General features: G+C 59.4%; 52 protein-coding genes and 2 tRNA genes (2 of these 54 only partly in view). 19 read left to right on the top strand and 35 right to left on the bottom strand.

The genetic code is table 11. The annotated features are described in order from the left end of the window. The 12 genes from Q0753_RS03955 to Q0753_RS03900 form a co-directional block, all read right to left on the bottom strand. A protein-coding gene (locus tag Q0753_RS03955; RefSeq protein WP_298717563.1) for an isochorismatase family protein crosses the window boundary here: on the bottom strand, positions 1-112 show its start. It extends 581 nt beyond the left edge of the window; only the first 112 of its 693 coding nucleotides appear in the window; it begins with the start codon at positions 110-112; its stop codon lies beyond the left edge, outside the window. Between the two features lie 164 nt (positions 113-276). Continuing rightward, positions 277-645, bottom strand: a complete 369-nt coding sequence (locus Q0753_RS03950; RefSeq protein ID WP_298717561.1) for a P-loop NTPase — start codon at positions 643-645, stop codon at positions 277-279. 22 nt (positions 646-667) lie between these two features. Then, the gene (locus tag Q0753_RS03945) at positions 668-1,450 is read right to left on the bottom strand and encodes an ethylbenzene dehydrogenase-related protein (RefSeq protein WP_298717558.1); all 783 of its coding nucleotides are present in this window, start codon (positions 1,448-1,450) and stop codon (positions 668-670) included. A gap of 23 nt (positions 1,451-1,473) precedes the next feature. After that, complete coding sequence (locus tag Q0753_RS03940; RefSeq protein ID WP_298717555.1) at positions 1,474-2,193, bottom strand: molecular chaperone TorD family protein; 720 nt, start codon at positions 2,191-2,193, stop codon at positions 1,474-1,476. 30 nt (positions 2,194-2,223) lie between these two features. Further along, positions 2,224-3,204: a 4Fe-4S dicluster domain-containing protein gene (locus Q0753_RS03935; protein ID WP_298717552.1), complete on the bottom strand. Its 981-nt coding sequence runs from the start codon at positions 3,202-3,204 to the stop codon at positions 2,224-2,226. A 12-nt stretch (positions 3,205-3,216) separates the two neighbouring features. Further along, the gene (locus tag Q0753_RS03930; RefSeq protein ID WP_298717550.1) at positions 3,217-5,988 is read right to left on the bottom strand and encodes a molybdopterin-dependent oxidoreductase; all 2,772 of its coding nucleotides are present in this window, start codon (positions 5,986-5,988) and stop codon (positions 3,217-3,219) included. A 410-nt stretch (positions 5,989-6,398) separates the two neighbouring features. Beyond that, a complete protein-coding gene (locus Q0753_RS03925; RefSeq protein WP_298717547.1) occupies positions 6,399-8,264 on the bottom strand; it encodes a hypothetical protein in 1,866 nt (621 codons plus the stop codon). Positions 8,265-8,286: 22 nt separating this feature from the next. Further along, entirely contained in the window at positions 8,287-9,402 is a 1,116-nt protein-coding gene (locus Q0753_RS03920; RefSeq protein ID WP_298717544.1) for an Mrp/NBP35 family ATP-binding protein, read from the bottom strand. Between the two features lie 22 nt (positions 9,403-9,424). Continuing rightward, the gene (locus tag Q0753_RS03915) at positions 9,425-10,204 is read right to left on the bottom strand and encodes an ethylbenzene dehydrogenase-related protein (protein WP_298717541.1); all 780 of its coding nucleotides are present in this window, start codon (positions 10,202-10,204) and stop codon (positions 9,425-9,427) included. A gap of 13 nt (positions 10,205-10,217) precedes the next feature. After that, the gene (locus Q0753_RS03910) at positions 10,218-10,937 is read right to left on the bottom strand and encodes a molecular chaperone TorD family protein (protein WP_298717538.1); all 720 of its coding nucleotides are present in this window, start codon (positions 10,935-10,937) and stop codon (positions 10,218-10,220) included. A 14-nt stretch (positions 10,938-10,951) separates the two neighbouring features. Beyond that, complete coding sequence (locus Q0753_RS03905) at positions 10,952-11,932, bottom strand: 4Fe-4S dicluster domain-containing protein (protein ID WP_298717535.1); 981 nt, start codon at positions 11,930-11,932, stop codon at positions 10,952-10,954. A 12-nt stretch (positions 11,933-11,944) separates the two neighbouring features. Beyond that, complete coding sequence (locus tag Q0753_RS03900) at positions 11,945-14,713, bottom strand: molybdopterin-dependent oxidoreductase (RefSeq protein WP_298717532.1); 2,769 nt, start codon at positions 14,711-14,713, stop codon at positions 11,945-11,947. 343 nt (positions 14,714-15,056) lie between these two features. Here Q0753_RS03900 and Q0753_RS03895 point away from each other — a divergent pair, with 343 nt between their 5' ends. Continuing rightward, complete coding sequence (locus Q0753_RS03895) at positions 15,057-15,323, top strand: DksA/TraR family C4-type zinc finger protein (RefSeq protein ID WP_298717718.1); 267 nt, start codon at positions 15,057-15,059, stop codon at positions 15,321-15,323. Positions 15,324-15,737: 414 nt separating this feature from the next. Here Q0753_RS03895 and Q0753_RS03890 read toward each other — a convergent pair whose 3' ends face one another. The 3 genes from Q0753_RS03890 to Q0753_RS03880 are packed head-to-tail and all read right to left on the bottom strand — an operon-like array spanning position 15,738 to position 18,702. Continuing rightward, the gene (locus Q0753_RS03890) at positions 15,738-16,508 is read right to left on the bottom strand and encodes an ABC transporter ATP-binding protein (RefSeq protein ID WP_298717529.1); all 771 of its coding nucleotides are present in this window, start codon (positions 16,506-16,508) and stop codon (positions 15,738-15,740) included. Then, positions 16,505-17,590 (bottom strand): iron ABC transporter permease, encoded by a 1,086-nt coding sequence (locus tag Q0753_RS03885; protein WP_298717526.1) that lies wholly within the window; start codon positions 17,588-17,590, stop codon positions 16,505-16,507. Before Q0753_RS03885 ends, Q0753_RS03890 begins: the two co-directional genes overlap by 4 nt. Then, the gene (locus tag Q0753_RS03880) at positions 17,587-18,702 is read right to left on the bottom strand and encodes an ABC transporter substrate-binding protein (protein WP_298717523.1); all 1,116 of its coding nucleotides are present in this window, start codon (positions 18,700-18,702) and stop codon (positions 17,587-17,589) included. The genes Q0753_RS03885 and Q0753_RS03880 overlap by 4 nt, the downstream gene beginning before the upstream one ends. Positions 18,703-18,925: 223 nt before the next feature. Between Q0753_RS03880 and Q0753_RS03875 the strand changes: the two genes are divergently transcribed. Continuing rightward, positions 18,926-20,311, top strand: a complete 1,386-nt coding sequence (locus tag Q0753_RS03875; protein ID WP_298717520.1) for a DEAD/DEAH box helicase — start codon at positions 18,926-18,928, stop codon at positions 20,309-20,311. 242 nt (positions 20,312-20,553) lie between these two features. Beyond that, positions 20,554-21,411: a LysR substrate-binding domain-containing protein gene (locus tag Q0753_RS03870; protein WP_298717518.1), complete on the top strand. Its 858-nt coding sequence runs from the start codon at positions 20,554-20,556 to the stop codon at positions 21,409-21,411. Positions 21,412-21,432: 21 nt separating this feature from the next. Here the strand turns inward: Q0753_RS03870 and Q0753_RS03865 are convergent, their stop codons facing one another. Further along, the gene (locus Q0753_RS03865) at positions 21,433-23,013 is read right to left on the bottom strand and encodes a PAS domain-containing methyl-accepting chemotaxis protein (protein ID WP_298717515.1); all 1,581 of its coding nucleotides are present in this window, start codon (positions 23,011-23,013) and stop codon (positions 21,433-21,435) included. 364 nt (positions 23,014-23,377) lie between these two features. Beyond that, positions 23,378-24,310, bottom strand: coding sequence for a LysR family transcriptional regulator (locus Q0753_RS03860; RefSeq protein ID WP_298717512.1), 933 nt, complete (start codon positions 24,308-24,310; stop codon positions 23,378-23,380). Positions 24,311-24,455: 145 nt separating this feature from the next. Between Q0753_RS03860 and Q0753_RS03855 the strand changes: the two genes are divergently transcribed. Continuing rightward, entirely contained in the window at positions 24,456-25,868 is a 1,413-nt protein-coding gene (locus tag Q0753_RS03855) for a sodium:solute symporter (RefSeq protein WP_298717510.1), read from the top strand. Between the two features lie 305 nt (positions 25,869-26,173). Further along, complete coding sequence (locus Q0753_RS03850; RefSeq protein ID WP_298717507.1) at positions 26,174-27,412, top strand: FAD-binding oxidoreductase; 1,239 nt, start codon at positions 26,174-26,176, stop codon at positions 27,410-27,412. An 85-nt stretch (positions 27,413-27,497) separates the two neighbouring features. Here Q0753_RS03850 and Q0753_RS03845 read toward each other — a convergent pair whose 3' ends face one another. From Q0753_RS03845 to Q0753_RS03830, 4 genes are all read right to left on the bottom strand, one after another. Then, a complete protein-coding gene (locus Q0753_RS03845) occupies positions 27,498-28,961 on the bottom strand; it encodes a sodium:solute symporter family protein (protein WP_298717502.1) in 1,464 nt (487 codons plus the stop codon). 357 nt (positions 28,962-29,318) lie between these two features. Then, positions 29,319-30,530: a M24 family metallopeptidase gene (locus tag Q0753_RS03840; RefSeq protein WP_298717499.1), complete on the bottom strand. Its 1,212-nt coding sequence runs from the start codon at positions 30,528-30,530 to the stop codon at positions 29,319-29,321. A 171-nt stretch (positions 30,531-30,701) separates the two neighbouring features. After that, positions 30,702-31,073, bottom strand: a complete 372-nt coding sequence (locus tag Q0753_RS03835) for a diacylglycerol kinase (RefSeq protein WP_298717496.1) — start codon at positions 31,071-31,073, stop codon at positions 30,702-30,704. Between the two features lie 168 nt (positions 31,074-31,241). Continuing rightward, positions 31,242-33,233, bottom strand: a complete 1,992-nt coding sequence (locus Q0753_RS03830; RefSeq protein WP_298717493.1) for an LTA synthase family protein — start codon at positions 33,231-33,233, stop codon at positions 31,242-31,244. Between the two features lie 171 nt (positions 33,234-33,404). On the opposite strand from Q0753_RS03830, the gene Q0753_RS03825 reads away from it, so the two are divergent. Both Q0753_RS03825 and Q0753_RS03820 read left to right on the top strand, forming a co-directional pair. Continuing rightward, positions 33,405-33,944, top strand: coding sequence for a cytochrome b/b6 domain-containing protein (locus tag Q0753_RS03825; RefSeq protein WP_298717490.1), 540 nt, complete (start codon positions 33,405-33,407; stop codon positions 33,942-33,944). Between the two features lie 144 nt (positions 33,945-34,088). After that, entirely contained in the window at positions 34,089-35,759 is a 1,671-nt protein-coding gene (locus Q0753_RS03820) for a phosphoethanolamine transferase (RefSeq protein ID WP_298717488.1), read from the top strand. Here Q0753_RS03820 and Q0753_RS03815 read toward each other — a convergent pair. The 4 genes from Q0753_RS03815 to Q0753_RS03800 form a co-directional block, all read right to left on the bottom strand. Further along, the gene (locus Q0753_RS03815) at positions 35,741-36,994 is read right to left on the bottom strand and encodes a HAMP domain-containing sensor histidine kinase (RefSeq protein ID WP_298717485.1); all 1,254 of its coding nucleotides are present in this window, start codon (positions 36,992-36,994) and stop codon (positions 35,741-35,743) included. The two genes, Q0753_RS03820 and Q0753_RS03815, sit on opposite strands and share 19 nt — an antisense overlap. Position 36,995: 1 nt before the next feature. Beyond that, on the bottom strand, positions 36,996-37,670 hold the full coding sequence (locus tag Q0753_RS03810) for a response regulator transcription factor (protein ID WP_298717482.1): 675 nt from the start codon (positions 37,668-37,670) through the stop codon (positions 36,996-36,998). Between the two features lie 9 nt (positions 37,671-37,679). Further along, positions 37,680-38,417 (bottom strand): UDP-2,3-diacylglucosamine diphosphatase, encoded by a 738-nt coding sequence (lpxH, locus tag Q0753_RS03805; protein WP_298717479.1) that lies wholly within the window; start codon positions 38,415-38,417, stop codon positions 37,680-37,682. Between the two features lie 277 nt (positions 38,418-38,694). Beyond that, complete coding sequence (locus tag Q0753_RS03800) at positions 38,695-39,192, bottom strand: peptidylprolyl isomerase (protein WP_298717476.1); 498 nt, start codon at positions 39,190-39,192, stop codon at positions 38,695-38,697. Positions 39,193-39,337: 145 nt separating this feature from the next. Between Q0753_RS03800 and cysS the strand changes: the two genes are divergently transcribed. The 3 genes from cysS to Q0753_RS03785 all read left to right on the top strand — a co-directional run bounded on the left by cysS (position 39,338) and on the right by Q0753_RS03785 (position 41,781). Then, the gene (gene cysS / locus Q0753_RS03795; RefSeq protein ID WP_298717473.1) at positions 39,338-40,717 is read left to right on the top strand and encodes a cysteine--tRNA ligase; all 1,380 of its coding nucleotides are present in this window, start codon (positions 39,338-39,340) and stop codon (positions 40,715-40,717) included. Between the two features lie 133 nt (positions 40,718-40,850). Further along, entirely contained in the window at positions 40,851-41,138 is a 288-nt protein-coding gene (locus Q0753_RS03790) for a hypothetical protein (RefSeq protein WP_298717471.1), read from the top strand. A gap of 298 nt (positions 41,139-41,436) precedes the next feature. Beyond that, a complete protein-coding gene (locus Q0753_RS03785; RefSeq protein ID WP_298717468.1) occupies positions 41,437-41,781 on the top strand; it encodes a hypothetical protein in 345 nt (114 codons plus the stop codon). Positions 41,782-41,856: 75 nt separating this feature from the next. Here the strand turns inward: Q0753_RS03785 and Q0753_RS03780 are convergent, their stop codons facing one another. Both Q0753_RS03780 and folD read right to left on the bottom strand, forming a co-directional pair. Next, complete coding sequence (locus Q0753_RS03780; RefSeq protein WP_298717465.1) at positions 41,857-42,675, bottom strand: ion transporter; 819 nt, start codon at positions 42,673-42,675, stop codon at positions 41,857-41,859. 35 nt (positions 42,676-42,710) lie between these two features. Continuing rightward, positions 42,711-43,568 carry a bifunctional methylenetetrahydrofolate dehydrogenase/methenyltetrahydrofolate cyclohydrolase FolD gene (folD, locus tag Q0753_RS03775; protein WP_298717462.1) on the bottom strand — a complete coding sequence of 286 codons (858 nt, stop codon included), beginning with the start codon at positions 43,566-43,568 and terminating at the stop codon, positions 42,711-42,713. A 186-nt stretch (positions 43,569-43,754) separates the two neighbouring features. Here folD and Q0753_RS03770 point away from each other — a divergent pair. Further along, positions 43,755-43,831 (top strand) — tRNA-Arg (locus Q0753_RS03770). 6 nt (positions 43,832-43,837) lie between these two features. Further along, a tRNA-His gene (locus Q0753_RS03765) sits at positions 43,838-43,913 on the top strand. A 19-nt stretch (positions 43,914-43,932) separates the two neighbouring features. Here Q0753_RS03765 and Q0753_RS03760 read toward each other — a convergent pair. The 7 genes from Q0753_RS03760 to pspA all read right to left on the bottom strand — a co-directional run bounded on the left by Q0753_RS03760 (position 43,933) and on the right by pspA (position 48,764). Next, the gene (locus tag Q0753_RS03760) at positions 43,933-44,595 is read right to left on the bottom strand and encodes a tellurite resistance TerB family protein (protein ID WP_298717459.1); all 663 of its coding nucleotides are present in this window, start codon (positions 44,593-44,595) and stop codon (positions 43,933-43,935) included. Positions 44,596-44,664: 69 nt separating this feature from the next. Beyond that, the gene (locus Q0753_RS03755; RefSeq protein ID WP_298717456.1) at positions 44,665-44,952 is read right to left on the bottom strand and encodes a hypothetical protein; all 288 of its coding nucleotides are present in this window, start codon (positions 44,950-44,952) and stop codon (positions 44,665-44,667) included. Positions 44,953-45,078: 126 nt separating this feature from the next. Then, positions 45,079-46,080, bottom strand: coding sequence for a YcjF family protein (locus Q0753_RS03750; protein WP_298717454.1), 1,002 nt, complete (start codon positions 46,078-46,080; stop codon positions 45,079-45,081). After that, positions 46,077-47,495: a YcjX family protein gene (locus Q0753_RS03745; protein WP_298717451.1), complete on the bottom strand. Its 1,419-nt coding sequence runs from the start codon at positions 47,493-47,495 to the stop codon at positions 46,077-46,079. The genes Q0753_RS03750 and Q0753_RS03745 overlap by 4 nt, the downstream gene beginning before the upstream one ends. Then, positions 47,492-47,881, bottom strand: coding sequence for an envelope stress response membrane protein PspC (gene pspC / locus Q0753_RS03740; RefSeq protein ID WP_298717449.1), 390 nt, complete (start codon positions 47,879-47,881; stop codon positions 47,492-47,494). The genes Q0753_RS03745 and pspC overlap by 4 nt, the downstream gene beginning before the upstream one ends. Beyond that, complete coding sequence (gene pspB / locus Q0753_RS03735) at positions 47,866-48,099, bottom strand: envelope stress response membrane protein PspB (protein ID WP_298717446.1); 234 nt, start codon at positions 48,097-48,099, stop codon at positions 47,866-47,868. Before pspB ends, pspC begins: the two co-directional genes overlap by 16 nt. Continuing rightward, positions 48,099-48,764 carry a phage shock protein PspA gene (gene pspA / locus Q0753_RS03730; RefSeq protein ID WP_298717443.1) on the bottom strand — a complete coding sequence of 222 codons (666 nt, stop codon included), beginning with the start codon at positions 48,762-48,764 and terminating at the stop codon, positions 48,099-48,101. Before pspA ends, pspB begins: the two co-directional genes overlap by 1 nt. Before the next feature lie 212 nt (positions 48,765-48,976). Here pspA and pspF point away from each other — a divergent pair, with 212 nt between their 5' ends. The 6 genes from pspF to Q0753_RS03700 are packed head-to-tail and all read left to right on the top strand — an operon-like array spanning position 48,977 to position 55,228. Further along, positions 48,977-49,978: a phage shock protein operon transcriptional activator gene (pspF, locus tag Q0753_RS03725; protein ID WP_298717440.1), complete on the top strand. Its 1,002-nt coding sequence runs from the start codon at positions 48,977-48,979 to the stop codon at positions 49,976-49,978. Positions 49,979-49,980: 2 nt separating this feature from the next. Next, a complete protein-coding gene (gene sapA, locus Q0753_RS03720; RefSeq protein WP_298717437.1) occupies positions 49,981-51,582 on the top strand; it encodes an ABC transporter substrate-binding protein SapA in 1,602 nt (533 codons plus the stop codon). Between the two features lie 2 nt (positions 51,583-51,584). Next, positions 51,585-52,547, top strand: a complete 963-nt coding sequence (locus Q0753_RS03715) for an ABC transporter permease subunit (RefSeq protein ID WP_298717434.1) — start codon at positions 51,585-51,587, stop codon at positions 52,545-52,547. Continuing rightward, positions 52,531-53,424: an ABC transporter permease subunit gene (locus tag Q0753_RS03710; protein ID WP_298717431.1), complete on the top strand. Its 894-nt coding sequence runs from the start codon at positions 52,531-52,533 to the stop codon at positions 53,422-53,424. Before Q0753_RS03715 ends, Q0753_RS03710 begins: the two co-directional genes overlap by 17 nt. Next, complete coding sequence (locus Q0753_RS03705; RefSeq protein WP_298717428.1) at positions 53,424-54,425, top strand: oligopeptide/dipeptide ABC transporter ATP-binding protein; 1,002 nt, start codon at positions 53,424-53,426, stop codon at positions 54,423-54,425. The genes Q0753_RS03710 and Q0753_RS03705 overlap by 1 nt, the downstream gene beginning before the upstream one ends. After that, a complete protein-coding gene (locus tag Q0753_RS03700; protein WP_298717426.1) occupies positions 54,422-55,228 on the top strand; it encodes an ATP-binding cassette domain-containing protein in 807 nt (268 codons plus the stop codon). Before Q0753_RS03705 ends, Q0753_RS03700 begins: the two co-directional genes overlap by 4 nt. Positions 55,229-55,595: 367 nt before the next feature. Here Q0753_RS03700 and Q0753_RS03695 read toward each other — a convergent pair whose 3' ends face one another. Continuing rightward, positions 55,596-56,417 carry a tRNA isopentenyl-2-thiomethyl-A-37 hydroxylase MiaE gene (locus Q0753_RS03695; RefSeq protein ID WP_298717422.1) on the bottom strand — a complete coding sequence of 274 codons (822 nt, stop codon included), beginning with the start codon at positions 56,415-56,417 and terminating at the stop codon, positions 55,596-55,598. A gap of 276 nt (positions 56,418-56,693) precedes the next feature. Between Q0753_RS03695 and rbsD the strand changes: the two genes are divergently transcribed. Beyond that, positions 56,694-56,803: the 5' end (the start) of a D-ribose pyranase gene (rbsD, locus tag Q0753_RS03690; protein ID WP_298717419.1), read on the top strand. It continues 310 nt past the right edge of the window; the window shows 110 of its 420 coding nt (coding positions 1-110); the start codon lies at positions 56,694-56,696; its stop codon lies beyond the right edge, outside the window.

Raw genomic sequence — 56,803 nt, 5'->3', positions numbered from 1 at the left:
TCAGTGCCGGCTTCTTGCCGAAGCCGACCCGGCGCTGAAAGCCGTTGTTCTGGTACAGGGTGGTGGCTTCATCGAAAGCCTGATTCAGCATGCTCATCAGATCTTGTGACATGGTTATTCTCCTGATTTCACTATAAAAACGGTTACACTTCGGCCCCTTGCCTAGCGCTTCCCCCTCTCGGTGAAATCACATTAACAACCGCACAAATCAACATCCAATTCACTTTTTAACGGCATTGATAACACAGGTGCAACAATGAGCATTTTTCGTCTGCATCACCGGTAAACGCGTCTTGCCTGCCTCAGCCGCACAACACCACCTCCTAACATAAAAACGGCCCTCGATGGCCCAGCCGGACCAGAGCACGTCGCCATCGCCGCCAGCCCGGCGGCCAGGTTGGCCAGGTTGGCGCTGACCGTACTTTTGCCGACCCCGCCCTTGTTGGACATCACCAGAATGATCTGGCCAATTTGTGCCAGTCGCTTTTCCAGCAGCCGCTTCTCGTGGTGCGGCTTGTCGAGGCCGCATTCCGGCTCCAGGGGGCAAAACTGGCAGGCATGACCCCGGTTGCAGTCGGCGGGCCTCATCGCCAGCGGATCCTGCTCATCGGGGGCACCGGGGGTAAATCGGGATACTGACATCATCAACTACTCTTGGGCGAGCGTATTAACCCTTGCTGTTGTCCAGCAGGATCCAGTTGGGAGAGACCCGCTTGTCGCCGTCACGCTGATCATGGTGCCCTTCCCACAGGGCAAACACCACCGGAATGCTGTCGCGGGAAAGATCCACCTGATGCTCGCCCTCCACCTTCAGCGGCCGGGACATCACCACATGCCACTGGTTGTCCTGAACGATCTCGTCGGTGATATAGGAGCTGGCCCCGGCCACAATTTGCTCGGGCAGCCGGGTGGTACTGCCGTAACCGCCGGCGGCCAGGTTGTCGACCTGCTCCTGACCTGACTGCCAGTACCAGATGTTGACCGGCTTGTCGGGACCCGAGCCCATCATGAAGGAGGTGTCGGGGCCCTTGATGGCATATTGCACCGCCACGCCGTCACGAAAACGGTCGACGGTGGTGCCCCTGTCTTCGGTAGCGTCCTTCCAGCGTAACCGCATATAGAAGCGCTCATCGGAGCGAGCTACCTGAAAATACAGATGCTTGGGCTCAAGCGCCGTATCCTCATCGAAACGCAAGATCACGGACGCATGCACCGGCGGCGCCGAATACAGCTCGGTGCGGTAAACGGGCAGCCGATCCCAGATCAAATCGTCCGGGTCGTTCTGGGTGCGCAGGTAGATGGTGCCGGGAATGCGCGCCACCTTGACGGTATCGCCCGAATGCACATCGGTCACGTTGGGGTTGAGTTCGGGGTGATCGGCCTGGGCGGCACCGGTGGTCATCGCCAGCCCCAGCAGAACGGCGCGGTAAATGGACAGATTGACTCTCATAACGGGTTCCTCTTGGGTCATGCCTAATCCCACAGATTCTGGGGCTCGGTGCTTGCCGTGTGGCGGCTCGCGCCCGGTGCCGGGCACGGGCCGACCTGATTCTCCAGGCGGTGCCGCTGGCCTGACGCCCAGTCCGGCAGGCGCTGCACCAGATAGGCCAGGCCGGCATCCAGCCCCGGGTCCCCTTCGCCGGCAAGACGGGTGCGCAAGGCACTCAGCAGCGGAATAAGGTAACGGGCCATAAAGTCCCGCAGCGCCCGCTGATAGGGCGAGGCATCGCGCTGCTTGCTTGCAGCCTGCTCTTCCAGATGACAGAGCAGGGCGCAAAATTCGAGCATGGTGACCAGATGGTCCGGCTCGTCGATATGCCCTTCGTCATCGGTCGCCGCCTTGAGGCCGAAATGGCGATAAAACGCCTGCACATTGAGCATGAAGCTGCCCGGCGTTTCACCGGCCAGCAACGGTTCGTAGGCGCTGGCCACCAATGGCACCCGGGGCTTGCCGTGCCGGCCATGGGCAAAGGTGGCCATGTAGCCCACCTCCAGTGCACACAGATCAGAGCTGGCCGGCAGCTCGGGCCAGGGGGCCTCGCCCAGTGCCTGCATGGCCGCATTCAGCGCCTGAGACAGACGCCCCTGCTCGAGCACCTGCTGGGTTTCGGCCAGCGGATAGTCCAGCATGGCGGCGGCCAGCCGAAACACTGTGCCTCGGGCAATCACCGCATCCACACGCCGGGGGGGCATTGATATTCCGTTCATCTGCTCACTCCCCGTTCAGCTGAGTTTGAACATCTCGGCGTGTTTGTAGCCAATCAGCGTATCCATCAGTTCGCTGTCCCGGCCCTCGGCCTTGGCCTGGCGCTCGGCACCAAGCATTTCCAGTACCTCACCCACTCGCTTGCCGAACAGGCTTTCCAGGTAGTCCAGCGGTATGCGCGATTCTTTCAGCGCCTTGCCGTCGGGGCCGTATTTGGGCGGCGACATCGGCGGCACATAAAACACATTGGGCTGGGTGCCCCACTCGGCGTGCAGCGGCAGCGCCACCTTGTACTTGTTCACCAGCAAATGGATGGGGCCCGCCTCGTCATCGAGATAACCAATCCAGCGAATACGCCCTACACACTGCTGGGCACAGGCGGTGGGCAGGCCCTTTTCGATGCGCGGATAGCAGAAGATGCACTTCTCCGACTTGGAGATCTGTTCGTTGAAGTACACCTTCTTGTAGGGACAGGCGTTAACGCAGTAGCGATAGCCCCGGCAGCGCTCCTGATCCACCAGTACGATGCCGTCTTCCTGCCGCTTGTAGATGGCGTTACGGGTACAGGCCGCCAGGCAGCCCGGGTTGGAGCAATGGTTACACAGCCGTGGCAGGTAGAAGTAGTAGCTGTTGGGGTAATCGCCCTCGCCTTCGTCTTCGTCCCAGTTGGCGCCCCAGGTGGGTTTGACGTTGGGGCGCAGCCAGGGGTCGGTGCCGGTCATCAGCGCTTCTTCATAGTTGTATTCCCAGGGAATACCGTAGTCTTCCTGGCTGGGCTGTCTGCCCAGGCGCAGGGCACCGTCGGCATCGAAGCCGCCGCCCATGTTCTGGTAGTCCCGGGGGTAGCCTTCGCCCGGCATGGTTTCCACGTTGTTCCAGTACATGAATTCGCGGCCGTTGCGGTTGGTCCACATCAGCTTGCAGGCCGTGGAGCAGGTATGGCAACCGATACACTTGTTCAGATCCAGCACCATGCTGAGTTGTCGTTTGACAGCCATGACGGTCTCCTCTTATAGGACCCGTGGGTCACTGATTTCATCCGCCGTGGCCAGCGCGATGTCGTAGCTGCTTTCATGGATAACCTGATTGGCGTTCCACTTGGCATAGATAAACTTGAGATGCCCCCAGCCCCCCACCAGCTCAAGCGGCTGCAGCAGGGTGGCATGGGAGTTGTTCATCGGCTTGCGATGGATGTATTGATGCGGCTCCCAGCCGTGCTCCATCATGATGGAGTTGGCCGGAATGCTGGGGTAGAACTTGGCCTGGGCAAAGAACTCGCCGTTACCGTTGAACAGCTTGACCCTGTCGCCGTCCTTGATGCCGCGCTCGGCCGCCAGCTTGGGATTGATGTAGATATTGGGCTCGCCCCGCTGCAACCGCAGCATGTATTTGTTGCTGCGCCAGTTGGAGTGGATGCCCCAGCGGGCATGGGGCGAATAGAAATGCAGCGGATAGTCGGAGGCCTCCGGGCCGGCATAGAGCCGCGCCGTGGGCACGGTGGATTTGAGCTGCTCAAACCGGGGATGGTCGACATAGAAGGTGATGCGCCCGGTCAGGGTTTCATAGGGCTTTTTGTCATCGGTTTGCGCGGTAAAGGGGTTATAGGGTTCGTCCGGCTTCAGCGGCTGGTTCAGGCCCGCCTGTTCGTTCATCACGATAAAGCCGCGTTCGCCCGCCTCCTCCAGGCTGACGCCGCCAAATTCCGGCGAGTTGTCCACGATGTAACGGCAGGCATCCAGCGCGGTATTCAGCTTGCCGTTCATGGTGTAGTCGTCGTGAATGGTGTGCAGATCCCGCGTAACGTCACCATCCTGAATGGGACCGATACCACGGGCGATGGCCCGTTCCTGAATCTTTTGGGTGAGCAGCGCCATGATGTCCCAGTCGGGCTTGGACTCGCCCACCGGCGGCACCGACTCGGTAAAAACGTTGCAGAAGCGATGATAACCCTGGGTTCTTAAATCCCAGGCTTCGTAGTGACTGGCCGCCGGCAGCACGTAGTCGGCCCACTCGGCGGTGGAGTCCATGCGCGTGTTGACGTTGACATACAGCTCGCTGGCCTGGCGCAGGTGTTCATCACGGTAATGTTCGGCCAGCTTGTTGCGGCGAAAGGTGTTGTCGGCTATCGAGATCATGCCCTTGATTTCGCCGTAGTACGGCATCCAGCCCTCGTCGATGGACTCCTGCATCATGGCTTCCATCTCGTCGATGTCGAAGCCGACCCGCTCCTTGAGTTTCTTGTTGTTGAAGTGCTTGCGAATGCCGCCCATCATGTCGCCCCGCAGTACTTCACCCAGGCCACCCGGCTCGTAGCGGGCCGACTTCTTGCCATCAAAGGTGGCAAGCTCGGTCCAGCGCGGGTGGTTCCACACCACCCAGGAGGTGTCGAGGCCGCCGGTACGCCCGCCGTGGCCGGTCAGCGCCAGGGCCAGGGCATACCCCCAGCCAATATAGAGACAGTTGGAGTAGCTGGAGGTGATGTAGCCCAGCATGATGATGGCTTTTTTGGCCGCCGCCAGATGGCGGGCTTCCTGGCGCACCACGTCCGGATGCAGCCCGGTTTGCTGCTGGGTCTTTTCCGGCGGATATTTGGCCGCTTCCTTTTTCACCTGCTCGAATACGGTAGTGACTTCGATGCCGTTGACGTCAAACTCGCCCTCCAGCGCCGGGTCCACCTCACCCAGTTTCAGATCCTTGTCGTCACTGCCCATCGACCCCTTGGCCTTCACCGCCTGCTGGGTGGTCAGATCCCAGTGGTAGAACACTTCCTCGGAACCACCCTCGACCAGGTCGCTTTCCCGCAGCAGCTTGCCGTTGTCGGTGCGCACCAGCATCGGCAGATCGGTCTGCTCCTTCATGAAGTCGGGCTTGAACAGCTTTTCCTCGATAATCACGTTGACAAACGACAGGGCGAGGAAGGGATCTGAGCCCTGCTGAATCGGCATCCACAGGTCGGTGTGAATGGAGCTGGGGTTGTAATCCGGGGCGGTACTGGTAATGCGCGCGCCGTTGTATTTGGCTTCCCAGATGTAGTGAGCATCGGGAATACGGGTGGCGTTGGGGTTGATCATGCCGAGCATGATGTAGTCGGCGTCAAACCAGGCGTCGGAGGTAAAACTCTCCAGCGGGTTGCCGTAGGCAAGGTGAGCACCGGTGTTCAGATCACCCACCACGGTAAAACCGTCTAGCTGAATGCCGCCCACCAGCGAGGCAAAGCGGTTGGGGCCGGACTGGCGCACCATGGTCTGGTTGCCCGACCCCTGGTGGGTCTTGAGCTTGCCGGGGCCGTATTTCTCAAATATATCGATGATTTTTTCGGCGATTTCCTCGGTGGCCTGATCCCAGGAAATACGCTGCCATTTGCCCTCGCCCCGCTCGCCGGCCCGCTTGAGCGGATGGCGCAGCCGGTCGGCTTCGTACATGGCGGTGGAGTGAATGGCGCCTTTCTGGCAACCGCGGGGATTGGCGTCGGGCACCTTGGGGTTGACCTGGGGATACTTGGCGACCTGCTCTTCACGGATCACCAGGCCGTCTTTCACATAGACGTTCCAGGCGCAGTTACCCATGCAGTTGATGCAGTGGGCGGCATGACCGATATGATCCCAGTCCCACTCGTTGCGATACAGATCTTCCCAGTTTCGGTAGGGGTATTCACTGGCGAGGGTGTCGGAGATAGGCTCCAGACGATTAAGCGCCCAGCTTTGACGGCTAAACACGATGCCGGCACTGGTCAGCCCCAGCCCCTTGAGGAAGTCGCGACGCTTGAGTTTAGACATGTGCATTGTTATGCCCTCCTGTGCGACCGCCTGTTCATCTGCTGCCAGCCTGTTCGAACGGTTCGCTTTTGGTTTTGCTCAAAAAGTAACACCATCATTAAACATAGGTCATTTAATGACCATATCGAGCAGGGCAATTGACTTCTGATTGATTCAGATCAATCAAAGCGATAAAAATCGGCACAAAATAAGCATCTACAATACCGATTAAAACCGGTTTTTATGCTGATTTAAAACTCATTTGGAGCTTTTGCATCTGGTTTATGGCGTGGGTAGCGATGCGGTAGCAAAAATATTTTGCTCTCGTGTACAGCCCGCCAGAAGCCTGCATTCATCGCACACAAGCAGCACCTAAAACAAAAAACGGGCCTCAAGGGCCCGTTTTTCAGTTCGATTGCAAGGTGATGGTGACCGTTTTACTCCGGCTTCGGACTGCGCCGCAGAATGCAGCCCTGGTCGCCCACCGCATACACGGTGCCGTCCCGGGTGGCACACACCGCCCGCAGGCTGACCTCGGTGGGCGCGGTTTCCCGCAGCCACTGGCCCTGCTCCAGCCGCAGCACAGTGCCCTGCCCACCCACGGCAAACACCTCGCCGGCCGGGTTGCCGGAGATCGACAGCAGGTCCTGCTGCAGCCGGGTGGGCATGGTATGCCAGCGCTGACCGTTGAAATGCACCACGGTCCCCGACAGGCCCACCGCGTAGATGTCGTTCAATCCCCGGCCCCAGACGCTGTAAATAAACTGCTCGGTGCCGGTGTTGAAATCCTTCCATTGCTCGCCGTTGTAGCGCAGCGCCAGCCCGAAGTCGCCCACCGCCAGCAGGTGCCGGGCATCCAGACCCCAGAGATCGTACAGCGCCGAGCTGGTGCCGCTGGCCAGCCGCTGCCAGCCCAGGCCATCATAATGCAGCACCAGCCCCTCATCACCCACCGCATAGATGCAGTCGGGCCCGGTGCCCCACATCGCCAGTATGGTGGTGTGCAGGTGCAGATCGAAGTGCAGTTGCCACTGCTCGCCGTTGAAGCGGTAAATGCGCCCTTCCTGACCGCCGGCCAGCAGGCCGCTGCCCTCGCAGCTCCACAGGCAGTGCACCGCCAGTTGTTCATCGGGGGCCGGCAACGCTACCCACTGTTCGCCGTCCAGACGCAGCACGGTGCCGGTGTCGCCGCAGGCATACACCCGGCCGTCGTGGGCCTGCCACAGCCCCCACAGCTGACGCCGGGTAGGACTTTCCATGACCTCCCACCGGCTTTGCGCCGCCACTTCCCGGTGGGGAACGGCCAGCGCCTGTTCAAAATCGGGAGCGGCGGTCATCAGGGTACCGAAATCGCCCACCACCAGCGCCTCGCCCGAGCCCAGGGTAACGATGTCCATCAGATCGTGATGGGTGTTGCAGGCCAGCCGGTGCACCTTGTTGTTGTGCAAATACAGTAAATGGCCCTTGTCGCCCACCAGCAGCACGCCGTCCTTGTAGGCGCGCAGCGCCCGCAATCGGGGCAGACCCGACTCGTGGGCCAGGTTGTGAAATTCGCCGTGGTGGTAATGCACCAGCTCGCCACGAAAGCCGCCCTGATCCACGAAGTAGCGCCCGCCCGCCAGCAGCAGTTCGTCGTCGTTCAGTACCAGCAGCGCATGAAAACCGGTACTTAGCGGGCAGTCCATCGGTTGCCAGCCGCCGTTTGGCTCGCGCCGCAGCAGGGTGCCCTCGCCGCCCGCGGCGTATACCCGGCCGTTTGGGGCACAGGCCACCGCCCGCAGGTTGATGCGGGTACCCGAGGCCTCGGGCTGCCAGCCCTCGCCGTTAAAATGCAGAATGCATCCCTCGTCGCCCACCGCCCAGGCCTGACCCTGGACATTGCCATCGATGGCAAACAAGGGGGTGTTTTCCTCGCAGGGGGCGTAGCGACCGGTGTCGTCGTTGACCACGCCCCCCCGCACGTGCCGCCACTGCTCGCCGTCATAATGCAGAATACAGCCCATCCAGCCCACCGCGTGCAGGCTGTCGGCCTGGGTACCCCAGATGCCGTGCAGGGGCAGCGGCACCGGCGTGGCCTGCTCGTGCCAGCCCGGCCGGTCGGCGTCAAAGTGCAGTATGCGACCCTCGTCACCGACCACGAACACCTCGCCCGCGCCGGCCCAGCCGGACCAGAGTACGTCGCCATCACCGGCATGGGCTTCCAGCACCGGTCGCCAGGGCATGGCCACCGGCGCGGCCTCTTCTACCCGGCTGGCCAGCTGGCGAAAGAAATGACGGCGGGAAGGATTGTGTGCTGAGCTCATGGCGCTCTCCTCGTGTGCATGGTTAGCGGTCGTCGTTGCGTTCAGGATTCAGCCGGTCGTGCTCGCCGGCAAGCAGGGCTTCAAGGTCACGCCGAGCCTGGGCCCTGTCTTCCTCGGGCACATCGCTGAGCAGCGCTTCCAGCTCCTCGGCGTTTGCTGTTACCAGTGCCTGTAACTCTTCGCTCGCAGCCTGCCGGCTTTCCTGCCGGGCGTGTTCGATGCAGGCATCCACCACAGGAGAAAACGCCCGGGCCTCGGGGCTCTCGGGCTGATCCATGGTGACCGGCGCCCCCGAGTCGGAGGCCATGGCCAGCAGCGGCGACAGCGGAATGCTGGCCAATGATTCCACCCCCAGCTCATCCAGCGCCTCGGCCAGGTGGGCTCTGGGGAACAACTGAAACTCGCCGCCGCAGTGCGGGCAGGTTACCCCGGCCATGTTCTCCACCACCCCAAGCAGCGGCAGGCCCCGCTCCTGGCAGAAACGAATGGCCTTGAGGCTGTCCATCAGCGCCACCTGCTGAGGGGTGGTGGCAATCACCGCCGCCACCGCCTGCTGCTCCAGCAGATCGCTCAGGGTGATCAGCTCGTTACCGGTGCCCGGCGGCATGTCGACCACCAGAAAATCCAGCGGCCCCCAGTCAAAGCTGCCGATCAGATGATGCATGAAGTCGTGCTTGTAGGCATCGCGCCAGACGATGGGAGTGTCATCGCGTTCCATCATGAAGGCGAGCGAGCCCACCTGTACCGGGTGCGGCAAGCGGTCGCCAAAACAGGACAGGGTATCGAGCCCCCGCTCGCTCACCCGTACCCGCTGGCCCACCTGGTTGAAAAATCGGCTCTGGTTGGGACCGTGAATATCCGCATCGGCCACCCCCACCCGAAAGCCGCGGGCGGCCAGGCCGGCGGCCAGGTTGGCCGAGACGGTGCTTTTGCCCACCCCGCCCTTGTTGGCCATCACCAGAATGATCTGGCCAATTTGAGCGAGGCGCAGCTCCAGCAACCGCTTTTCGTGATGGGGCTTGTCCAGGGTGCACTCCGGCTCTTTGGGACAGAACTGGCAGGCGTGGCCCAGGCCGCAGTCGGCGGGCCGCACGGCCAGCTCGTCGTCCCGGCCGGTGTTGAATTGATGTACCGTCATGATGAACTCCTCCCCTTGCGTATCAGTAGTTGTTGTCCAGCAGGATCCAGTTGGGTGTCACCCGCTTGTCACCGTCGCGCTGATTGTGGTGGCCCTCCCAGACCGCAAACACCATGGGAATCTGCTTACGCTCCAGATCGACCTGGTGTTCGCCCTTGACCTTCAGCGGCCGGGACATCACCACGTGCCATTCGCTATCCTGTTGAATTTCCTCGGCCACCCAGGCGCTGGCACCGTCAATGGCCTGCTCCGGCAAACGCGTGGTGCTGCCGTAACCGCCGGCGGCCAGGTCTTCTATCTGCTCCCGGTCGGAACGCCAGTACCAGATATTGACCGGCTTGTCCGGCCCCGAGCCCATCATGTAGGAGGTGTCGGCCCCCTCGAGCGCAAACTGTACCGCCACGCCGTCACGAAAATCATCCACGGTGGTGGCCCTGTCTTCGGTGCCATCCTTCCAGCGTAGTCGCAGGTAAAAACGTTCGTCGGAGCGGGCTACCTGAAAGTACATGTGCTTGGCCTCAAAGGCCTGCTCCTGTTCAAAGCGCAGCCTGACCGACTGATGCACCGGCGGCGCCGCATACAGGCCAACACGGTACATGGGCAGCCGGTCCCAGATCAGATCGTCCGGGTCGTTCTGGCTGCGCAAATAGATGGTGCCGGGAATGCGCCCCACCTTGACGGTGTCCCCCGGTTTCACCTCGATGACATTGGGGTTCATTTCGCTGTGATCGGCCAGGGCAGCGGCGCTGGTCATGGCCAGCCCCAGCAGCATGGCTCGGTAAATGGACGTAATCGCTTTCATGATATGTTCCTCATTAATCCCACATGCCTTCGGCGTCGCCGGCCGCGGCGCGCTGACCCGCCTGCGGACAGGGGCCAACCTGATGTTCCAGTATCTCCCGTTGCCGGTCGGCCCAGTCGGGCAAACGCTGCACCAGGCAGGCCAGGTTGGCATCCAGACCCTGATCGGCTTCCCGGTTAAAACGCTCACGCAGGCTGGTAGCCATCGGCACCAGGTAGCGGGTCAGAAAGTCCCGCAGCGCCCGCCGGGGCGAACCGGCGTCCCGCCCGCTCTCCAGTTCCTGCAGCTCCAGATGGCACAGCAGGGCGCAGAACTCGAGCATGGTCACCAGGTGATCCGGCTCGTCGACATGACCTTCGTCCTCGGTGGCGGCCTTGAGCCCGAAATGCCGGTAAAAGGCCTGCACATTGAGCAGGTAGCGGCCCGGCGTATCACCGGCCAGCAAGGTGTCGTAGGCGCTGGCCACCAGGGGCACCTGGGGCCGGCCGCGCCGCCCCTGTACAAAGGTGGCCATGTAACCCACCTCCAGTGCCTTCAGATCACTGCTTGCCGGCAAGGCGGGCCAGGCGGCCTCGCCCTGTACCGCCATGGCCTGACTCAGCGCTTGTGCCATGCGGCCCTCCTGCAGGGCCTGCCAGGTTTCGGCCAGCGGGTAATCCAGCATGGCCGCGGCCAGCCGAAAGACGCTGCCCCGGGCCAATACCTGTTCTGTGGTAACGGATTGGGTGTGCATCAATAACCTCTCCCTCAGCTCAGCTTGAACATGTCGGCATGCTTATAGCCGATCAGCAGGTCCATCAGGGCGCTTTCGCGTCCTTCGGCCTTGGCCTGGCGCTCGGTCTTGAGCGTTTCCAGCACCTCGCCCACCCGGGGGCCGAACAGGCTTTCCAGGTAGTCCAGCGGTATGCGCGGCTCTTCGAGCGTGCGGCCATCGGAGGCGTATTTGGGTGACGACAACGGCGGCACATAGAACACATTGGGCTGGGTGCCCCACTCGGCGTGCAGCGGCAGCGCCACCTTGAATTGCTCCACCAGCTTGTGAATGGGCCCTTCCTTGTCGTCCCGGTAGCCGACCCAGCGAATGCGACCCACGCACTGGCGGGCACAGGCGTTGGCCAGACCCTTTTCGATGCGCGGATAACAGAAGATGCACTTCTCCGACTTGGAGATCTGCTCGTTGAAGTAGATTTTCTTGTAGGGACAGGCGTTAACGCAGTAACGATAGCCCCGGCAGCGCTCCTGATCCACCAGCACGATGCCGTCTTCCTGCCGCTTGTAGATGGCATTGCGGGTACAGGCCGCCAAGCAGCCCGGGTTGGCGCAGTGGTTGCACAGCCTGGGCAGGTAGAAGTAGTAGCTGTTGGGGTAGTCACCCTCGCCTCTGTCTTCGTCCCAGTTGGCGCCCCAGGTGGGTTTGACGTTGGGGCGCAGCCAGGGATCGGTACCGGTCATCAGCGCTTCTTCATAGTTGTATTCCCAGGGAATACCGTAGTCTTCCTGGCTGGGCTGGCGACCCAGGCGCAGGGCACCGTCTTTATCGAAACCGCCGCCCATGTTCTGGTAATCGCGGGGGTAGCCCAGCCCGGGCTGGGACTCCACGTTGTTCCAGTACATGAATTCGCGACCGTTGCGGTTGGTCCACATCAGCTTGCAGGCCGAAGTGCAGGTCTGGCAGCCGATACATTTGTTCAGATCCAGCACCATGCTGAGTTGTCTTTTTACAGCCATGAGTGTCTCCTGTTAAAGGGTCCGCGGATCGGCGATGTCTTCCGCCCTGGCCAGCTCGATATCGAAACTGGATTCGTGCAACAGCTGGTTGGCGTTCCACATGCAGTATTTAAAGCCCAGGTGGCCCCAGCCTCCCACCAGCTCCAGCGGCTGCAGAAAGGTGGCCATGGCGTTGTTCATCGGCTTTCTGTGAATGTACTGATGGGGCTCCCAGCCGTGCTCCATCATGATGGAATGCGTCGGAATGCTGGGATAGAACTTGGCCTGGGCGAAGAAGTCGCCGGTGCTGTTGAACAGCCGCACCCGATCGCCGTCCTTGATGCCCCGCTCGGCCGCCAGCCCCGGGTTGATGTAGATGTTGGGCTCGCCCCGTTGCAGCCGCAGCAGATATTTGTTGCTGCGCCAGTTGGAGTGCACCCCCCAGCGGGCATGGGGTGAATAGAAGTGCAGCGGGTAGTTCGAGGTCTCGGGGCCGGCATAGAGCCGCGCCGTGGGCACCGTGGCCCCCAGTTTCATAAAGCGCGGGTGATCACAATAAAAGGTGATGCGCCCGGTCAGGGTGTCGTAGGGCTTTTTGCCGTCGGTCTGGGCGGTGAACGGGTTGTAGGGTTCGTCCGGCTTCAGCGGCTGGTTGGTGCCCGCGTGTTCGTTCATCACGATAAAGCCGCGCTCCACCGCCTCTTTCACGCTGACACCGCCAAATTCCGGCGAGTTCTCGACGATATAGGTGAACACGTCGAGGTCGGTACTGAGGGCGCCGTTGCGGGTGAAGTCGTCGTGAATGGTGTGCAGATCCCGGGTGACATCGCCATCCGGAATGGGACCAATGCCCCGGGCGATGGCGCGCTCCTGAATCTTCTGGGTGAGCAGCGCCATGATGTCCCAGTCGGGCTTGGACTCGCCCACCGGTCGTACCGAGCGGGTAAAGACGTTACAGAACCGGTGATACCCTTGAGTACGCAGATCCCAGGCCTCGTAATGGCCCGCCGCCGGCAGCACATAGTCGGCCCACTCGGCGGTGGAGTCCATGCGCACGTTGACATTCACATACAGCTCGCTGGCCTGGCGCAGGTGTTCATCGCGATAGCGGTTGGCGAACTTGTTGCGGCGGAAGGTATTGTCGGCCACCGAGATCATGCCCTTGATCTCGCCGTGATACGGCATCCAGCCCTCGTCGATGGACTCCTTGATCATTTCATCCAGATCGTCGAGATCAAAGCCGACCCGCTCCTTGAGCTTCTTGTTGTTGAAGTGCTCGCGGGCGCCTTCCATCATGCCGCCACGCAGAAACTCGCCCAGGCCGCCCGGCTCGTAGCGGGGTTTCTTGTCACCGAACTCGGCCAGCTCGGCCCATTTCGGGTGATTCCACACCACCCAGGAGGTATCCAGGCCGCCGGTACGACCACAGTGGCCGGTCAGCGACAGCGCCAGCCCGTAGGCCCGGCCGATATGAATACAGTTGGAGTAGCCGGAGGTAATGTAGCCCAGCATGACGATGGCCTTGCGGGCTTTCGCCAGATAGCGGGCTTCCTGACGCACCACGTCCGGGTGAATATTGGTCAGCTTGAAGGTGTCTTCCGGACGGTACTTGGCGGCTTCCTGCTTCACCTGCTCGAATACGGTGGTGACCTTGATGCCATCGACCTCGAACTCGCCCTCGATGGCCGGGTCGACGTTGCCGAGCTTGAGGGTCTTGTCGTCACTGCCCATGGAGCCCTTGGCCTTGACCGCCTGTTGGGTGGCCAGATCCCAGTGATAGAACACCTCGATGGAGCCGCCTTCCACCAGATCCGCCTCGCGCAGCAGCTTGCCGTTGTCGATACGTACCAGCATCGGCAGATCGGTCTGCTCCTTCATGAACTCGGGTTTGAACAGCTTTTCCTCGATGATGACGTTGACAAACGACATGGCGAGAAACGGATCCGAGCCCTGATTGATGGGCATCCACAAGTCGGTATGAATGGCGCTGGGGTTGTGATCCGGGGCCGTGCTGGTAATGCGGGCGCCGTTGTACTTGGCCTCCCAGATATAGTGAGCGTCGGGAATACGGGTAGCGTTGGGGTTGATCATGCCCATCAGAATATAGTCGGCGTCAAACCAGGCATCGGAGGTAAAACTCTCCAGCGGGTTGCCGTAGGTCAGATGGGCACCGGTGTTGAGATCGCCCACCACGGTGAAGCCGTCGAGCTGAATGCCCCCTACCAGGGACGCAAAGCGGTTGGGACCGGAGTGGCGCACCATGGTCTGGTTGCCCGAGCCCTGATGGGTCTTGAGCTTGCCGGGACCATATTTAACGAAAATGTCGATGATCTTGTCGGCAATTTCTTCGGTGGCCTGATCCCAGGAAATACGCTGCCACTTGCCTTCGCCCCGCTCGCCGGCCCGCTTGAGCGGGTAGCGCAGCCGGTCGGCTTCATACATGGCGGTGGAGTGAATGGCGCCCTTCTGGCAACCCCGGGGGTTGGCGTCGGGCACCTTGGGGTTGACCTGGGGATACTTGGCGATCTGCTCTTCGCGCACCACCAGACCATCCTTGACGTAAACATTCCAGGCGCAGTTGCCCATGCAGTTGATGCAGTGGGCGGCGTGGCCGATATAATCCCAGTCCCATTCCTTGCGGTACAGGTCTTCCCAACTGCGGTAGGGATACTCGGTAGCAAGGGTGTCGGAAATGGGCTCCAGGCGGTTGAGCGCCCAGCTTTTGCTGCTTATCACGAGTCCGGCGCCGGTCAGGCCCAGTCCCTTGAGAAAATCACGGCGCTTGATCTTAGACATGTGCATTCTGATGTCCTCCTGTGCGACGACTTGTGTACGGACTCAAGCCAGCCCGGTCTTGGTCGCTTTGGGTTGCGGGAGGAAAATAACACCGCCATTAATCGAACGTCATTGGCTAATCTCCGTCCAAGCACTAAAGTTCATTGATGATTGATGCAGATCAACCGAACCTGACAAGGCAGACAGCCTATAAATATCAATTATGCAACATCTGGCAGTCATTTATGCTAACAAAGTCTTCATTTGAAACCTAATTAACCAGCCATCATTCCTGATTGACTTTCCCCGTGCCCGGGTTTATGAAAAGTGAAGTATCATGGCTAAAAAACGTATTATTCAGGAGAACACCATGGCAGGAGGATGGTCACGAGACGGCGCCGTGCAGGATCAGATAGACGCCAGTGTGGAAGACGCGGTACAGGATGCCCGCAGCCGGCTGAGTGCCGGCGAGAGTCTGAGCCACTGCGAGGAATGTGACACCCCCATTCCCGAGGCGCGGCGCAAGGCGGTGCCGGGGGTACGGCTGTGCATCGGGTGTCAGGCCGAGCAGGAAAAGCAGCGCACGGCCGTCGACGGCGTCAACCGGCGCGGCAGTAAGGACAGTCAGTTAAGGTAAGGCTTTGCCGCTGACGCCTGATCACTCGTCGGTAGCGTCCGCAATGCGAAGCAACAGCAGGGTTACCTCCACCGACACGCCTTAATAATGCCACTCATCATTTCAGCCTACTGCGAACATTCACTGGATGTTCGGTCAGACTGAAATGGTTCGTCTTGGCGAGACAAGCTCGCCCCATGCACGCTCGGCAAATGCCGTCCCTGGCATTTGACGGTCGGTTACGGCAAACCCTGCTGTTGCTACGTGAAACTATGGGAGTTCTCTGCCGGCGCGACCTCGCGACTCGATGGTAAACAAGAAGGACAAAGGGATCGGCTCCGCCGACCTTCTGTTTCAGGGATGAAACAGAGAGCGCCCATGGAAGGGTCTACAGCGAGTCGGCGGAGCTGGCCCTTTGTCCGACGTTTGCACAGCTCAGCCCGCCAGTCGGGGGTAAATCAGCAGGCTGTCGTCCGGGCCGGGCAGAATGTCGGCCTCTACCCCGTACAGGGTCTGGATCAGCTCGGCTTGCAGGCACTGGTGCAAGGGGCCAAAGGCCTGCAGGGTGCCGCCCTTCACCGCCAGCACGTCGTCGGCACAGCGGGCCGCCAGATTCAGATCGTGAATGGCCACCAGGGTCACCATGTTCTGCGATTGAGTCAAACGGCGTAATACCGCCATGATGTGCAGCGAATGATACAGGTCCAGCGCGCTGGTGGGCTCGTCCAGCAACAATACCCTGGGCCGGCGGATCAACGCCTGGGCAATGGCCACCATCTGGCGCTGGCCACCGGACAGCTGCTCCAGATAGCGGGGCGAAAGATGCGCAATCTCCAGCTCGTCCAGCACGCCACGCACCAGTGCCAGATCTGCTTCTGTCACCCGCACCTTGCCGTGCACCTTCAGCGCCATCAAGATGGCCTCAAATACCGTGATCCGCACTCCCACCGGCGTGCTCTGGGGTAGATACACCACCAGCCCGGCCCGGCGGGCGCGACTCAGGTCGGCCAGATCCCGGCCGTCCAACAGTACCCTGCCCTGCTCCGGATCGAGCAGACCGGCAATGCCCTTGAGCAGGGTCGACTTGCCGGTGCCGTTGGGCCCCAGCAGCACACTCAAACGGCCGGCCTCGGCGGTCAGACTCAGATCGTCCACGATCAACCCCTGACGATAGCCCAGGCTCAGGTGTTCCAGGATCAGGCTCATAGACCGCTCCTTCTACGTACTACCACCAGCAAAAACACGAAGAAGGGTACCCCGATAAGCGAAGTGGTGATGCCGATGGGCAACAACACGCCGGGAATGATGCTCTTGGACAGAATTTCGGCAATGGTCAGCAGAATGGCGCCGAACAGCATGGATCCGGGCAGAAAGAAGCGCTGATCTTCCCCCAGCAGCATGCGCGCCATGTGCGGCCCCACCAGGCCGACAAAGCCGATGATACCGACGAAGGCCACCGCTACCGCCGCCAGCAAGGAGGACAGCAACAGCACCAGCAGCCGAATGCGATTCACGTTCACCCCCATGGCCTCGGCCGCCTCGTCGCCCATGCGCAGGGCGGTCAGGCGCCAGGCGCTACGCGACAGCAACACGCAGGCCAGCAACAGCAGCGCCGCCGTCACCCCCACCTTGGGCCAGGTGGCCCGACCAAGGGATCCCATGGCCCAGAACACGATTTGCTGCAGGGTCTCGGCGCTGGCCGCAAACTGCAGCATGGCGTTGAGGGCAGAAAACACGAACAGGATGGCGATGCCGGTGAGGATCATGGTTTCCTGGGTCGAGCCGCGCATGCGGCTGACCAGAAAGATGACCCCGGCACTCAGGCAGGCGAACACGAAGGCGTTCAGGGTAATCATGTAACCCTGGGCCCACTCCCAGGGCAGCAGCGGCGCGCCGAAGGCGATGGCCAGCGCCGCACCAAAGGCGGCGGCATGAGAAATGCCCAGGGTAAAGGGTTCGGCCAGCGGGTTGTTGAGAATGGTCTGCATCAGGGCACCGGCCCCGCCCAGTGCCGCGCCCACCAATACCGCCATCAGCGCCACCGGCAGCCGAATATCCCAGATGATGAAGCGGGATTTCATATCGGCGCCATCCGGACTCATCAGGGTGTCGACTACCTGTACCAGACCCAGTTTTCCCGGGCCCAGGGTCATGTCCAGCAGAAAGATCCCCAGCAGCAGCATGGCACCGATGGCCACCCACTGCTGGCGCCGTCCCTGGTGTTGACGATAGTGATGCTGATAGTGATGCCGGTCTTCCTGACGGGCCGTGATGGCGTCGGTGCTCATTGCATCTTCACCCAGAAGCGACCTTCATAGGGGAACGGCATGAAACGCTGGTGAAACTCGCGAAAGTCCGCTTCGGCATCGATGCCCTGCATGCGCTCGGGGTGCATCCACTGGGCCATGACTTCGATGGCGGCGAAATAGGTCGGGCTGTTGTAGAACTGGTGCCAGATGCCGTAGAAGTGCTTGCTGTTCACGGCATCGATGGCCTGCCAGCCGGGCCGCTGGCTCAGGGCCCGGAAGCCACGCTGCAAATTCTCGTCTTCGGCTTTATAGCCCAGGTTGAGGCTGTTGGCCTCGGGGTAGGCCTCCTGCCAGTTGGCGCCGGTGCCGATGATCAGATCGAAGGGCTCGGTGACCAGGGCCTCCGGGTTGATGTCCAGCGACAGGGCCTGGGTCTTGTCGCTACCCCAGTTGGTGCCACCGGCCAGCTCCACGTAGTGACCGAAGTTGTTGGGGCCAAATACCCGGCAGCAGTCGCCCATGCCGGAGGCGCGCTCCATCAGCACCAACGGGCGCTCTTCTGCCTTCAGCCCTTTCATGCGCTCGGCCATCCGGGCCATTTTGTCGGCGATAAAGGTGTTCACCGCCTCGGCTTCTTTTTCCCTGTGCAGCACTTCACCCAGAATGCGGATGCTGGGCAGGGTGTTCTCGGTAGGCGCGTCGCGAAAATCCACGAACAGGGCGGCAATGCCCGCCTTTTCCAGCTTGTCCAGGGTACCGTTTTCCTGCCACAGCTGATGATAGGCCTGATTGACCACCACCAGCTGGGCATCCAGCGTCAGGGCCTTTTCAACCTCGAATGTCACCTTGCCGGGATGACCAAAGCGCGGCAGCGTGTTGACGGTGTCGGGAAAGGTCTCGGCCAGCTTGATATAAGTGTCGGGATCGGCCCGCTCCATGTCGTCCGACCAGGCCACCACATGAGCAAAGGGGTCGTCCTTTTGCAGCGGCATCAGTATGTACATCAGGCGGGCTTCGGAAAGAATGATCCGGTCTACCTGGTCGGGCAGGGTCACGGTGCGGCCCAGCAGGTCGGTGACCTGGCGCTCGGCCGCCAGTGCCGGCAGCGTGGTAAAACAGGCACAAAGCAGCAACAGGCACGTTCTGAACATGAGCAGTCTCGAGAATAGAAAACAAAGGGATGCTAATGGTATTGCTAACCATTGTCATTTGCAAACACTTGTTCCCCACCGGCACCGCACAGCCGACGGCGCCGGATCATTACATCCGGCCAAAATTCTTATACAATGGCCGTTGTTTTTTCCTTCCTTACTTTCTCTGTCGACTCTCACGCTATCCATTCTGAGTTGACACATGACACACCGGAGCAGCACGTTGGCGCAAAAACCCGAACCGTTTAAAGATCTTGGACTGGATTCCCGTCTATTAACCGCATTGGATCACATGGGCTTCACCGCGCCCAGCGAGATTCAGGACAGGGCCATTCCGGTCATATTGAGCGGCCATGACTTGATCGCGTCCTCCAAAACCGGCTCGGGCAAGACCCTGGCCTTCCTGCTGCCGGCCCTGCACCGGCTGATGAAGACCAAGGCCTTGAGCAAGCGGGATCCGCGGGCGCTGATCCTGGCCCCCACCCGGGAGCTCGCCAAGCAGGTGTATGTGCAACTGCGCTCGCTCACCAGCGGCAGCGGCATCAACATCGCCCTGGTGCTGGGCGGCGAAAACTTCAACGAGCAGATCAAGGCGCTGCGTAAAGAGCCCCACGTGGTGGTGGCCACTCCGGGTCGGCTGGCCAACCATCTGGATGCCCGCTCGCTGATGCTGGGCGGCCTGGAACTGCTGATCATGGACGAGGCCGACCGCATGCTGGATCTGGGCTTCGCCAAGGAGCTGAACCAGATCAACGAGGCCGCCGATCATCGCCGCCGCCAGACGCTGATGTTCTCGGCCACCCTGGAGCACGCCGAAGTCAACGAGATGGCCGACAAACTGCTCAAGTCGCCCAAGCGGGTCGCCGTGGGCGCCGCCAACGCCGAGCACCTGGATATCGAGAAGCGCTTTTATCTGTGTGATCACCTGGATCACAAGCAGGCGCTGTTGCAGCACATTCTGACCACCGAAAGCTATCAGCAGGCGATTATCTTTACCGCCACCCGCCCCGACACCGAACGGCTGGCGGCCCTGTTGCACGAGCAGGGCCTGACCACCGCCGCACTGAGTGGCGACATGAGCCAGGCCGAGCGTAACCGCATCATGGACAGCTTCAGCCGCGGCCAGCAGAAGGTGCTGATCACCACCGACGTGGCCTCGCGCGGGCTGGACTTGTTGCAGGTGTCGCTAGTGGTGAACTTCGACATGCCCAAGCAGGCGGAAGAATACGTGCATCGCATCGGTCGTACCGGTCGTGCCGGTGCCAAGGGCACCGCCGTGTCGCTGGTGGGCCCCAAAGACTGGGACGCCTTCAAACGGGTCGAGCGCTTCCTGCAGCAGGATATCGCCTTCGTGACCATCGAGGGGCTGGAAGGCAAGTTCAAGGGCGTGAAACCGGCCGCCAAAAAGTCCGGCCCCAAGGGCGCGGACAAGCCTGCGGCCCGCGGCAACGGCTACAAGGGCAAAGGCGGCCCCAATGCCTACAAGCCGGCCAAGAAGCCGGTCAAGGCGCAGAAGGATCGCAGTGATCGACTGCCGACCGGCACCGGCCTGGGCTCCAATGACGGCATGGCGCCGCTGAAGCGCAAGAAGCCGACCAGCACCGACTAATCCCCATCGTTCAACCGGTTGCGGTAAAAAAGGCCGGGGCGCACAAGCGCCCCGGCCTTTTTTAAGCCTTCACTCCTCACTCCTCACTCCTCACTCCTCACTCCTCACCCCTCACGTATTAACTACTGCATATGCCAGCCGTGGTTGACCACCTTCGTCTATTTTTCTTCAGCGAGGGCTTTCATTTATTAATTTAATGTTAATAATGTGACCATTGATTTATAAAATGATGCCGCTTCAGTATGAAGAACCTGCCCACGGATCTGCTACGCACCTTCGTCACCATCAATCAGCTCGGCGGCTTTACCCCGGCCGGCGAGCGACTGGGCCGCTCACAGCCCGCCATCAGCCTGCAGGTAAAGCGGCTGGAAGAGCTGCTCGATATTCGCTTGTTTCATCGCGCCAGCGGCCTGCAGCTGACGGAAGAAGGCCTGCTACTGCTGGGTTATGCCCAGAAAATGCTGGACTTGAACGATGCGGTGGTGTCGCGCCTGAGTTCACCCAAGGTCAGCGGCTCGGTGCGCCTGGGCATTCCCAACGACTTCGAAGTCTCGTTTCTGGCCACCACCATCGGCCGCTTTTCTCAGGCTTATCCCAATGTGACTCTGGACGTGAGCAGCGACATCAGCGCCAACCTGCTGCATGACTACGGCAAGGGCGAGTATGATCTGGTGATGGCGATAGAAGAGAGCGGCCTGCCCCAGCAGCGGCTGACCGATTACATCATAGAGCCGCTGGTATGGGTGCGCAGCAGCAACCTGATGCTGGAGCCGGAGGCGCCCTTGCCCCTGATCCTCTATCCCAAGGGCTGCCTGTATCGCAAGTCGATCATCCATGCCCTGACCCAGGCCAACCAGCCCTGGCGCATCGTTTACAGCACCTCCAGCCTGCTGGGGATCCATGCCGCCATCAAGGCCGGACTGGGCATCAGCGCCTTGTCCAGAAGCACGGTACCCGAGGGACTGGAAGCCTCGGCGAGCTTCGCCCCCTGCCCTTCCCTCGGCAACCTGTCCATCGGTTTCTGCTATGACGCCAACACCCTGACCCCGGCTTCCCGCATGTTGCTCGACTACCTCAAACACGGGCTCAACGCACTCTGAGCCCGAGGATTAAGTCCTCGCTCAGGCACTCAGCCGCTGAGCCCAGAACTGGCGGAACAGCTCGCTCAGGCCGCCGGTCAGTTTCACTACTTCACCACAGCTCTCGCGGTTGTTACGCCCGCTGTCCACATGACTGTCGGCGGCTACTCGAATACTGCTGATGCTGCGGTTGATTTCTTCGCTGACATCCCGTTGCTGCTCGGCCGCCGCGGCAATCTGCAGGTTCATTTCAGTGATGTCTTTTACCCGCCGACCAATTCCCTCCAGCGCGCCGGCTGCCTGCTGGGCGTGTTCCACACTACCCTGCGCCTGCTCCCGGCTGCTGGCCATGGCGGCCACGGCATTGAAGGTGCCTTGCTGCAGCACCGAGATCATTTGCTGGATATTGGCGGTAGACTGCTGGGTCCGCCCGGCCAGGTTGCGCACCTCGTCGGCCACCACCGCAAAACCACGGCCCTGCTCACCGGCCCGAGCCGCCTCGATGGCCGCATTCAGCGCCAGCAGATTGGTTTGATCGGCGATATCGCGGATCACATCCAGCACCACCGAAATCTCGCGACCATGATCCTCCAGCTGATGAATGACCTCGGCCGCCCGCTCGATTTCCTGCTCCAGCGCATGAATGGAAGCACTGGTTTGTGCCACCAGTTGTCGCCCGCTGTCGGTATCCGCGTTTGCCTGCTCGGCGGCCTTCGCCGCCTGCTGAGCGCTGCCGGCCACATTCTGAATGCTGTTCACCATTTCGTTGATCGCGGTGGCAATCTGCTCGGTATCGGACTGTTGACGCCGCGTCAGGCCATCGCTGCTGGTCAGTTCATCCTGCAGATGACGGGTATGGCCTCCCAGACGCTCGGCCGCATCCGACAAGCGCCCCAGCACGGCACCGGCTTCGGCCTGGGCCATTTGCAGGGCAAAATCGATCTGGCCGAGCTCATCACGACGACCGGTATAGGCCTGCTGACTCAGCGGATTGTCGGCATAACGTTTGGCCCGACCGGCCAACCGACGCAAGGGCCGTAATAACGCCATGTTCAGCAGTACTGATGCCGTGCCGCCCACCAGTGCCATCGCCAGAGCATGAGTCCAGGCCACCCCGGATATCGCCGCCAGTGCCAGTAGCACCACGGCGAGCAGACCGACATTGGCCAGCGCCAGCCAGTGGCTCAACCCCGGTCGCGAGGCAGCCTGTACCTTGCCGGCGCGAAGCTTTTCATAGAGCCGCTCCGCGGCCTGCACCTTCGCCGGCTCGGCGCGGGTACGTACCGACTGGAATTCCACTATCTGTCCGTCCCGTTGAATGGGCGTGACGTAGGCATTCACCCAGTAATGATCGCCGTTCTTGCAGCGGTTCTTGACCAGTCCCATCCAGGACTGTCCGGTTTTGAGCGTGGCCCACATGTGTTTGAACGCCGTGGCCGGCATATCCGGATGACGAATAATATTGTGCGGCTGATTGAGCAGTTCTTCGCGCTCGAAGCCACAGATATCGATGAAGGACTGGTTGATATAGGTGATATGACTGTCTGGGGTGGTGGTAGAGAGAATATTGACTCCCTCCGGCAATTCGATGTTACGCCCGCTCACGGGCTGGTTATTTCTCATTACATCTTCCTTGTGAATGACCGCTTTACATCCCTGTCGTCTGGTTGGTGTATCGCTTTTTGTGTCTTCGCCGACATCACCTATATCCATATACTACTTATGGATAATATCCATATAGATATTACGGTTTTGTGAACCCACCAGAAAAAGTCCTCAAACAGCTCCTATTTTTGTTTCTTTTCTTCACGATTTTTGCCTGCCGGAGTCAACCGAACGGTATCCAAAGAAATTGTTTTTCATCAACAAAACGAACAAGACGCTGACAGCTTGTCAGCCATAAAAAAGCCCGGAAGATCCGGGCTTTGGCTCAATGACAAGATACGATTCAGCTGGCGCGGGCCTCTAGCATTAATGAAGGAAGAGCTTATCGTTCGAATGTCTCTGTTGAGAAAGACGTTGCCATCCGATCAAATTCCTCTTTCAAAGCGGTCTGAAACTGATGGCAAAGCCGAGAGACCAAATGAAATTTCGGCAGAATGATAGCCACCTCGAACTCGACTTTCGGCGTAAAGGGCCGTAACACCACTGTGTTGTCATTTCTTTTTCCATATTCCATCGCCGTGACCGGATCGATCAGCGCATAGCCGACCCCCTCATTGACCAGGGCCATCGCCGAGGGGAACAACTGCGTTTCTGCGACCACATTGAGAGAACAGTTGTGTTTGTAAGCCAGGCTGCGCAACTGCATGGTGCTCTGATGCGCATCACCCAGGGTGATAATCGGCCTGTCCTCCAGATCTTCGATGGTGATTTCTTGCTTGACGGCCAGCGGTGAGCCTGGTGGCAACGCACAAAACATCCGGAAACTATAGGGAAAAATCTCCAGCTCATTTTTTGCTTGTGGTTTTTCCACTATTCCAAGGTCGAAATGGCCGCCGGCAACCCATTCTTCTACCTTCCGGGATGGAAATGTCTGCAAAGACAGCTTCACGTCCGGATTGTTGCGCATAAAACCGGCAACAATCCTGGGTGCCAGGGTTGCCAGTCCCGGCATGCAGCCTATCTGCAACTTTCCGACCCTGCCATTCTTCAGGTTTTCGGCCAGTTCCTCCAGATTACTCAGCGCCTTCAGTGCTCGCTCAACCCCTTCGGAAAAGGTCTTGGCCTCGATGGTCATCTCGGTACCGTAGTGGTTCCGCTTGAACAACATAAAGCCCATATCACTCTCAAGGTTGGCAATGGCCGAACTCACCGCCGGTTGCGTCAACCCCAGGCGCCGCGCCGCCTTGCTGATACTACCTCCACGCATAACTTCTTGAAATATGTAAAGTTGTTTTGCATTTATCTTGGGGATCATGAACGACCTCGAGCAGCGTATGATGTTAACCAACAGGGTAAAGATTTCTCTTATACATCCATCAAAAAGTATTATTTGATCTTATACCTAGAGGATTAACATAATGGATACATTCTCACAACAAAAATGGACGTAGGAGAGTGTTATGCACTACTTGGATGTGATGGGCCTGCTGGCCTACTTTATATTGCTGGGATACATAGGTTATCGAAGTGTCAAAAAGGTAAACTCCAGCGCCGACTTTGCCGTTGCCGGCAACAAGATAACCTGGCCCATTCTGTTTGCTACCCTGGCCGCCTCCTTCCTCGGCGGTGGTGCCTCCATGGGCCGGGCCGGGCAGGCATTTGATCACGGCTACGCCTTCATGTTCGCGGCCAGCGCCTTTCCGATAGCTACCGTATTAACGGGGATATTCATTGCTCCCAAACTGAAGCGGTATATCGGTGCCCATACGGTGGGCGATATCATGGAACAACAGTTCGGTCGTTATGCCCGGCTGATTACCGGTATCTTTTCACTGATATTCTGTATCGGGATCCTGGGTGCCCAGGCACTGGCGGTCGGAACCGTATTCAATGCCATTATCGGCATCGATATTACCACCGGCATTCTGATCGGCATGGGCGTGGTGCTGCTTTACTCCACCATTGGCGGCATGTGGGCGGTAATACAGACCGATGTGGTCCAGTTTCTGATGCTGGCCATCTTCATGCCGATCACCCTGCTGATCGGCATCAATGAAGTAGGTGGCGCAGAACAGCTGATTGCCCGGTTGCCCGACAGCCATTTCAGCATCATGGGCGATTACGGTCCCGGCATGTTCCTGAGCCTATTTATCGCCTTCCTGCTGGGTGAGACCCTGGTGCCTCCCTATACCCAGCGCGCCCTGGCGGCCCCCGACTCCCGCAATGCCAAGATAGGCTATACCATCTCGGGTGTGTTTGGTTTTCTGTTCTATTTTGTCAGCTCGACTATTGGCTTGATTGCTCTGATCCTGTACCCGGATATCAGCCCGGACCTGGCCATGCCCGAATTGATCAGAACCGCCCTGCCTCTGGGAATCACGGGGCTGGTACTCGCCTCCCTGCTGGCGGTGGTGATGTCGACTGCCGATTCCTACCTCAACTCGGCGTCGGTCATCTTCGTCAAGGATATCTATCAGGGCTTTATCAACCCCGATGTCGACGAGAAAAATAAACTGTGGATTGAGCGCCTGGTAAACCTGTTAATTGGTATCGGCGCCGTGGTGTTCGCTCTGTATGCGACCTCCATCATCGATGCCCTGCTGATCAGTTATTCATTGTGGGCGCCGACCATCCTCATTCCTTTTGTGCTGGGTGTGCTCCTGGACCTTAAATGCAGCAAGTCGGCCATCGGTGCCATCATCGCCGGTGCCCTGGTCACCATTGTGTGGAAATGGGGCCCCTGGGATTTGAGCGGCATGACGGGACTGTCGGCACTGGTCGCCGGTGTATCGGCCAATCTTCTGACCTTTACCGTGATTTATCACACCTTTAAAAACAGTCGGGCCACCTCGCTCGTTACCAAAAACAGCTAACAAGGAGTGTCGTTATGCACTGGTTCGAAATCGTCGTTTATGCCACCTCCGCCACCTGTATTCTTACGGCGCTGGCCATCGGTGTAATGTCCTACAGATTCTATAAAGAAAATTAATTAGCAGGGGGGCGTTGCCCCCCTATCAACCCTTATTGCCCTGTTAAATAACCGATGCTCGCTGCTTTAGGCCGCAATCAGCTTCCCTCTGGTGCGCCAGAGATCTGAGCCGGTGGGTTCGGCAACATCACGAGCCGTTATTTAACAGCGCATCCTGTCACTGCCATTCAAGTCAATCAGGTGGTTTTAATGAAACATGTCATCGTGGTCGGCGCAGGTATTGTTGGCCTGTCCGTTTCCAAAACATTACTGGACAAGGGCTATCGGGTGACCTTGCTGGATGAAAACCAGCCCGGCTCGGGTACCTCGTCGGGCAATGCCGGTCTCATCGCCAATTATGCCACCACTCCACTATCCAACCCCGACAGTCTGCGTTCCATGTTCCAGGAAATAATCCGCAGCAAACGCGCATTGTCGATCGCTCCTCATTATCTGCCTGAGCTGACCGGCTTTGGTCGCGCTTTCCTGCACGCCATCGGCAAAGGCCCCTTTACCGAAAACAAGCGAACCCTGGTCGAGCTGGTTGCCAGGGGAACCCTGTTGCAGCAGCTGCTGCTGAAAAGCCTGGGCTCGGATGAGATCTACCAGACCAAGGGATGCCTGCAAGTCTATCGTCAGGATCCCACCATGGGCCCGCAGCTGGCCAAACTGGCCGCCGCCAAGCAACGAGACGGGGTGCAATGTGAAGCTCTGGATCGCGAAGCGCTGCTGAAACTGGAGCCGGGGCTGAACCCCCAAGGTCTGGAAGGAGGCCTTTGGTATCCGGACACCTGGTCATTGCGTCATCCCCGGCAGCTCTGTGAACAACTTCACGAGCAACTGCTGGAGCAGGGTCTGGATTATCATCCGTTATCGGTTGATACGCTCAGGCAATCGGGTGACAAGGTTCAGATCCGGGCTGGTGAGCAGGAACTGGTTGCCGATGCCGTGGTGCTTTGTGCCGGTATGGGTAACCAGCAGCTCTTGGCGCCTTTGGGAGTCAAGCTGCCGGTGGTCAGCGAGCGCGGCTATCACCTGATGCTGGACAATCCGGATCTGGTGCTGAACCGGCCTGTGGGCTGGCTCGCTCATTATTTCTATGCCACTCCCATGGCCAACGGCATCCGCATCGCCGGTACCACACAATTTGCTCAGCCTGCAGCATCTGAAGCACGAGACAGATATCGGCATATGCAGGAATGGGCTTCCACCCTGTTTGGCCGCCCGGTCTCGGTAGCCTCGCGCTGGATGGGAGTCCGCCACAGCACTCCCGACTCATTGCCCGTTATCGGCCCTTTACCGGACAATAAGCGCGTCATTCTGGCCTTTGGTCATGGCCACTTGGGTATGACACTGGCCGCGGTGACCGGTCAGTTGGTGGCGGACTGCCTGGCCGGTCGACAACCGGATGAACTGGCCACTGCACTATCACCGGCACGCTTCCTGTAACTGTCCACTATCTCGGTCCGAACAACATAAAAAAGCCCGGAAGATCCGGGCTTTTGACTTAGCTATTACTTGACCATTCAGCGACTCAGTAGCTCCGAGCCATTGCCGCCGAGGTGGCCCCCTGGGTCAGCTTGCTGACCGCCACATAGATGACGGACGAGGCCAGGCAACCATAGAGCGGCCCTTCTACCCAACCCACATCGGTGAACAGCAGGAAGCTGCCACTGGTGACCAGGCCGGTGAACATGGCGGCCAGGGCGCCATAGGCGTTCCCTTGCCAGAAAGACGAGATAAACACCGGACCTATCATCACCGCCAGCAGGGTGCCGGAACCCAGAATACCCAACCAGGACAACATGAAGGGCGGTGCAAACAGCATCATCAGGAAGCCGACGAAACCGAGAATCGCCACCCAGCTGCGGTTAACCCACAGGATTCGCTCGTTGCTGGCATTGCTGTTGGGGAACAGCGCGGTGCGCAGGTCGTGAGACGCGGCGCTCGACACCGTATGCAGCAGCGAGTTGGCGGTCGACTTCATCGCGAACAGGATGAACAGGGTAATGATCCCCGCCAGCGCCGGATGCAGGAAGGTCGCCAGATATACCGGCATGGCCTGATCCGAGTCGGCCAGTTCGGGATGAGCGATGCGCACATACATGCCGATAATCGGCACCAGACTCAGCAAACAACCCATGGGAGCTACCCAGATGGCCACCTGATGCATCTTCACCGACGGTTTGAACGCCAGGAAGCGCACCGCCATGTAAGGCAATACGGCGGTAAACAGGAAGGCATAGGGCAATACCAGGAACACGGATCCCTTGCTCTCGCCATAAGGCGCCGCGGTCGTGGGATTGAGCAGCTCCGGGTCGACCGCATTCAGCCGATCGATAAAGTCGGTCAGGCTGACATCGGTGAACACCTGCACCATCATCACGATGGCTCCCAGGCCCATGCCCACCACCATCAGGGTATCGGTCCAGGCCACGGCGGCCAGTCCACCCAGCATGGTGTAGAGAATGATCACCGAAATCATCAGCAGCGCACTTTCCGTCAGGCTGATACCCAGCCAGGAAGCCCCCAGCAGACCCACCGCCTTGATCTGACTGGTGAGGAACACCAGCAACAGCACTATGGTAATCACGGCGGCGACGCCCTTGACCCAACGTTCGATCAGCGAACCGCCACCATGCACCTGCGATACGTATTCCGGAATGGTGCAGCTGCCCAACTCCTCGGCACGCTTGCGCAGAAAGTGAGCGAAGTACAATACCGCGATCACCATGGCCGGCGCGAAGAAAAAGTTACCCAGTACTTCCACCGAGCCAAACTCGTACGCCACCCCCGGGGATCCCATAAAGCCCCAGCCACTGAAGCCGGTGGCTACTATGGTGCCGGCACCCACGAAGGGTCCCAGACTGCGACCCGCCACCAGAAAACCGGCGGCATCACTGTCTTTTAGCGCCCTGCTCGACAAATAGCCGATCAGGATCAATACGGCAAAAGACCCCAATAGCAGGCCCCAGTTTAACCATTGATAATTTTCCATCACAAATTCCCTTTAACTCAGGTTTGTCCTACGAACTGGCAGCATGGCTCAGTGGCCACGACCACCCTTGTGGATGAACTCCCGGTAGCCGAAAGCCAGTACGGACCAGACGATGATGGTGGCGTTCAGATAAACGAACCATTCCATGGTCCAGGATTGAGACAACATAATTTCTACCTCTTCTTGAGCGGCGTATCGCTACGCTGGTTGCACATTCCCTGATTCCACCGGTTTGTACCGGCCTCACCAGAAGTAGTCTGGCAATAACGAGTCTCTCTTTATTGCCGGTATCGGTATTCTGTTGCTTGACGTTGTTTAAAGAAAAAAGGGCCCGCCTGAACCGGCGAGCCCCATTGATTAGCCCTTGATGATGTTGTGTTCCGGACCGAACGGGAAGCGGGTGATGTTTTCTACTCCGCTGTCGCTGATCACCAGAATATCGTGCTCACGATAACCACCGGCGCCCGGCATGCCTTCCGGCAGCATGATCATCGGTTCCATCGACACCACCATGCCCGGCTCCAGTACCGTTTCGATGTCTTCACGCAGTTCCAGCCCGGCTTCGCGGCCGTAGTAGTGGCTGAGGGTACCGAAGGAGTGACCGTAACCGAAGGTGCGGTATTGCAGCGCATCCTGCTCGGCGAAGATCTCGTTCAGCTCGTGGGCGATGTCACAGCAGCGAGTACCGGCCTTGATCAATTCCAGACCACGACGGTGTACCTTGCAGTTGAGTTCCCACAGCTCCAGGTGACGGTCGGACACGTGCTCGCTGAACAGGGTCCGTTCCAGCGCCGTGTAGTAGCCACCGATCATCGGGAAGGTGTTCAGGCTCAGGATGTCGCCAGCTTCAATCTTGCGGCTGGTCACCGGGTTGTGGGCGCCGTCGGTGTTGATACCGGACTGGAACCACACCCAGGTGTCCATCAGCTCGCCATGGGGGAAGGTTTTGGCAATCTCACGCACCATGGCCTGAGTACCGGCCAGGGCCACTTCGTATTCCGGCACACCGACACCGATGGCGTCACGAATGGCGGCGCCACCCACATCGGCCACTCGGGCACCCTGCTTGATCACGGCAATTTCTTCCGCCGACTTGTACATGCGCATCTTCATGGTGGGCACGCCGATATCGACAAACTCGGCTTCCGGCAAGGCTGCTTTCAGCTTGTCCAGTGCTTGCAGGTTGATGTGGTCGAATTCCACACCTACGCGCTTGGCGCCGCCGATCAGTGACTTGACCGCATGGAAGAAGTTGTCTTTCTGCCAGTCGGTATACACCAGGTTGTCGCCCAGGGCGTTGCGACGGTAAGGCTGGCCGCCGTCGATGTTGGCGGTAATGGTGGTGTGAATGTGCTGGGTCACGGCCAGACCGTAATCCCGGCCGAAGCGGCAATAGACGAAGTCACTGAAGTAGTTGATGTTGTGATAAGAGGTAAACAGCACGGCGTCCACGTCGTTGGCAGCCATGTAGCTGCGCAGCTTGGACTGACGTGAGGCCATTTCTTCGTTGGAAAACATGCCCTGGACTTTTTCGCCGTTGGGGATATTCAGTGTCTGTGGCATTTGCATGGTAAGGATTCCTTCCTCTATGACAGTAACAGGGTTGAGTGCGCCGCTGAAACAACCGGACCTAGCGCATGACCTGATACTAAGTTCGGCCTTGTCATAACAGAAATGAATACTTTAAATATAACCATTAACAACGTTAATGGCTTGTTAACTAAGTGAAAGAAATCATCATCATAGAAACAAGGTATCGAGCAGGATCAGACCCCAGATCAGCCCCATCAGCAGCATGGTCAGTAACACCGCCGCCGATCCCATGTCCTTGGCCCGGCCCGACAGCTCGTGATGCTCGGAGCCAATACGGTCCACCACCGCCTCGATCGCCGAGTTGAGCAGCTCCACTATCGGTATCAGCATCAGGCTGCCGATCAGCAGCAGGGTTTTCACCACTCCCGGGCTCCAGATCAGCGCCACCGGCAGCAGCACCGCCACCAGCCAGCATTCCTGGCGAAAGGCCGCTTCATGACGGTAGGCACTTTTCAGCCCCTGCAATGAATAGCCGGTGGCGGCGATGATGCGTGCCAAGCCTGTTTTTCCTGGTTTCATAAAAGCAATTCCGTCTGTGTTGTATAAATGTCGGTTTCAATGGTCGGTGAACGAGACAGAGCTATCGCAGACAGCCCCGCCGTACCAACCAGAGTGCAGCGGGGCCATCAAGGACGAAGCATACCAGTCTGCCTGCGCCCGCTGAACGATACCCGTGATCGGTCGTCGCTATTCGGCTCGCGTGGTTGCCACCGGGGCCTGAGCCAGAGCCTGTTCCGGCTCAGGCAATCGATAAAGCCCGCGATTATACGCCATGCTGCCCCATAAGGCGTAGGCCTTGGCGGTTTGCAACAGTGCCGGATCGATGGGAGCCGGACTCAGTTGCTGAGTATCGAACGAGTAGCTGAATCCCAGCGCCTCTTTCTCTGGCTGCAGCACTACCACTTGCTCGCCGTCGAGCAGGGCAAAGTTCTTGTCGAATTGCATCATTACTCGACCGGGTGCGTCGGCGGGCAGTCGGGTCAAATCCCGGCCCAGCATGGGGTTGTCACTGTCGATACCCATCAGCGACAACAGCGTCGGCGCCAGGTCAATCTGGCTGACCAGCCGGGTATCTCGTTGTGGAGCTATACCCTGCCCCAGGATCAGGCCCGGCACCCGAAAATTCTTCACCGGCACCAGCTCTGGGCCATACACCCGAGAGTCGTGATCGGCCACCACCAGAAACAGGGTATCCTGCCAGTAATCGGACTGCTGTGCCTGCTCGAAGAACCGCCCCAGCGCATAGTCGGCATATTTGGCGGCATTATTGCGGGTCTGTTTCGGCTGTTCATACAGCTCGATGCGATTATCGGGGAATTCAAAGGGGTCGTGGTTGCTGGAGCTGAACACCAGGCCGAAAAACGGCTGCTCGCTTTTAGACAAGTATTCGAATTCCTGATGTGCCCGGTTGAACAGATCTTCGTCGCTGACCCCCCAGGAGCCGACAAATTCAGGCTGAGTGTAATCCCGCTGATCGATAATTTTCTCGAAACCGTTGCCGAGAAAGAAGCTGGCCATGTTGTCGAAGTGGCCCTCGCCGCCGTAAATAAAGCTGGTGCTGTAGTGCTGCTGGCGTAACAACTGGGCGATGGTAAAAAAGCCGGTCTGGCTCTTGTCCAGTTTCACCACGGCCCGCGCCGGAGTAGGCGTAAAACCGGAGATCACCGCTTCAATACCCCTCACCGAACGGGTGCCGGTGGCATAGAGCTGATCGAACATCCAGCCCTGCTGCGCCAGCCGATCCAGATTGGGAGTCAGCGGCTTGCCGCCCAGCGAGCCGACAAAACGGGCCCCCAGACTCTCTTCCAGAATGATGACCAGATTTTTCGGCTTGCCTCGGAAACTGGCCTGGTTGCGCGTCAGCGTCGGCAAGGTCGCAGACACAAAGTCGCTCGCCGGGCGGCCGCTCGCCTCGCGCAAGGTAGCCAGCAGCGCCTCTTCATCCATTTTGCCATACAGCGCCGACGCATTTTCTTCCTTACCCAGTTGCTTGACTGCAAAGCCGACCGAGTAGGCGGAATTCAGCACCAGCGAGTTCACCAGTGGATCGGTGGAAAAAGCCACCAGAGCCGGGTTCAGCCCTCTATGTCCCAGGCTGGAGCGGCCACCGAGCAGGCCGATGGCCAGCACCAACACCATCAGCACCGGCCGCCAGTAAAGGCGCGGATAGCTCAGATCACGACAGACGCGCGCCGATACACGCCAAAAGCCCCAGGTCGCCAGCGGCAGCACCAGGCCCACCACCAGCAAGGCCACAAGGTGCCCCTGCAGCAACATGCCGAACACCTCTTTGGGATAAATCAGATATTCCACAAAGAGCCGGTTGGGGCGCAGGTCATAGGTTTCGATAAAGGCCGGAGTCGCCAGCTCCATAAACAGCAGCAGCACACTGCCGGCCACCAGCCAGACTCGCATCAGCCATAGCCAGCCACGGCCCAGGGCATGACCGTGAGCCAGCAACATGGTGAACACCATGGGCACGCCAAACAGCCAACTCAGGGTCGACACATCGACCCGAAGCCCCTGCAGCAACAGATGCGCCCAGCCCCCGGTGTCAGTCACCCGTTCCGCCTGCCAGAGCGCCAACCCCAATCGGCTCAGGCTCAGCAACAACAGGTTCAGCAGTAAAAAACAGACAAAGGGCCAGGCAGGCCCCAGGGTGCGTTTCATTCGAGTCATCTTGATGCCTTCGGCAAGAAAAAGGGGAACAGCATCATGATGGTGTAAAGCAGGTGAAAAAAAGGTCAAAAGAGCACGACAAGCATGCTTAAGGTTGGCTTAAGTTTGGCTCGTTACACTGATTTTTAATTCAACTCATCCACCACAGCAACACTGACGGGAGTCATGGCAATGAACAACAGGGTAACGGTCTGGGATCCGCTGGTGCGGCTGTTTCACTGGCTGCTGGTCGCCGTTTTTGCGGTGGCCTGGTTGAGTGCCGAGGAATGGCAGCAGGTGCATGAATGGGCCGGTTACACCCTGATGGGGCTGATTGTGTTTCGCCTGTTGTGGGGCCTGGTCGGCAGTCGTTATGCCCGTTTTCGTCAGTTTGTACGCCCACCGGCCACCACCATCGCTTACCTCAAGGATCTGCGCCGAGGACGTGAACGGCGCCACCTTGGGCACAACCCGGCCGGTGCCGCCATGATCATCGCCCTGCTGGGTGGCCTGGCCCTGCTCACGACCAGCGGCTGGCTGTCGACCCTCGAACTGGGCCGGGCCGCAGACTGGCTGAAAGAAAGCCATGAGCTGATGGCCAATCTTCTGCTGACGCTGGTGGTATTGCATGTCGGCGGCGTGCTGCTGGCCAGCTATCGCCACCGGGAAAATCTGATCCGGGCCATGGTCAACGGTAAAAAACGCATGCCCGAACAAGACGATATCGACTGATAACCGGTACCGGGCCGCGCGGCCCGGTACCACTGACCATGTTCATTCATCGCGCCTGCCGAATCCATTTCGACCTTTTTTTGACCTGGCAGGCGATAGCATAGCGTCATCTTCACCCTGTTATTGCAGCTCGAGAGGCTCGCCATGCCCATACGTCCCACGTTTTCAAACATCACGCTAACGCCGACCCGGCTGGTGTTTCTGGTTTCCTGCTACTTTTTTCTGGTGCTGAATGTGGCCCTGCTGGCCAAACTGGTCACCATTATCAGCAACCTGGAACAGGTCAGCCTCGGCTTTATGCTCACCATTCCCTTGTTTTTCGTCGCCTGCTTCAATGCCATCTTCAGCCTGTTCACCCCGTTTCACTGCGAAAAACCGGTACTGATCTTGTTTATTCTGGTGTCATCCCTGCTGAGTTATGCGATGTACAACTACGGCACCATTGTTGACCGGGACATGATCGTCAATATTCTGGAAACCAACAGCGGCGAGGCCAAATCCTATCTCAATCTCACCGCCGCCCTGTGGTTTGGGCTCACCGGCATATTGCCGGCGGCAATTATTCTCAAGCTGAACATTCGGCGCAGCACTATTGTTCGTGAACTGGGCATGAAGCTCGCCTCCGTCGTGGTATCGGTGCTGGTGGTTGTGCTGATAGCGGCGTTTTACTACAAAGACTACGCCTCGGTCGGGCGCAACAATCATTATCTCAACAAGATGATCATTCCCACCCACTTCGCGCACAGCCTCTATGGCTATGTAAACGAAAAATACTTCAAGGAAGAAATTCCCTACCGGACCCTGGGGGAAGACGCCAAAGTGACCGCCAAGACGCAGGACGGCCGTAAAAATCTGCTGGTGCTGATGGTGGGCGAAACCGCCCGGGCCGACAATTTTCAGCTCGGCGGTTACGAGCGCGACACCAATGCCTTTACCCAGTCGCTGGGCATCACCTATTTCCGGCAGGTCTCTTCTTGCGGTACCGCCACCGCGGTATCGGTGCCCTGCATGTTCTCGCGCATGTCGCACCAGGATTTCTCCGACACCCAGGCTGCCAACCAGGATAATCTGATGGATATAGTGCAGCGGGCCGGCATCAACACCCAGTGGCTGGAGAACGACGGCGGCTGTAAAGGCGTCTGCGGCCATATCAAGACCATCGAATTCAAGCCCGATGCCGACAATCCGGTCTGTGACGGGGACTATTGCCAGGATCAGGTGCTGCTGGACGGACTGAGTGCCCAGCTCGACCAGTTAACCGAGCAAAACAACATCATAGTCCTGCACATGGTCGGCAGCCACGGCCCGGCTTATTACAAGCGCTACCCCACCGAGTTTGCCCACTTTCAGCCGGATTGTCAGCGCAGCGACATTCAGAACTGCGACGCCCGCCAGCTGAATAATACCTACGACAACACCCTGTATTATTCCGACTACATCATGAGTGAGGTGATCACATTATTAAAGCAACGTCGGGACCTGAGCACAGGTATGTTGTATGTGTCGGATCACGGCGAATCGCTGGGTGAGTCGGGGCTTTATCTGCATGGCATGCCCTATTCTCTGGCCCCGACAGAGCAGACCCATATACCCATGCTGACCTGGTTTTCCGATGCCTTTGTGGCCGATAAGCAGCTGGACCAGCAGTGCCTGAGTCAGGGAGCCAGAAACAATGCCTATTCGCACGACAACCTGTTTGACTCCATTCTCGGCTTGATGGACATCTCGACCGAGCTCTATAAACCGGAACTGGATATGTTCAATGACTGCCGTGGTAAAAGCCGGCTGGCACTGAATCAGACCGCATCAAAATAAACCGTCACCCGAGTGCCGGCGGGATGATATGGCACTATCTCCAGCCGCCAGCCCCGGTGTTCGCAAATACGCTCGACAATGGCCAGCCCCAGCCCGAAACCGGTGGGGTTTGCCTTGCTGACGCCCCGCACACTCGCCCGCTCCTGCAACTCATCGGCAATACCGCTGCCGGTATCGAACACGCGCAGATAATGCGCATCCAGCTGCACGCAGATTTCGCCCTCACTGGTGTGCTGCATGGCATTGCGCAACAGGTTGTTCAACACCGCTATCATCATGGTCGCCGGGCGCTGACCCGCCTCGCCATGGTCTTCAAGCCGCAGTAACAGCCCTCGGGCATCGGCCAGTGGCTGCCAGTGCGCCAGTTGCTGCCGAGCGATGTGCTGTAACGGTTGGTCGTCACCATCACCAGAGAGCGAGTCGGGAGTACGGGACAGCTGTAAAAACAGCTCGGTCTGCTGCTGCATCTGCAGCAGAGCATCGTCGATGCGCTGCAACTGCCGTAACACGCCTGGCTGCGGTTCGCTTTCCTTCAACATATCCACCGCCCCGCGGATCACCATCATGGGGGTGCGCAGCTCATGGCTGGCATTGGCAGAAAACTGCTGCTCGCGCAGCAACAGCTCGTTGACCCGCAGCACATAACGGTCGAAGGCCCGCGCCAGCTGGCCGGTTTCGTCATCCGGATAGTTCATCTCGATCCGCTCGCCGGGTTTCTGCGCCGAAGTGGCTACCTCAACGGCCAGTCGCGACACCGGCTGCAGTATCTGTCGGCTCAGGCGACGGGACAACACAAAGCCCAGCCCCCACACCAGCAGCACGCCAAAACCGCCGCCGGCAAACACCATCAATTCGTAACGCTCGAACTCGCTTTGATCCTGCACCAGCACATGTACCCAGTCACCCTCGTGGCGCACAAACAGGTTATAGGCCTTGTCGGGCAGCAGCACCTCGTGCCCGCCCTGGGGATAACCGCTAAACACCTCGGGCAACAATCGTTGATCGGACTTGGGCAACTTGTAGTAGGTGGTGTCCGCCATTGGCTGCACCAGTGGCGTGGTCACCGCCCGATGGTTACGGATCTGGTCGCTCAAATCACTTTGCAGATGGTTATAGAACAGGGTGTCTTCAAACCAGAAAATCAGCAACACCATGCCCACCGCCGCCAGCGAACTGGTGGCCACTATGATCAGGTTCAACGCCAGTTGCAGCCGGGACTTGATGGTCATCGGCATATCAGTCGTCCCCGGCTACCAGCCGGTAGCCCTGGCCGTGCACCGTGTGCAGCAAGGGCCGATCAAAGGGCTTGTCCAGTTGATTACGCAGCAGATAAATATGGGATTTGAGGCCATCGCTGTCTGGCGGATCGTCGGCCCACAGTTGATCGATCAGGGTCTCGCGGCTGACCACATGGGGCGACTGGCGCATCAGTAACTCCAGCAGTTTCAGACATTTGGGATTGAGGCTGATAGCAACCTGACCACGGCGAACCTGGCGGGTATCGAGATCCAGCGTCACGTCGGCCACCTGGAGCTGACGCACCTGCTGTTTCTGGCTGCGCTTAAGCACCGCCTGTATGCGCGACCAAAGTTCGGGCAGCGCGAAGGGTTTCACCAGATAATCGTCGGCCCCCACCTCGAAGCCGCCGAGCTTGTCGTCCAAGGTATCCCGTGCGGTCAGCATCACCACCGGCAGCGGATTCTGCTCGGCGCGCAACTGACGGCACAACGCCAGGCCATCCATCCCCGGCAAGGATAAATCCAGCACCAGCAGATCGTATTCCCGTTGCCGGATTTGATTCAGGGCCGCCGCGCCATTGTACATGGCATCCACCACACAGTGTTTCAGGGTGAGATAATCGACGATGTTGACCAGAATATCCGGGTTGTCTTCCACCACCAGAATACGCATTTTGGCTCCTCAGTTTGCCGGCAGGGCTCGGCTCTGCAGTTCCACCCCTTGCGGGGTTACCGCCAGCACGCTGCCCTGTGTGTACCAGTCGCCCAGCACGATACGGCGAGCAGACTGACCATTGATGTCCAGCTGATGAATGGCGGGCCTGTGGGTATGACCGTGAATGAGTGAGCGCACCTTGTAACGCTGCATTTGCCGCTCTACCTCGCCCTGATTCACATCCATCACCTGCATTACCTTCACTTCTTTTGACTGGGCGCTCTTGCTGCGAATGCCGTCGGCAATCCCCATCCGCCGACTCAGCGGTAGTCGCAGAAACAGCCATTGCAGCCAGCGCCAACGGGTGATGCGGCGATAGCGCTGATAGCCCGCATCGTCGGTGCACAGGGTATCACCGTGCATGATCAGCGTCGGCTCGCCGTAAAGATCGATCACCTTGTGCTCGGGCAGCAGCGTCATGCCCGCCAGGCGGGCAAAGCGACGACCGACCATGAAGTCCCGGTTGCCGTGAATGAAATAGACAGGTGTGCCCTGCTCGCCGCAGGCCTTGAAGGCGGCGGCCACTTCGTCATTCAGCGCACTGGGTTCGTCGTCACCGATGGAAAATTCAAACAGGTCACCCAGCACATACAGCGCCTCGGCCTGGTTCGCTTCTTCCTGCATGAAGCGCAGAAAGGCGGCGGTAATATCCGGGCGGCCTGGGCTCAGGTGCAGGTCGGCAATAAAAAGGGTGGTCTGGTTCAAGGGCAGGCTCGTGATTCAGAGAGATTAACAATGCCCGCAAGGGGGGCGGGATAACGGCCGGGTTAAGCACAAAACGGGGTAAAGTCGGCCAAAGGGCACGCTCTACCGACACGCTGTAAATACATCCATGTACGCTCGCTCATGCCATCCATGGCATGTGACGGTCGGTAGAGCGTATCCCTTTATCCTCCTTGCCGGCACGGAGGTTAACGGTTTGCGCCGGCCCGAAGGTTTATCATAAGTTTGGAAACTCCTGACAAGACAGGAGTAAAAAAGCTTACTCGCTGACGGTCACGCCGGTGATCAGCACGTCGTCCATCGGTACGTCCTGGTGCACATAACCACGGGTGCCGGTAGCCACGCCCTTGATCTTGTTGACCACGTCCATGCCTTCAACCACTTCGCCAAACACGCAGTAGCCGTAGCCCTGGCTGGTGGCGGACTTGAAGTTCAGGAAGTCGTTGTCGTTGACGTTGATGAAGAACTGGGCGGTGGCGGAGTGCGGTTCCATGGTGCGGGCCATGGCTACGGTGCCAACCTTGTTGGACAGGCCGTTGTCGGCTTCGTTCTTGACCGGGGCGCGGGTTTCTTTTTCTTCGAAACCGGGACCGAAGCCGCCTCCCTGCACCATGAAACCGTCGATAACGCGGTGAAACAGGGTGTTGTCGTAGTGGCCGTCGCGGCAGTATTGCAGGAAGTTGGCAACGGTTTCGGGGGCCTTGTCGGCAAACAGGTTCAGGGTGATGTCGCCGTGAGTAGTGTGCAGAGTAACCATAGTAATTATCCAGATAGTAGGTTCAGAGCTCGATTTTAACGCAAGCGGCCGCTTTAGCGAACCCCTGTGGTCGCAAGGCTTGCACCAAATGGCCATTAAAGGTTCAATACGTACCGACCAATATCCTTCACCAAGACGTGGACTCATGCTGAAAATCTACAATTCCCTGACCCGACAAAAAGAAGAATTCATCCCTCTGGTACCCGGCAAGGTCGGCATGTACGTCTGTGGTGTCACCATTTACGACCTCTGTCACATCGGTCATGGCCGTACCTTCGTCGCCTTCGACGTGGTCACCCGCTACCTGCGTTATCTGGGTTTTGACCTGACCTTTGTGCGTAACATCACCGACATCGACGACAAAATCATCAAGCGGGCGGCCGAAAACGGCGAAAGCTGCGATGCCCTGACCGAACGGCTCACCGCCGACATGTACCGAGACTTCGACGCCCTGCATATCGCCCGCCCCGACATCGAGCCCAAGGCCACCCAGCACATTCCCGAAATCATCAATATGGTGCAGCAGCTGATTGAAGACGGTCATGCCTATGTGGCCGACAGCGGTGACGTGCTGTTTGCCGTGAACAGCTTTCAGGATTACGGCAAGCTGTCGGGCCAGAATCTGGAGCAGTTACAGGCCGGCGCCCGAGTCGAAGTGGAACAGAGCAAGCGCAACCCGCTCGACTTCGTGCTGTGGAAGCCCTCCAAGCCCGGCGAGCCGAGTTGGGAGTCGCCCTGGGGCCCGGGTCGCCCCGGCTGGCACATCGAATGTTCGGCCATGAACGGCAAGCACCTGGGCAAGCATTTCGACATTCATGGCGGCGGCTCCGATCTGCAGTTCCCCCACCACGAAAACGAAATCGCCCAGAGCTGCTGCGCCAACCACAGCCCCTATGTCAACACCTGGATGCACTCGGGCATGGTGATGGTGGATCAGGAGAAAATGTCCAAGTCGCTGGGCAACTTCTTCACCATTCGTGACGTGCTGGGTCATTTTGACGGCGAAACCATTCGTTACTTCCTGCTGTCCGGCCACTATCGCAGCCAGCTCAACTATTCGGACGACAACCTGAACAAGGCGCGCAGCGCACTGGAACGTTTCTATACCGCCCTGCGTGGTCTGCCGGTAACCGAAGCGGCCGGTGGCGAGGAGTTTGTCGAGCGTTTCAAGGTCGCGATGAACGACGACTTCAATACTCCCGAAGCCTATTCGGTACTGTTTGACCTGACGCGCGAGATCAACCGCCTCAAGGGCAAGGACGACGCCACCGCCGCCGGCCTGGCCGGACGTCTGCGCGAGCTGGCCGGCGTGCTGGGCCTGCTGAGCCAGGATCCCGAGACCTTTCTGCGCGGCGATGCCGGTGCCGACGACGAGGTAGCCGACATAGAGCGGTTGATCCAGGCACGCCTGGATGCCCGCAAGAACAAGGACTGGGCCGCCGCCGATGCCGCGCGAGACAGCCTCACCGCCATGGGCATAGTGCTGGAAGACGGCCCCGAGGGCACCCGCTGGCGCCGCAAGTAAGACTCGCTTCTCACTCATTCACCCTTGCGGCGAAGATTGAAAAAATCATCATGGGCGCCATAATTGGCGCCCTGTTTTTTTGAACGGCTATTTACGGCCGACATTATCTCTTTCAAGTTCAAGGAGCCTTGCCATGCGCATTTTTATTCCCGCCGTATTAATGACCGCCCTGCTCGGCCTGACCGGCTGTGAGCCAGAAGGCCCGGCGAGTGATATCGGCGACAACATCGATCAGGTGCTGGATAACGCCGTCTCATCCTCGGCGCCTCAGCAGGTTGAAACGCCAGCGCCGGCCAGTTCACCCGAGCCTGAAGTGATTGAGCAGCAAAAAGAGGAAATCGAGCACGTGGTGGAAGAAGCCTCGCAGGAAGCCCAGCAGCGGCTGGACGAGATACTGGAAAACACCCTGGAACAGCCGTAAATCCGCACCGCAGCAGACCCGGTCCGGTTTGCTGCGGTTCTGCTGCCACCCGCACCGCCTCTTTTTCAACCATCAGATGACAGCCCCCGTCATATCCGCGATTATCCATCCCGCTTTGTTTACGTCATTCCGGGACGTAACCTGTCATTAGTATCTGATTTATATGATTATTTTTAAATAAACATCCGTTTTTAAATCATTGACCGGCTGTTGTTTCATCACCGTCTGGGCTATTACTAGTAAGGTAAAAACACAACGGCGGCCCCGGCCGCAAACGATCCCCAGCGAGGAGCAGAAAATGAAAAAATCATGGCTTAACATATTATTACTGACCTCTGTTGCCACCTTTGGCCTGGCTGCCTGTGATAACAAGGGAGACGCAGAGCAAGCGGGTGAACAGATGGATGAAACCATCGAGCAGGTGCAGGAGCAAAGCCAGGAAATGGCCGACGAAGCACAAGAAGCTTTGGGCGTGGAAGAGCAGGGCACCATGGAAGAAATGGGCGAGCAGCTGGATGAAGCCGCCGATAGCGTCAAGGATACCGTCAGCGAACAGGCAGCCGAAATGGAACAGGCCATGGATGACGCGGCGGCCGAAGCCGACCGCAAGCTGGATGCGCTGATGGAAGACAACAAAGAGTAATCGCTCGGCACAGCGTAATAACCAAACAAAAGGGAGCCTCGGCTCCCTTTATTGCTCTTCACACACAGACCATCGTTACTCCTGCGGTGGCTCCATTTCTCCGCCGCAATATTTGCAATAATTGGCATCCCTGTCGTGCCCGCCCTTGTCACACTGGGGACAATGGCGGTGTTCGTATTCGCGCCACATTTCCCGCCCCAGCTCGGCACTGAGAATACCGGTGGGTACCGCGATAATGGCGTACCCCATCAGCATGGTCACGGCGGCAATGGCCTGACCCAGCGGCGTTTGCGGGGTGATATCGCCAAAGCCGACGGTGGTGATGGTGACGATGGCCCAGTAAATACTGACGGGGATGCTGGTAAAACCGTTCTCCGGTCCTTCCACTACATAGAGCAGAGAGCCGAACAGGGTCACCAGAATGAAGAGGCTGCTGAAGAACACCAGTATCTTGCGCCGGCTCTGATTGAGTGAACGCAACAACACATTGGCTTCGTTGACGTAGCGTATCAGCTTGAGAATGCGGAAAATCCGCAACACCCGCAGCAGACGGATGATCATCAGAAAGCTGGCGCCGGGAATGAAAATGGCCAGATAGGTCGGCATTACCGCCAGCAGGTCGATAATACCGTAAAAACTCCGGACGTAGGCGAGCCGGTTCTGGGAGCAGTAGATCCGTACGCCGTATTCAATGGTAAAGGCCAGGGTAAAGGCCCATTCCACCCCGTAAATCACGGTGCCGTATTGCGCTCGAACCGAACCTATCGAGTCCAGCAGCAGGACCACGATAGACAGCAGTATGGTGACAATAAGGGCAATATCGAAGCGGCGGCCCGCCGGGGTTTCGGTGCCGAAGATTACCGTATAGAGCACGTCCTTGTCGGGCCACCGCATCCGCTGTCCTTACTGACTGTGTTTATGAAGGGTGTTTACTGATCATGATAGCGTTCACAGGCGATCAGGGTGTTTTCTATCAAGGAGGCCACCGTCATCGGGCCCACGCCGCCAGGCACGGGGGTAATATAGGAGGCGCGCTCGGCGGCCACCGCATATTCCACATCGCCCACCAGACGGCCGTCGTCCAGACGGTTGATGCCCACGTCGATCACCACGGCACCGGGCTTGATCCAGTCACCGGGAATAAAGTGCGGCTTGCCCACCGCCACCACCAGCAGATCGGCCCTTGCCACCTGCGCCTTGAGATCTTCGGTGAAGCGATGGCAGGTAGTGGTGGTGCAGCCGGCCAGCAGCAGCTCCAGCGTCATGGGGCGACCGACGATATTGGACGCGCCCACCACCACGGCATTGAGGCCATGGGTCTTGATATGGCTACGCTCCAGCAGGGTAATGATGCCCTTGGGGGTACAGGGGCGCAGTGCCGGTATGCGTTGGGCCAGACGGCCGATATTGTAGGGATGAAAGCCGTCCACATCTTTGTGCGGATGAATGTGCTCTATCACCGGGGTGCTGTCGATATGGGCCGGCAGCGGCAGTTGCACCAGAATACCGTCTATGGTGGCGTCCTGGTTCAGCTCGTCAATCAGTTCCAGCAGTTGCTGCTCTGTGGTTTCCTTGGGTAAATCGTAAGACTTGGAAATAAACCCGACTTCTTCACAGGCCCGGCGTTTGCTGCCGACATAGACCTGGGAAGCCGGATTGGCACCGACCAGTATCACCGCCAGACCCGGCGCGCGTTTGCCCGCACGGGTGCGTTCGGCCACACGTTCGGCCACCTGGTTGCGTACCGCCTGTGCAATCGCTTTTCCATCGATTATTTGAGCTGACATCTGCGTTGATTCTCACCTTTATAAACCTGCGGCAATTGTCGCATTTTTTCCCGGCTTTGATAAGCAAGCGCCCGCGGCTTTCGCTCGGCACTCCCGGTGGGATAAAGCCGTTGACCGACGCAAGTCAAATAGGTATCATCCCGCCCCGTTACGCCGCAGCCCTAGCTGCCGCATAATGTCAGAAAAGCGCCCTTAGCTCAGCTGGATAGAGCACCCGCCTTCTAAGCGGGTGGTCGCAGGTTCGAGTCCTGCAGGGCGCGCCATCTTTGGTGACCGTAGCTCAGTTGGTAGAGTCCCGGATTGTGATTCCGGTTGTCGCGGGTTCGAGCCCCGTCGGTCACCCCATTTGATACGCTGTATTTTTCTACTCTTCCATTCCCTGCTGTACCTGTCGCTCCAGATGCGCCACCAAATCGGTCGGTATATTCAACCTGTGCGCCAGCGCCTCCAGATAAGCTCGCTCCGCCGCCTGATCCGGATCGATCACCAGCCGTGAGGCCAGATACAACTCTGCCGCCTGCTCGGTACCCTTGGCCGACGCACAAATGTCCGCCAGTGACACCGGCGCCGACAGCATATCGAACACCATCGCCTTTTCTTCTGCGGCCAGCCCCATCTGTTCGACCTGTTCGAAGATATGCGCCTGTTCGGCGGCATCGATGTGGCCGTCGGCCCTGGCGGCCCCTATCATGGCGCGCATCAAGGAAATCTGGAACGACTCGCCGTTGGCGGCCGCACCCTGCGGCGAAAAGCGCGGATCCAGCTGCTGCACGTCGTCCCCGGTCACCGGCCGCGCTTCGGCCGGGCTTCGGTTCTGCTGCCAGCCCTGATAGGCTTTCCAGGCCATGGCGCCGGCGGCGGCCAGCCCCGCATACTTGATGGTGCTACCGGCCATGCTGCGGCCCTTCTTGCTGCCAAGCAGCAGCCCGAGAATACCGCCGGTGGCGGCACCCTTGCCAAAACCGCTCCCTTTGTCCGGGCGGCCATTGCCACCCAGAAACTGGCCAATCAACTTGTCTACTTTCATATCAGCTCCTTATATTCTGCGGATTAAAGATGACGTCATTTGAACTGTGCCGGGAGCGGTATCAAGCGCTTAATCCAGCAGTGACTGGGCTATCTGCTGCCATTCTTCCCGGGTGGTACAATTCGGGCGCTTTTTCTTGGCGCGGCCGTACCAGTAGTCGGCATTCCACAGCACGCCTTCTACATGGTGCAGATAGGCATGAACCCAGGCCGAAGGCTGGTCGCTGTTATCACGCACCTGATCGTGCGCCGCCTCCCACTGGCCATTGGCGTCCAGCCACAAGGCGGTAAGGGCATCGGACAGCCCCTGCGGCGGTGTCGGCTGGCTGAGTGAGGCGTGAAATTCTTTAAAGTTCATAGTAGTGTCTACCGTACCGTTTTGTGTGGTGATATGAAGAGTCAATAGACCCCGTAGCCTACCATAGGCAGACCACAGGGCTCGTATCGGGTTGAGTCGTTGTCGCATGGCTAAATGAGTACCGCCTTATTGTCCGCTGTTGGTCATCAGACGGGCGACCTTGTCGATCAGTGCACGACGAATGCCGCCCAGCTGTTTTTTCTCGTCGCCCTGCCAGGGCACGGGACGACACAGGCTCATGGTTTGCAGCCCGAGTCGAGCGGTAAGCAAACCGGCACCCACCCCCTGCCCGGCCCGGGCCGACAGCCGCCCGGCCAGCTCCAGTCCCAGCAGGTCCATACCGGCGTCGATGGCCGCCTCGGACACGCCCACATAAAGCATGTGATGCAGCACCTGGCGGATCAGCCGCAGTCGGCTCAGGCCGCCCAGACGAATGCCGTAGCACTGGCTGATGTCTTCAATCATCTTCAGGTTGCGCCACAGCACCAGCAGCATGTCTACCGCCGCCAACGGGCTGGCCGCCACCATCACCGCCGCCTCGCCGGACCATTTCAATACCCGTGCCCGGGCCTGCCGGTCCTGTACGCTCAGCACCTGCCGGCTGTAAAGCGTCAGCACTTCGGCGTCCTGCTCCTGGTCGGTCAGACTCTGCTGCCAGGCCTGAAAGGCATCGGTCTGCTGCAAGCCACTGCGGGCGGCCAGCTGTTCGCAGAATGCCCGGGCCCGACCGCTGCCCTGCTCGGCCAGCAACTGCTCGGCTCGTGCCTGCTGGCGAGATACCCGATCCAGGGTGCGCAGCAGCCTGAGCTCGCGCCACAAGCGGCCCAGAGCCGCCAGCGCCAGCAGGGCAATGGCCAGGCTCCAGGCCGCCCCGAGCAGGCGATTATCCTGCCAGGTCTGCCACAGGCCGAGGGCGGAATGTACCAGTAACAGGGTCAGTAACAGACCGATGCCGCTCCACCACAGCCAGTGCCGACGACCGGGCCGCAGGCTGTCGGCCAGCATCGGCTCCGGGGTTTCGTCCAGGGCGATAAAGTCGTCCTGCTCCAGTGGCTGACTCGGCCGCAGCGCCTTCGGCTCCGGTTGTTGCAGGGGTTGGTCCAGGATCACCTTGCTTTTCAAATTCACGATAACTTGTCTCCCAACAGAAACGCCAGCGCCTGATCCAGACGCAAATGCGGCAGCGGTTGTTCCGGCTGCCATTCGGGCGGGGCGAATTCGGTAAAATCGAAGCCCTGCTGCTGCCAGAAAGTGGCATCGGGTAACGACTCGGGCACCTCGCCCGGATACAGCGCCACCGCGTCCAGATTGTCCAGCCGCCGGCCCTGCAGCGCCGGTATGGTCTCGCCTTGGTGGCTGACCTGGCCGCTGCTGGTGGCGCGAATCGCCGCCAGCGCCAGGGTATGAATGTCGATGCCGGACAAGCGGGCGTGGCGATGCCCGCCCCGCACCAGGGTACCGAGCAGGGTCGCCAGCCGACCGTGCTGATCCGGGGTCAGATGATCGGCCTTGGTGGCGGCAAACAGCAGCTTGTCGATGCGCGGGGCAAACAGTCGCTGCCACCAGCCGCTTTTGCCGTAGTCGAAGCTCTGCAGTATGGCGTCCAGCGCCCGGCGCAGGTCGGCAAAGCTGTCGGGGCCGCGATTCAACGGCGTCAGGCAGTCCACCAGCACTATCTGCCGGTCGAAGCCGGCGAAGAAGTCCTTGTAAAACCCCTGCACCAGGTGCTTTTTATAGTGCTCGAAACGCGCGGCCATCATGCCGTAATGGTGGCTGTCATTCAGCCCGACCGGCACCTCGTCCCATACCCAGGGTACAAACTGCAGCATGGGGGCATCCCGGTATTCGCCGGGCAGAATAAAGCGCCCCGGTTGCACCAGGTAGGCGCCGCATTCGCGCTTGATGTCGTGCAGCCATTGGGTGTAAGCCGCCGCCAGCGGTGCCAGTTTGCCATCGTCGACCGGGCTGTCGGCAGCCAGTTTTGCTCCGGCCTGCAACCAGGGCGTGGCCAGCCCGGCCAGCGCCGGGGTCTGCAGCAGCTGACGCTGTTGCTCGCTCCACTGGGCATAGCTCATGCCCAGCAGCGGCAGGTCCAGCAGCCATTCGCCGGGATAATCGACAATTTCCAGATAGAGGGTGGCGGTGTCCTGCAGCCTGCGCTTGAGCCGGTTTTTGGGCCGATAGCGAATGGCGAGGGTGATTTCGCTGATGCCCCGGGTCGGCTCGGGCCAGCAGGGCGGCGTGGCCGACAACTGATTCAACGCCGCCTCGTAACCGAAGGCCGGCACATGATGATGTCGGCTGGGCACCCGCTGAATGCCGAGCAGACGCCCTTCCGCCGCCGGGGGCCAGTGCGGTAGCCGGGCATCGAGCCCGGCATGTTCCAGCTGGTTGACCAGACTGGTGATAAAGGCGGTTTTACCGCTGCGACTCAGCCCGGTCACCGCCAGCCTGATGCGTTGATCCAGCCCCCGCTGCACCCAGGCGCCGGCCTTGTTTCGCCATTGAGAATGGCGCCACTGATCCAGTGGCGTCTTGCTCATTTGTTTTTACTCAAATCGTTGAACTCCCGTCGCAGTCGAAACTCCCGCGAGGTCAGCAGCTGTTCCATTTTCACCACCCGGCCATTGAGCTGCTGCAAACGGCTGTCCAGCCGGGTCAGCGCCTCTTGCGGCGACAGGCCCGACTGCCAGCCGGCGGTTTTAACATGAGACCGCTCCGCCTCTTCTGCCTCCGGTCGGTCTTCCAGCAACAGCCAGGCGGCGATATAAAGCACAAAGGTCAGAAAACTGGCAAACACCAGACCGGTCAGCGCCAGCACCCGCACCAGCCAGGGCTCGACCTCGGCCTTGCGGGCAATGCCGGCACAGACGCCGCCGAGCTTGCCGTTGCGTTTGTCGCGATACAGATTTATCAAGGTTGACGCCATCCGGGTACCTCCTGATCCAGCAGCCGTTCGAGGGTGGTGACCCGTTCGGCCAGTTGTTCCGCCTGAGTCAGACTCTGCTCCAGGCGTTGACGGGCGGTCTCGTCCAGCCCTTCATCGAGCCGGCGCTTGCTGCGATAATGCAGCACCAGCCAGATGGGCACCACCAGAAACAGAAAGATATTCAAGGGGGCCACCAGGGCCCAGGCCAGCTCCGACATCAGCGTTCCTCACTCTTGTTCATGTTGGCTTTCAGCTTGTCCAGCTCACGGTTGATGGCGTCATCCACCTCCAGTTCGGCAAACGACTGTTCAAGTCCCTTGCTCTGGCTGTACAGATCCGCCCGCGCTTCCAGCTCGTCTATTTTACGCTCCATGCGATCGAACTTGTCGACCGACGAGGAAGTTTCGCTGTGGCGTACCCGCTCCTGCACCTTGATGCGGCTCTGGGCGCTGCGCTCGCGCAACTGCATCGCCTGCTGGCGAGAGCGGGCGTCAACCAGCTTGGCTTCCAGCGCGCCGATGGCCTCCGACAGCTTGTCGATACCTTCGGCCACCGCTTCGTGCTCATGCTCCAGCGCCTTGAGCAGCTCGCTCTGCTTGCTTTTTTCCAGCAGCGCGGCCCGAGCCAGATCGTCACGCTCGCGGCTCAGGGCCAGCTCGGCCTTGCCCTGCCATTCGCTTACCCGCTCGCGGTGACGTTCAATCTGGCGCAATACGTCTTTTTTCTCGGCCAGAAAACGGGCCAGGTTGGAGCGCTCGCGCACCAGCTCGTCTTCCATTTCCTGAATGATCAACCGTACCATCTTGGCCGGATCTTCGGCCTTGTCCAGCAGGGAGTTGAGATTGGCGTTGATGATGTCCGCCAGTCGGGAAAAGATGCTCATGGTGTTTGTCTCCTCTGATACCGGTGTTAAGGCAGGACGTCTATTGACTGGCCTTGCCCTTCTCCTTTTTACATAACAAGTTATGTGCCAATGAGACAGAACTCACTAATCATTTGAAATATAAATAAAAGTTGTGGAGAGACCCCATTCGTTATTGGCCGATATCGGCGAATAACGCTATCATCTAGCAAATTTCGCCACTCTGGTGTGCCATGACCGACAATGAGCTGATTGGCCAGTCCAATGCCCTGCTTTCGATACTGGAGCAGGTGTCGCTGCTGGCGCCGCTGAACAAGCCGATACTGGTGGTGGGCGAGCGCGGCACCGGCAAGGAGCTGATCGCCCACCGGCTGCATTATCTGTCGCCCCGCTGGCAGCAACCCTTTATCTCTCTCAATTGCGCCACCCTCGCCGAGACGCTGCTGGAAAGCGAGTTGTTCGGCCACGAGGCCGGCGCCTTTACCGGCGCCCAGAAACGCCATCAGGGCCGCTTCGAGCGCGCCGATGGCGGCACCCTGTTTCTGGACGAGCTGGCCAGCACCAGCCCGCGGGTGCAGGAAAAGCTGCTTCGGGTGATCGAATACGGTGAATTCGAGCGGGTCGGCGGCAGTCAGTCCGTCTCGGTCGATGTCCGGCTGGTGTGTGCCACCAATCAGGATCTGCCCGGGCTTTCGCAAAAGGGGGATTTTCGCGCCGATCTGCTTGATAGACTGGCCTTCGATGTGGTTACATTGCCGCCCCTGCGAGCCCGGGATGACGATATTCTACGCCTGGCCGAGCATTTTGCCGTGACCCTGTGCATGGAACTGGGCTGGCCGCTGTTTGCCGGCTTCAGCCCCCCGGTGCGCCGGCAACTGCTGGCCCATCCCTGGCCGGGCAATGTGCGGGAGCTCAAGAACGTGATTGAGCGCAGCCTGTATCATCATGGCCGGCCGGAGGTAGCGCTGAGCGACTTGTATCTGGATCCCTTTGCCTCGCCCTGGCGCCCGACCATGCCGACCCCGAGCAGTGCCGAGACCCGGCTACCGCTCGATCTCAAGGCGCATCTGGCCCGGGAAGAAGTCAGGCTGCTCACGCTCGCCCTGGAGCAGGCCCGTTATCATCAGCGCCAGGCCGCCGAGCTGCTGGGCCTGAGTTATCATCAGCTGCGTGGCTTGCTGCGTAAATATGCTTCCCTGCTGCCGGTAGGCGAGCAGGAAGACCTCAAGGATTAAGCATGCGTTTATGGCTCTGGAGCCTGCTGACTACCCTGCTACTGGCAGGCTGTGATGGCGGCAACCGACAACTGGCACAGGAAAGTCTGCTCTATTGCATAGAAGGGACGCCGCTCACCTTTAATCCGCAACTGGTTACCTCCACCGAAACCCTGGACGCCACCGCCCATCAGCTGTATGACCGGCTGCTGGATATCACCCCGGACAGCCAGTACCCGATACCGGCGCTTGCCACCGAATGGGAACGCAGCGACGATGGCTTGCGCTATCGTTTTACCCTGCGCCCCGACGTGACTTTTCATCACACCGGCTGGTTCAGCCCCGGCCGACCACTGACCGCCGACGACGTGGTCTTTACCTTTTCCCGCCTGATTGACCCGCAACACCCCTATCATGCGGTCAGCGGGGGCCGTTACCCCTTTTTCGACAGCATCGGCTGGCCGGAGCTGGTTCGCGAGGTACGGGCCTTGAGCGAACACGAAGTGGAATTTGTGCTCAGTCGCCCCAACGCCTCCTTTCTGACCAACCTGGCCACCGACTATGCGGTGATACTGTCGGCTGAATACGGGGCACAATTGCTGGCCGCCGGCCATCCCGAACGAATCGATCAACAACCGGTCGGTACCGGGCCCTTTATGCTGAAGCTGTACCGACCCGACGAGTTTATCCGCTACCATCGCCATCCCGACTACTGGCGCGGCAGCGCCCGGCTGGCGCAACTGGTGTTCGACATTACACCGACCTCGTCCAAGCGGCTGGCCAAACTGCTGACCGGTGAATGCGATGTCATGGCCCATCCGGCCACCAGTCAGCTGTCGGTGATTAAACAGCACCCCGAGCTGGCGCTGAGCTACGCCACCGGCATGAACGTGGCGGTACTGGCGCTCAATACCCAGAAAGCGCCCTTCGATGATATCCGGGTGCGCAAGGCCCTGAGCCTGGCGCTGAGCAGAACGGATATTCTGCAGGCGGTATACTTCGATATCGGTGCGCTGGCCGAGTCGTTGCTGCCGCCGGTGTCCTGGGGCCATGATGCCAAGCTGCTGATGCCGCAGCCGGATCAGAGCCGGGCCCGCTGGCTGCTCACGCAGGCCGGTCTGAGCAACGGCTTCGACATGACCCTGCTGGTGCCTTCCGGGGCGCGCACCTACAACCCGGACAGCCTGAAAACCGGCCAGCTGATCCAGCGCCGACTGGCCGAGCTGGGAATTCGGGTCAAGCTGCTCAGCCTGGAACAACAGATACTGCGCCGCGAGCTGCTGGCAGGAAATCAGGATGCGGTGCTGACCGGTTGGTCCGCCGACACCCCGGATCCGGATAACATGCTGCGTAACCTGCTCAGCTGCCAGGCCATTGCCGCCGGCACCAACGCCAGCCGCTGGTGTCACCCGCTGTTTGAACAACAACTGGAGCTGGCACTGACCGAACCGCAGCTGACCCGCCGTATCGGCTATTATCAGCAGGCGCAACAGCTGGCCTATCAGGACATGGCGGTGATACCGCTGGTGCACAGCCAGCGGCTGCAGGCCTTCCGTAAAGAAGTCAAGGGACTGCGCCTGCTCCCCTATAGCAGCGTTGCCTTTCATCGGGCCTACAAGGAGTAATGATGCTGCGTTATCTGTTACGGCGCCTCGGCCTGCTGCTGACCACCCTCTTGATGCTGACTCTGGTGGCCTATGTGCTGGAGTTTCAGGTCATGATCGAAGAGCCGAACGACTTCTGGCCCGGTTACCTGGCCTTTATGCAACTGCTGCTGGCCGGCGACTTCGGTATTTCCAGCGCCACCGGTCTGCCGGTGCTGGGAGCGCTTGGCCAGTATTTTCCCGCCACCCTGGAGCTGTGCCTGGCCGCCTTTACCTTGTCAATGCTGGTAGGGGTCCCCATTGGCACTCTGGCCGCCCTGCGTCAGGGCCGCTGGCAAGACACCCTGATCCTCACCGGCACCCTCATCGGCTACTCGGTACCTGTGTTCTGGTTGGGTCTGTTACTGGTGATGTTCTTCTCGCTCAACCTGGGCTGGTTGCCGGTATCGGGTCAGCTCAGCCTGCTGTACGAGGTGAAACAGATAACCGGTATCATGACCATAGATACCCTGCTCACCGACAGTCAGTATCGCTGGCCCGCCTTTCTCGATGCCCTTCGCCATCTGATACTGCCGGCGCTGGTGCTGGCCATCGTGCCCACCACCGAAGTGATTCGCCAGATCCGCAGTGCCCTGCTGGAAGTACTCAAGCAAAACTATATTCGCGCCGCCCTCACCAAGGGACTGAGCGAAACCCAGGTCATACTGCGCCACGGCCTGCGCAACGCCTTTCCCATGGCCATTCCCACCCTGGGGTTGCAATTCGGGACCGTGCTGACCTCGGCCATCATGACCGAAATCGTGTTCGACTGGCCCGGTCTGGGCCGTTGGCTGGTTACCAGTATCTCGCTGCAGGACTATGCCGCCATCAAGGGCGGCACCCTGGCCATCGCCACCTTCACCATAGTGGCCAGCTCCGCCGTGGAGGTGCTCTCCACCCTGATTTATCCCGCCAGAAGGAGAGCGATTTATGCCCGGCAGAGCTAATATCTATCCGGAATTGCATGTCCGCTCGCCGCGCGAGCAGGCCTGGGAGCTGTTTCGCAAGAATACCCTGGCCATGATTGGACTCTGGGGCCTGGTGTTGCTGTCGCTGATGACCCTGCTCGCACCCTGGCTCGCGCCTTACGCCCCTTACGAGCAGTTCAGCCAGGCGCTGCTGATGCCGCCGTCCTGGTCCGACGACGGCAATATCGACTTTTTTCTCGGTACCGACGATCTGGGCCGCGACATGCTGTCCCGGCTGGTGTTTGGTGCCCGCCTCACCTTTGGCAACGCGATACTGGCGGTACTGGTGGCGCTGCTGGTCGGCGGTTGTATCGGCATTGTCGGCGGCATGAGCAAGGGCTTCAAGGCCAGCATTCTCAACCATTTTCTCGACACCCTGCTGTCGATCCCCTCGCTGCTGCTGGCCATCATTTTTGTCGCCATTCTGGGACCCGGGCTGTTCAATACCCTGATCGCCATTACCCTGGCGCTGACCCCGCAGTTTACCCGCGCCATCTATAACGCCGTGTCCGACGAAATGCAGAAGGAATACATTACCGCCCTGCGCCTGGATGGCGGCACCCGCTGGCGTATACTCAGATTTGGTGTCCTGCCCAACCTGAGCGACACCGTCGTCAGCCAGACCACCCGCGGGCTCTCTTCCGCCATTCTGGACATTACCGCCGTGGGCTTTCTTGGCCTGGGCGCCCAACCGCCCCGCCCCGAATGGGGTGCCATGCTGTCGGACGCCATGGAGCTGGTCTATCTGGCGCCCTGGACCGTCACCCTGCCGGGGCTGGCCATACTGCTGTCGGTACTGGTGGTCAACATGGTGGGTGAAGGCCTGCGCCAGGCCATTAACGAGGTAATGGACTGATGCCGCTGCTCGATATTCGCAATCTCACCATCGAAATTGAAACGCCCCAGGGACTGGTCAAGGCGGTGGATAAATTCAGCCTGACCCTGGCCGATGGCGAAATCCGCGGCCTGGTCGGCGAGTCCGGCTCGGGCAAGAGCCTGGTGGCCGAGACCATCGTCGGCATCGCCAAAGACACCTGGCGGGTGACCGCCGACCGCATGTATCTCGACAATATCGACCTGCTCAGCCTGTCCCACAAGGAGCGACGACGGATCATGGGGCGGGATATCGCCATGGTATTTCAGGAGCCGTCCAGCTGTCTGGATCCGTCCGAGAAAATCGGCGCCCAGCTGGTCGAGGCCATTCCTGCACGCAGTTTTCAGGGTAAATGGTGGCAACGCTGGTACTGGCGCCGCAAGCAGGCGACCGCACTGCTGCACCGGGTGGGCATTCGCGAGCCAAAAGTGGTGATGAATGCCTACCCCTTCGAGCTGTCGGAAGGGCTCTGCCAGAAGGTGATGATCGCCATGGCCATTGCCAATCAGCCCAAGCTGCTGGTGGCGGACGAGCCGACCAACGCCATGGAAGCCTCCAATCAGGCCCAGATACTGCGGCTGCTGGAACGGGTCAACAAACTGTCGGGTACCACCATACTGCTGATCAGCAACGACCTGACCACCTTTGCCCAGCTGACCGACAACCTGACCGTGATGTATTGTGGCCAGGCGGTGGAGTCCGGCACCCGGGATAAAATCCTGACCCGGCCGCGTCACCCCTATACCGCCGCCCTGCTGCAGATGATGCCGGATCTGGATGGCAGCCTGCCGCACAAGTCCCGGCTGAACATACTGCCGGGAGCCATTCCCCCGCTGCAAAGCCTGCCCATCGGCTGCCGGCTCGGCCCGCGCTGCCCCAAGGCGCAGAAGCAGTGCGTCGTGACCCCGCCGCTGGCCAAGTACAAGGGCCATGCCTATTACTGCCATTTTCCGCTCAACATGCCAGAAGGTAAGTCCAAATGAGCCAGGTACCACTGCTCAAGGTCGACAATCTCAGCAAGGTGTTCGTGAACCACAGCGGCCTGTTTCGCAAGGTCACCAAAACCGCCTTTAATCCGCTGTCATTCACCCTTGAGCGCGGCCAGACCCTGGCGGTGATGGGCGATGCCGGCTCCGGCAAAAGCTCGCTGGCCAAGGTACTGGCCGGGGTAATGCCCCCGACCAAGGGCAGTATTTACATCGACGGGGACAAGATAGAGCCGGGCGACGACAAGAAACGCTGCCAGCTGCTGCGGATGATTTTTCAGGATCCCAATACCTCGCTCAATCCCCGCAGCCGCATCGGCCAGATCCTGGAAACCCCGCTCATCCTGAATACGGACCTGGATGCCGAACAACGCGAAACCCTGGTGCTGGATACCCTGCGCATGGTGGGATTGCTACCGGATCACTACCACTTTTATCCGCAGATGATTTCCACCGGCCAGAAACAACGTATCGCGCTGGCCCGGGCCTTGATCCTCTCCCCCAAGATCATCGTGGCCGACGAAGCCATCTCCAACCTGGATATTTCGGTGCGCTCGCAGATCATCAACCTGCTGCTCAGCCTGCAAAGCCGGCTGGGATTATCCTACGTGCTGGTAGCCAACGATCTGGGGGTGGTACGCCATATCAGCGATCAGGTGATACTGATGCACGAGGGCCATGTGGTGGAAGCCGGCCCCACCCACAAGGTGCTGACCAACCCCCAGAGCGAGCAGGGCTTGCGCCTGCTGCAGAATTACAACAACGAATACCGCTGGCACCACCGGGATATAAAGCGCTGATTCAGCTACTTATACCAATCCCACTAAACAAATGATCTATTGCATTTTTGTATAAACGTCGAACAAAGGGCCCGCTCCCCCGACTCGCCGTGAATCCCTCCCTGGAGGCTCAGCCGCGCCATCCGTGGCGCGGATGGTCGGCTGAGCAGATCCCTTTGTCCTCCTTGATGCACCGGCGTTGCCTGTTAGCGCCGTCTACAGACAACTCGATGCTCGAGAAGAAGCAACAGAGATAGACGCCCACGACCGTGAAATGCCATGAACGGCATTTCCCGAGCCCTCATGGGGCAGCTTGCTGCCGTGTATCTTTGTTGGGTAATGGACCGAATATCCAGTGAATATTCGCAGCGTTACCCAGCAAAGATGGCTAGCCCAGTGGCGTGTCGTGGGAGGCAGCTTTGTTGCCTCTGAAACCATGGCCTGCAGGTACGCCGCTGTGAAAACGCAGTGTCGCGTCGGGCGCCTGTATCAGCTCCGCTTCCCGGGCGCCGAAAAATGCCACCCGTTCATCGATATTCCGGCCGCTGTAATCGGCGGCCAGGGTCAGATAGTCCTGATAATGGCGCGCCTCCGAGCGTAACAGTGAGATATAAAACCGGTTCAGTTCCTCGTCCAGATACGGCGCCAGCCGGGCAAAGCGTTCACAGGAACGCGCCTCGATATAGGCACCGATGATCAGCCGATCGACGATGGCCGCCGGCTCGTGGGTCCGTACATGCTGTAGCAGACCACGGGCATAGCCGGACGCCGACAGGCTGCTGTATTCGATGTTTCTGGCCGCCATGATCTCCAGCACCTGCTCGAAATGATGCAGTTCTTCCTGGATCAGGCGCACCATTTTCACCAGCAGATCGTTCTTGGCCAGCTCGTCGAACACCCGCCGGTTTTCATCCAGCAGGGTCTGCTTGCCCAGCACCTCGCCTTTTTCCGGCAGGGCGTCGAGCGTCTTGTAAAAGTCCAGATTGGGCAACAATTTGCGTTTTTCTTTCGGCAGACAATAACGGCGTACCAGGCTGTGGGCACTCATCGCCGCCTTCATTTCGCAGTTGGCATGATCCACCAGCAGCGCGGCCAGCTGTTCCGGCTTTCGTGCCTCGGCTATCCATTCATCGGGAGTGTCACACTGCAGAAAGGCATGAATGGGCGCCAGCAACTGGCCAAGCTCTGAATTCAGTGAATGTGGGTGCAAAATAAGTACCTGTCCCCGGCCTGACGGCGAGGTTCAATGGGGTTGATGCCGCTATTTTATCAATTCGTACGGCCAACAACAGTCCGAATAATGGCGCCGACGGTGGGGCGGTCTGGCGAATCGGCTTCTGTGATCTGTCTCACGTTTCCCTTACTACACTTACACAAAATACGGATTTATTGTCTACAATTGACCATCGAATCGATTGCGTAACCGTTTCGCTCACCATTTCTGGTTAATTTTCGGAGCGTTTCAGCTCCAGAACAAGGCGATACCGTGAAGAAAACCACCTTGCTTAACAGTCATTTATCCGCGCTGGTCGCCGGCGTCGGCCATACTGACGAAATAGTGCTGGCCGATGCGGGCCTGCCCATTCCCGCCGGTCC

The organism is uncultured Oceanisphaera sp. (genome assembly GCF_947495715.1).
GTDB classification, from domain to species: Bacteria; Pseudomonadota; Gammaproteobacteria; order Enterobacterales; family Aeromonadaceae; genus Oceanimonas; species Oceanimonas sediminis.
This window is presented reverse-complemented; position numbering and strand designations above follow the sequence as displayed.

What these genes read in the sequence shown, in the direction of transcription:
- folD (WP_298717462.1), bottom strand. Translation starts at nt 43,568, where the DNA reads ATGTCAGCTCAAATAATCGATGGAAAAGCGATTGCACAGGCGGTACGC.
- Q0753_RS03845 (WP_298717502.1), bottom strand. Translation starts at nt 28,961, where the DNA reads ATGGAAAATTATCAATGGTTAAACTGGGGCCTGCTATTGGGGTCTTTT.
- Q0753_RS03815 (WP_298717485.1), bottom strand. Translation starts at nt 36,994, where the DNA reads ATGCCGATGACCATCAAGTCCCGGCTGCAACTGGCGTTGAACCTGATC.
- Q0753_RS03890 (WP_298717529.1), bottom strand. Translation starts at nt 16,508, where the DNA reads ATGAGCCTGATCCTGGAACACCTGAGCCTGGGCTATCGTCAGGGGTTG.
- Q0753_RS03825 (WP_298717490.1), top strand. Translation starts at nt 33,405, where the DNA reads ATGAACAACAGGGTAACGGTCTGGGATCCGCTGGTGCGGCTGTTTCAC.
- Q0753_RS03785 (WP_298717468.1), top strand. Translation starts at nt 41,437, where the DNA reads ATGAAAAAATCATGGCTTAACATATTATTACTGACCTCTGTTGCCACC.
- Q0753_RS03930 (WP_298717550.1), bottom strand. Translation starts at nt 5,988, where the DNA reads ATGCACATGTCTAAACTCAAGCGTCGCGACTTCCTCAAGGGGCTGGGG.
- Q0753_RS03925 (WP_298717547.1), bottom strand. Translation starts at nt 8,264, where the DNA reads ATGAGCTCAGCACACAATCCTTCCCGCCGTCATTTCTTTCGCCAGCTG.
- Q0753_RS03935 (WP_298717552.1), bottom strand. Translation starts at nt 3,204, where the DNA reads ATGGCTGTCAAACGACAACTCAGCATGGTGCTGGATCTGAACAAGTGT.
- Q0753_RS03940 (WP_298717555.1), bottom strand. Translation starts at nt 2,193, where the DNA reads ATGCCCCCCCGGCGTGTGGATGCGGTGATTGCCCGAGGCACAGTGTTT.
- Q0753_RS03950 (WP_298717561.1), bottom strand. Translation starts at nt 645, where the DNA reads ATGATGTCAGTATCCCGATTTACCCCCGGTGCCCCCGATGAGCAGGAT.
- cysS (WP_298717473.1), top strand. Translation starts at nt 39,338, where the DNA reads ATGCTGAAAATCTACAATTCCCTGACCCGACAAAAAGAAGAATTCATC.
- Q0753_RS03910 (WP_298717538.1), bottom strand. Translation starts at nt 10,937, where the DNA reads ATGCACACCCAATCCGTTACCACAGAACAGGTATTGGCCCGGGGCAGC.
- sapA (WP_298717437.1), top strand. Translation starts at nt 49,981, where the DNA reads ATGCGTTTATGGCTCTGGAGCCTGCTGACTACCCTGCTACTGGCAGGC.
- Q0753_RS03885 (WP_298717526.1), bottom strand. Translation starts at nt 17,590, where the DNA reads ATGAGCACCGACGCCATCACGGCCCGTCAGGAAGACCGGCATCACTAT.
- Q0753_RS03715 (WP_298717434.1), top strand. Translation starts at nt 51,585, where the DNA reads ATGCTGCGTTATCTGTTACGGCGCCTCGGCCTGCTGCTGACCACCCTC.
- Q0753_RS03905 (WP_298717535.1), bottom strand. Translation starts at nt 11,932, where the DNA reads ATGGCTGTAAAAAGACAACTCAGCATGGTGCTGGATCTGAACAAATGT.
- Q0753_RS03920 (WP_298717544.1), bottom strand. Translation starts at nt 9,402, where the DNA reads ATGACGGTACATCAATTCAACACCGGCCGGGACGACGAGCTGGCCGTG.
- Q0753_RS03820 (WP_298717488.1), top strand. Translation starts at nt 34,089, where the DNA reads ATGCCCATACGTCCCACGTTTTCAAACATCACGCTAACGCCGACCCGG.
- Q0753_RS03755 (WP_298717456.1), bottom strand. Translation starts at nt 44,952, where the DNA reads ATGAACTTTAAAGAATTTCACGCCTCACTCAGCCAGCCGACACCGCCG.
- Q0753_RS03860 (WP_298717512.1), bottom strand. Translation starts at nt 24,310, where the DNA reads ATGATCCCCAAGATAAATGCAAAACAACTTTACATATTTCAAGAAGTT.
- Q0753_RS03945 (WP_298717558.1), bottom strand. Translation starts at nt 1,450, where the DNA reads ATGAGAGTCAATCTGTCCATTTACCGCGCCGTTCTGCTGGGGCTGGCG.
- Q0753_RS03855 (WP_298717510.1), top strand. Translation starts at nt 24,456, where the DNA reads ATGCACTACTTGGATGTGATGGGCCTGCTGGCCTACTTTATATTGCTG.
- Q0753_RS03760 (WP_298717459.1), bottom strand. Translation starts at nt 44,595, where the DNA reads ATGAAAGTAGACAAGTTGATTGGCCAGTTTCTGGGTGGCAATGGCCGC.
- Q0753_RS03895 (WP_298717718.1), top strand. Translation starts at nt 15,057, where the DNA reads ATGGCAGGAGGATGGTCACGAGACGGCGCCGTGCAGGATCAGATAGAC.
- pspB (WP_298717446.1), bottom strand. Translation starts at nt 48,099, where the DNA reads ATGTCGGAGCTGGCCTGGGCCCTGGTGGCCCCCTTGAATATCTTTCTG.
- Q0753_RS03830 (WP_298717493.1), bottom strand. Translation starts at nt 33,233, where the DNA reads ATGACTCGAATGAAACGCACCCTGGGGCCTGCCTGGCCCTTTGTCTGT.
- Q0753_RS03870 (WP_298717518.1), top strand. Translation starts at nt 20,554, where the DNA reads ATGAAGAACCTGCCCACGGATCTGCTACGCACCTTCGTCACCATCAAT.
- Q0753_RS03705 (WP_298717428.1), top strand. Translation starts at nt 53,424, where the DNA reads ATGCCGCTGCTCGATATTCGCAATCTCACCATCGAAATTGAAACGCCC.
- pspF (WP_298717440.1), top strand. Translation starts at nt 48,977, where the DNA reads ATGACCGACAATGAGCTGATTGGCCAGTCCAATGCCCTGCTTTCGATA.
- Q0753_RS03850 (WP_298717507.1), top strand. Translation starts at nt 26,174, where the DNA reads ATGAAACATGTCATCGTGGTCGGCGCAGGTATTGTTGGCCTGTCCGTT.
- Q0753_RS03780 (WP_298717465.1), bottom strand. Translation starts at nt 42,675, where the DNA reads ATGCGGTGGCCCGACAAGGACGTGCTCTATACGGTAATCTTCGGCACC.
- Q0753_RS03835 (WP_298717496.1), bottom strand. Translation starts at nt 31,073, where the DNA reads ATGAAACCAGGAAAAACAGGCTTGGCACGCATCATCGCCGCCACCGGC.
- Q0753_RS03710 (WP_298717431.1), top strand. Translation starts at nt 52,531, where the DNA reads ATGCCCGGCAGAGCTAATATCTATCCGGAATTGCATGTCCGCTCGCCG.
- Q0753_RS03900 (WP_298717532.1), bottom strand. Translation starts at nt 14,713, where the DNA reads ATGCACATGTCTAAGATCAAGCGCCGTGATTTTCTCAAGGGACTGGGC.
- pspA (WP_298717443.1), bottom strand. Translation starts at nt 48,764, where the DNA reads ATGAGCATCTTTTCCCGACTGGCGGACATCATCAACGCCAATCTCAAC.
- Q0753_RS03880 (WP_298717523.1), bottom strand. Translation starts at nt 18,702, where the DNA reads ATGTTCAGAACGTGCCTGTTGCTGCTTTGTGCCTGTTTTACCACGCTG.
- Q0753_RS03790 (WP_298717471.1), top strand. Translation starts at nt 40,851, where the DNA reads ATGCGCATTTTTATTCCCGCCGTATTAATGACCGCCCTGCTCGGCCTG.
- Q0753_RS03745 (WP_298717451.1), bottom strand. Translation starts at nt 47,495, where the DNA reads ATGAGCAAGACGCCACTGGATCAGTGGCGCCATTCTCAATGGCGAAAC.
- Q0753_RS03915 (WP_298717541.1), bottom strand. Translation starts at nt 10,204, where the DNA reads ATGAAAGCGATTACGTCCATTTACCGAGCCATGCTGCTGGGGCTGGCC.
- Q0753_RS03810 (WP_298717482.1), bottom strand. Translation starts at nt 37,670, where the DNA reads ATGCGTATTCTGGTGGTGGAAGACAACCCGGATATTCTGGTCAACATC.
- Q0753_RS03800 (WP_298717476.1), bottom strand. Translation starts at nt 39,192, where the DNA reads ATGGTTACTCTGCACACTACTCACGGCGACATCACCCTGAACCTGTTT.
- Q0753_RS03865 (WP_298717515.1), bottom strand. Translation starts at nt 23,013, where the DNA reads ATGAGAAATAACCAGCCCGTGAGCGGGCGTAACATCGAATTGCCGGAG.
- pspC (WP_298717449.1), bottom strand. Translation starts at nt 47,881, where the DNA reads ATGGCGTCAACCTTGATAAATCTGTATCGCGACAAACGCAACGGCAAG.
- Q0753_RS03840 (WP_298717499.1), bottom strand. Translation starts at nt 30,530, where the DNA reads ATGCAAATGCCACAGACACTGAATATCCCCAACGGCGAAAAAGTCCAG.
- Q0753_RS03700 (WP_298717426.1), top strand. Translation starts at nt 54,422, where the DNA reads ATGAGCCAGGTACCACTGCTCAAGGTCGACAATCTCAGCAAGGTGTTC.